The sequence below is a fragment of the Spirulina sp. CCNP1310 genome, from assembly GCF_034932185.1.
Lineage (GTDB): Bacteria > Cyanobacteriota > Cyanobacteriia > Cyanobacteriales > Spirulinaceae > Spirulina.
On record NZ_JAYGHW010000068.1, the window covers coordinates 1 to 57,671 of the forward strand.

Genomic DNA, 57,671 nt, shown 5'->3' on the forward strand with positions numbered 1-57,671 from the left:
AAACGAGTCCAGAAGGCACTCTCAGTCAGAACCCATCACTGTCCCCATTGCGGCTATGAGGCTGACCGAGATGTGAATGCTGCCATCAACATCCTGCGCCTGGGACTAACTACCGTGGGGCACACGGTAAGTTATACGCTTGGGGAGATTGGGCCTCTGGCTGAGTTGGAGAAATCCTGCTCAGTTAAGTCCGGTCTTTGAACCAAGAATCCCCGTCGCTTCAGCGCGGGGAGTGTCAACAACCAATCCATCAAACTGATCAAACAAGCGAAAAGCTGTGTCCGCATCTTCAACGGTTACACGACCTTGATCCTTAGCCCATCTCAAAAATTGACGCATATCTTCAGAGCGAGAACGGGGAGCAAACCGTCGGCGAACTGTTTCACGGGCTTCTGTGAGCGATATAGCAGGAACGTATAGCTCAAATTCCCCCTCCCTTGCCCGTTGTAGCAATTGAACAGCCTGCGGACTTTGGATGTGAGCGGGAGCAATAACATCTACCACCCAATTGGTTTCAACTAAAATGGCTTGAGGCTTCACGGTGCTGCCTTACTCCATCTCGGCCCCGCAGATCTGACTTCACCCAAACGAAGAAGGCTGATGATGGGTTCACTGAGTAGTTCTTTTAAATCATCTGGCAGTTTTTTGATGTTAGCAGGCAGCTTTAACGCTTCAATCCATGCTTGGATTTGTGATTCAAACTCAAGCCAGTGATTGCCTTGCCATTGATGATCAGGAGGAGGCAGTAAAGCAGAAGGAAGCTTGGCCTCACCAACAATATTAATGGATTCACCATTAAACTTCTCAAAAGAATCGCGAAGCAGCATCAGGCAATCGCCAGAGACAAGGATACCAATTGAGCAATTCATGGATGTCATGGCTTGTTTAAGCTGCTCAATTGCCGCCAATTTACGACTAGGAACATCGTTGAGCTTCACTTCAACAATAATCCAATACTCTCCGTCTGGGCCAATAACAACAATGTCAGGTTGAGATGTTTTCATGGGTTTATCGTGACACTACTGAACAATTTTTATGCACCCAAACCCTAGGCTATCTGTAATCAAGATGTAGGGGCGCAAAATTTGAAATTTCGTCCCTAAGGGCAGGCAAGGCCATCACGCCAAAATTAATCGCTCGCGATGGCCGTGGGCTAACTGGATCGTTTCCTCGCTCACTTGGCTGAGGAGATAGACGCAATGCTCCGGCTGAAGCACTGTGCCATCATTGCGGCATTGGCCCCGGTAGTGGATTTTCGCTGTTGCCCCTTCGGTTTCGATGAGCGTTAGGGCCAGGAGGCGATCGCGCAAATTCACCGATTTCAATTTCCCTGATTTCGTCTTCTTCTCAAACCAGATTTCAGGGGTGGCCCAAACCGCGCTAACCCAACGCTCCCATTGGGGATCGGGGGATTCTGTCGTTAACGTTAGGGTGTATTCGGCTGCTTCCAAAAGTTTATTGGCAGAAGGAGCTTGCACATCGACTAATTCCAAATCATAAAGGGGGAGATCCGGCGGTAATGTGCGTAATAATCGCCCTTTGAAATCTTCAAATTCTAAGGGTTCTGTTAACTCAAAATCGACAATTTCACCACTGCTGGTCATACCTAAACTGAGGGCATTGGCGATCGCAATCCGCGGCCCCGGATGGAACCCCCCCGTAAAGGCAATGGGGAGGGAAGCGCGGCGGGTGAGGCGATCAAATAACCGCACCAAATCCAAATGACCCAAAAACCGCAATTCCCCCAACTTGCCAAACCGCAGCCGCCACCGTTGGGCGCGGGTTTGGTTCGCTTCAAACTGACCGGCAAAGGCAGGGATGGGGGGGACATCTTGAACGATATTGTGGCCAAAATCATCGCCACAGATGCCACATTGGGAACAGCCCTCAAAGGCACAGTCCGGAACCACCGTTTCCGCCAAGGCCCGCTGTAAATCGGCCTTGAGCCATTCCTTATCAATGCCCGTATTGATGTGATCCCAAGGTAACGCGGCATTGAGCCGTTCATCCCAGCTAAAGCGGTTTTTCCATTGGGGAGAGGCGGCCCGGAGATTTTCGACATTGCCGATCGCCTCATTTTCCACGGCCATCACATTCCATTCGCCTTCCTCAATTTGGCGATATTTCCACGTGAGATCAGAGGCGGCGATCGCCTCCCCCCAAGCCCCAAAAGCCCGGTCTAAATTGTCCCACCAGGCATCCATCCCCGCCCCCAATTCCCAAGCCTTGCGAATCACGGGGGCGAGGCGGCGATCGCCCCGACCCACAAAATCCTCCATGGCGGAAATCCGCACATCGGTAAAATTCGCCTTAATCCCCCGCATCTGTTTAAATTCCCCCCAGAGCAGTTCTTTTTTACGGGTAAATTCTGCGGTGGATACGGAATGCCATTGAAAAGGGGTATGGGGTTTGGGGGTAAAGTTGGAAATTGTCACATTAAAATCAAGCCGTTTGCGCCCCTGTACGACGCATTCCTGCCGCAACCAGCGCATCGTTTCGGCAATGCCCAAAACATCGACATCGGTTTCCCCCGGCAAGCCGATCATGAAATAAAGTTTCACCTTATCCCAACCCTGTTCAACGGCGGTTTTCACCCCCCGCAATAGCTCCTCATTAGTAAGGCCCTTATTAATCACATCCCGGAGCCGTTGGGTTCCCGCTTCGGGGGCAAACGTCAGGCTCATTTGCCGCGTCCCCCCCAAAATATTGGCGATATTTTCATCGAAGCGATCGACCCGTTGACTGGGCAAAGCGAGGGAAACATTCTCATCCTTGAGGCGGTTTTTAATCTCCATCCCCACCGCTGGTAAAGCCAGATAATCAGAACAACTCAGGGACAACAGCGAAAACTCATTATGGCCCGTCGCCCGCATCCCCGCTTCAATGGCATTAATCACCTGTTCCGGCTCCACATCCCGCGCCGGTCGTGTCAACATCCCCGGTTGGCAAAAGCGACAACCGCGAGTACAGCCGCGCCGAATTTCCACAGTGAGGCGATCGTGTACCGTCTCCACATAGGGGACTAAACCAATGGAATATTCCGGCATTGGGTTGGCGACGCGGCGGAGAATCCGGGGGGGAACATCAGGGTGATTGGGATGAACGGAGCCATCGGGGGCCATGTCGTAAAACAGCGGCACATAAACTCCCGGCACTTGGGCTAAATCGAGAAGTAATGCCCGCTTACTCAATCCGGCGGCCTTCCCTTCCGCAATCACCAAACCAATTTCTGGTAATAATTCCTCCCCATCTCCTAGGGCGAAAAAGTCGAAAAATTCAGCGAAGGGTTCGGGGTTGGAGGTGGCGGTTTGCCCCCCGGCAAAGATCAGGGGCAGATCAGGCCGTTCTAGCCGTTCAGCGGCAGTGAGAGGGATCTGCGCCAGATCAAGCATTTCGAGAATATTTGTCATCCCCAGTTCATAGCTCAAACTAAAGCCCAAAACATCAAAATCCGTGACGGGGCGGCGGGCTTCAAGGGCAAAGAGGGGGGTTTGGGTGGTGCGTAGTTTGGCGGCGAGGTCGGGGGCAGGGAGGTAGGCGCGATCGCACAGTTGGGCCGGCTGGGCGTTGAGGATGTTGTAGAGGATGATATGGCCCAGGTTAGATGCGCCCACTTCATAGACTTCGGGATAGGTCAAGACCCAACGCACCGTCGCCTTCTCCCAAGGTTTATGAACGGCCCCTAACTCATTCCCTAGGTAGCGGGCAGGTTTATTAATTTCAGGGGTAAGGAGTTGGTCAAGGGTCAAGGTATCTAGCTCCGGCAGGGTTCAGCCCTCTATTTTAACCCCTGGAGAAGGGAAGGAAAGAGAATAGAGAAGAGAGGATAGAGTGAAATTAAAATTTCCCCCTCATTTCCCCCTCACTTCCCATTCCCCGTTCCCCATTCCCCGTTCCCCCTTCATCGCCCCAACCATTCATAAGCCTCAAGATGACTAAGATCGCAACTGGTACAATCCCCACATTTAGACGGAGCGGGGAGTTTGCGAATCCGTCCCTTTTGTACCAGTTTGGTTAGCATCGGCTGAAGACAGGTGCGATCGCTCCGGAAGTGCAACGCGAGATCCCCGATGGAAACCGTGCCGTGATTAGCAATGTAGGCTTGGATGGCGGTGAGCATGGTCGTTAGGATTTTTCGGGTAGGAGGATGGAGCGCCGTCGCTGGGGTTGGCTGTAGCGCATTAAGAGGACGGTGGCGATCGCCCCCACCCCTAGCCCCACAATCCAAGCTGTGGCTGTAGCCGGATGTTGGGCAAATGTCACGATTTGATAGAACATCACCGCACTCCAATACCCCAATCCCGTCGTCCAGAGGCCGACAAACGCAGTCCAACCCGTATTGGTTTCCCGATACACCGCCCCCATGGCCGCCACACAGGGGAAATACATCAAGATGAAGAGCAAATAGGCAAAGGCTCCTGCCTGGCCTTCAAACCGCAGGGCCATCTGTCCAAAGGTTGTGTAGGCCACATCCTGCTCCGCTGCCACCGCATCGAGATCGCTGACATCACCAATCGAGAGGCCCAGGGGATCGAGGAGCGTACCGGAAAGTGTTGCTAGATTGGCGGGAATGGAGGCAAAGGCGGCTCCGATATTGCCCATAAAATCGACACCCTCATCCCCTAACTCAACCCCCGCCGCCACCGCCTCATTTCGGGCCAATTGGCTATAGAGGGAATCGAGGGTTCCCACGACGGCTTCTTTGGCAAATACGCCGGTAAAAATGCCCACTGTCGCGGGCCAATTTTTGCGGGTTAGACCCATGGGCGCAAAGACTGGCGTGACTTGCTGACTGAGGGTACTGAGGATCGAATTTTCGCTGTCTTCGTTACCAATGGAGCCGTCCATACCGACGGAATTGAGCAAACTGAGCACCATCACCATGACGATAATCACCCGACCCGCCCGCAGAATGAAGCTTTTTAACCGTTCCCAGGTGCGGATCAGTACCCCCTTGAGCGTCGGTAGATGGTAGGTGGGCAGTTCCATCACAAAGGGGGCAGCTTCCCCTTTAAGAAGCGTGTATTTCATGATTAAGCCGGTGGCGATCGCCATCCCCATGCCCACCAGATAGAGCAAAAACACGAGGTTTTGCCCCGCTTGGGGAAAGAAGGCCGCCGCAAACAGGGCATAGACCGGCAACCTTGCCCCACAGGACATAAAGGGGTTCATTAAAATTGTGAGAATGCGATCGCGCTTACTTTCCAACGTGCGGGTGGCCATAATCGCCGGAACATTACAGCCAAACCCCACCAACATCGGCACAAAGGACTTACCCGGCAGCCCCACAAACCGCATCAGGCGATCCATCACAAAGGCAGCGCGGGCCATGTAGCCACTGTCTTCTAAAAAGGCCATAAACAAAAACAGGCAAGCAATCACCGGGATAAACGTCGCCACCGTCTGAATGCCGCCGCCCATGCCCTGGGCCAGCACCACCGTTACTAAATCCGGCATCCCCAGAGCCGTTAAAATCGCCCCTAAACCATCGACAAAAATCGTGCCGAAGAAAATATCAAAAAAGTCAATAAAGGCACTGCCCACATTGATCGCAAACATAAACAGCAGGTACATCACCCCCAAAAAGATCGGAATGCCTAACCAGCGGTTGAGGACAATGTGATCAATGCGATCGCTTTGGGAGAGGCTCACCTGTCGGGGCCGGGTGGCGATGTCATTAACGAGGCGATGGGCATAGCTATAACGACTGTCGGCAACGGCAATATCCACATCTTCCCCTAAAACCTGATGAATGCGGTGGCGTTGCTCTGCCACTTGGCGGAGGAGATCAGGGGAGAGGTGGGGGGTGTCTTGGTCGTCGTATTCAAGGAGCTTGAGGGCCGTCCAGCGATCTGCACAACTATCCCGGTCGCTTGCCTCTTCAGGGGTTAACCCTGGCGGCTGGAGGGCGGGGATCAACACCGCAAGGGCCTCCTCCATGATGGTGGGATAAACGACTTGGGCGTGGGGCCGTTGGGGATGGGTTAAAAAGGCCGCTAAACAGTCCTTCAGGGCATCCACCCCCTGGCCCCGGGCCGCCACCATCGGGATCACGGGACAACCGAGACGGCTGGCCAGCAATTCGACGTTAATCCGGGTTCCCTGATCTTCGGCCACATCAACCATATTGAGGGCAATGACGAGGGGAAGACCGATTTCGAGGATTTGGGTGGTGAGGTAGAGGTTCCGCTCCAGGTTGGAGGCATCGACAATATCGATGACCACTTGGGCCGCACCGGAGAGGAGATAATCGCGGGCGATCGCCTCATCGACACTCCCTTCGTCCTGAGAATCAATGGCATAGATCCCCGGTAAATCGACAATGGTAATTTGCTGATTACCCTGGCGATAACTGCCCTCTTTGCGATCGACGGTCACACCGGGCCAATTACCCACCTGTTGGTTGGCCCCGGTGAGGGCATTAAAGAGCGTGGTTTTACCGCAGTTGGGGTTGCCGATCAGGGCGATGGTTGGAGGAGACATGGGCATTCAGGGAAAAAACAATCTAAGGAGAGATAAAAGACAGAAGGCAGAATAGAACGCAGAAGGCAGAAGGCAGAAGGCAGAAATAGTTTTTTACTCTTCACTTCCTACTTCCTACTTCATCCTTCGGCCAACGGCTCGACGCGCAATGCCGCCGCCTCGCTTTTGCGCAGACTGAGCTTAAAGCCGCGCACTTCGATTTCAATGGGGTCGCCCATGGGGGCTTGGCGGGTAATCGTGATCGGTGTGCCGGGAGTTAGTCCCATAGAGAGAAGTTTTTCGCGATAGGCGCGATGGCTGGTTTCATAGCTAAGGATGCGGCCAGATTGGCCGATGGCGAGGTCGCCGAGGTGCAATGGGGTAGTCATAGGAGCATCGACAGGGAGGGTCGGGGTAGATGTTGGCGGGTCGAGGAGCGTGGTGCTGACCATAACGCGATGGGCGATGCCTGCCCCTAGGCCAATGCGACAGCCCTGAAAGCCGACAATCATCGAGCCGCTGTCGGTACGGCTAACGACGGTGATTTCGCTGCCTTGGGTGAGGCCGAGATCGATCAGGCGACGCATGATCCGGTGTCCCCCCTGAATTTGGACGATCCAGAGGCGATCGCCTACCGTTGCCATCGCCAGGGGAAATTGCCCCGCCGACGTAGCGGCGGCAGTCTTCTGATCAACGGGGTGAGTCGAGTCCGCTTCCAATGGACTCCGACCACCAATGAAGGTGATCCCTGACCCATCAACCCCTAGTGAAGCCTGGGATGCATTGTTGATTGCCTTAAATTTCATAGAACCTTAAGAATGAGAACAATGATTAGGAAAATTGAGCAAGTAAAGGTCTAGACCTCTATCAAGAATGACAGAAAATGAGTAAAAATTAGCATCGACTTAATAGGAATTATTATCATTAAATTTGAACCTAGCGCAAATCCGGCAAGGTTACTTTGCTCTTAAGCTAAATTTAATGATTGCCGTGAGCCATGGGTGTTGTGGGGAGAATATCGACAATGGCGTTCAGGAATGGCGTTCAGGGAGAAGGTCAAGGTAGCCAGTTTAAATGGATGATGCTCGCCATCGTCGTTTGGATCGGCTCCTGGCGGGGCAATTGTAGCGGCGTGACCTGGCCCTCAATGGGCATCGTGCCACGGGGGTGAGCACTGGCACAGAGGGAAATATGACCTTCACTCACCACCAAGCCTTGAGTGGGATCATAGCCCCGCCAACCCGCCCCCGGAAGATAAACCTCCACCCAACCATGGAGATCCCGACGGTCTTGAACGCGATCGCCCGCCTGATACCCACTGACAAACCGCGCCGGAATCCCCAAACTGCGGCACACCTCCATAAACAACACCGCCCAATCCCGACAGGAACCCTGTTTTCGCCGCGCCGTCACCCCCGGCAACCAAGGGGCCCCCGTCTCCCGTAGAATGTATTCCCATTCGCGGTAAAGCTTTTGGTTTAAGGCATTGAGGAAATTTAAGGTGTTACCGTCGTTATCCATGAAGAGATCTTGCGCGAGGGCGATCGCCGCCGGATCAAACTGAGCTTGGATCGGTTCCAAATAAGCCCGAAGACTATGGTGAAGATCTTTAGGGTAATCCCAAGGGAGATGCATCGCCCAAGGTTCTAATAGATAGTGAAAGGGGTTCACCAAAAGGGTTTCCACTGTCATCGTGACGGTGATTTCTAATTGACTTGTGGGTTCAGTGAACCAGATTTTTGTGAATGTGTTGCCATCGAGATCAATAAGGGGCGATCGCCCCACCGGATCAGGCATCACCTTTAAAACAAAATCCTCCACCCGTTGCTCCCCATCGGCACGGGGATGAAGGCGCACCAAATGAGGTTGAAGGAGAATGCGATCGCTGTAGGTATAGGTTGTTTTGTGGTGGATTGAATAGCGCAAAGGGTTGCCTCAGATGTATATTTTTCAACAATTAAGGCAATGAATCTACCCAAAAGATACAACTATTGCCCCTCATAGCCCATGCCATTAGCCTCAGCATAGCGATGGAGAAACCGCATCACCCGCTCCCAATCTTGATCGGATTCAATATCAATTTGGCATTCCGCCCCTAAAATATCATCCTCTTCATTCGCCCCCACCCGAAATTTAAAATTACTGGGAACCGCACTAATTTCCCCTTCCTCATCAATCAAGCGCACCGTCCCGGTAAACCGTTTTGTAAAACTATTGACTAGATCAATCGCATTCAGGGTTTCAAACATCAGCAACACATTGCGAATCCCAGAGGTTTTTCCCTGACGGAGCCGCACATTACTGAGTTCTTCGGCAATCCCTTCAAAAAATTCAATGCGAGGGGTAACTGTCATTTTCCTAAAATTTTTTGTAAATTCTGTAAATGTTGTCAATAATCGGGTGCTTTTGCCAAAGGGCGCAAAAAATAGAGGGCGAAAAAATTTTCGCCCCTACGGTAACTCTGTTATTCGGCTTCGCCGCCTTGCAGTTTTAAAAGGAAAAAGCCAAGACCTAAACCGACCAAAATCAGCGTAAAGGACAACACGGCTGCATTCATCATTAAATCATGGGCATTCATGGTTAAAACTCCTGAAATCGGGAATGAGGGCTGATTTGACTCAAAAACCCATTGTAAAGCAAAGCGGGATGGAGCAAGCCTCAAGCCTACCCCCCATTGTTGGGGAGAGGGGTTGGGAATAAGGGCTGATCCCACCCCTGATCTCAGATCGCCCTAAAGTCGTGGCATCATGGCAAGAGTGCAACGAGAGGGCAAAATGGGGCAAAACGTGCGGTTGGTGATTTCCATGGGCGATCCGGCGGGGATTGGGCCCGAAGTCGTGCTCAAAGCGTTGGTCAATCCCCCCCCTGAGGCGGAAATTACGCTGGTGGGAGCGCGATCGCACCTCCAAGCCACCTATACCCAATTGCGAGAGATCACCCCCCTCGCCAATCCCGACGATTTCGAGATCATTGATATTCCGCTAGTTGAGCCGGTGATTTGGGGGGAAGGTACGGCGGCAACGGGGGCCGCCAGTTTTGCCTATTTGGAAAGGGCGATCGCCGCCACCCTCGCCGGAGAATTTGAGGCAATTGTGACCGCCCCCATTAACAAATCCCTCTGGCAAGCGGCGGGCCATAATTACCCCGGCCAGACGGAAGTCTTAGCGATGCGCGGGGGGGCGAAACAGTTTGGGATGCTGTTTGTGGCGCGATCGCCCCATAGTCAATGGCTCTTAATCACACTCCTGGCCACCACCCATATTCCCTTAAATCAAGTTCCCCAAGTCCTCAATCCAGACCTGATGGCCCGCAAATTGGATCTGTTGGTGCGATGTCTGCAACAGGATTTTGCCCTGGAGCAGCCCAAGGTGGCGATCGCCGGCCTCAATCCCCACAGTGGCGAGGAGGGCAACTTAGGGCGGGAAGAGGTGGATTGGTTGATCCCCTGGTTAGAACAGGAGCGCAAGCAGCGGCCCGATGTGGAATTAATCGGCCCCGTTCCCCCCGATACCCTTTGGGTGAAACCGGGTCAAGCTTGGTATGGCGATCGCTGCGGCAATTCCCCCGTTGCCGGTGTGGCTGATGGTTATCTCGCTCTCTATCATGATCAGGGGTTAATCCCCGTGAAATTGATGGCCTTTGACCAAGCCATTAACACCACCATTGGTTTACCCTTTGTCCGCACCTCCCCCGACCACGGCACAGCCTTTGATATTGCCGGCCGGGGTATCGCACGGGGGGAGAGCATGGCCGCAGCGATCGCCCTGGCGGTGGAATTAGCCGAAAATCGTCGCCAATGATCTGCACCGCATCTGAAGAAAGCGATCCCAATTCATTAAGATAGGAAAAAGCCCTGCTCCCGGTTAGCGAATCGATTCACGCTAGCGAACTTATCCCCCATGCCCATGCTTGACTTCATCCGCCCCGATCTCATCCAACTTCAGGCCTATACTCCCCATCCGGGCGGCGAACCCACCGGCCCCCTCGATATCCTCGACACGAACGAAAGCCCCGTCGATCTGCCCCCGGAACTCAAGGCCAAGCTGGCTTGGCTCTACCAAGAAACCATCGCCACCAACCGCTATCCCGATGGCAGTCACCACCACCTCAAGGCGAGTATTGCCAACTATGTCAATGAATCCGCCTCAACCCAAGCCATTGCCCCCGATTGGATTTCTGTGGGGAATGGTTCCGATGAACTGATCCGCTCGGTGCTCATTGCCACCTGTTTAGGGGGAGAGGGTTCGATCTATGTGGCGGAGCCGACGTTTTCCATGTATGGGATTATTGCGGAAACCTTGGGAATTTCTGTGATTCGGGGTCAGCGGTTGGCGGATTTTTCCATGGATTTGGCGGCGGCAAAAACGCAGGTTGTGGCTCCGGTGCGGGTTGTGTTTGTCGTTCACCCCAATTCCCCCACCGCCAACGCCCTCACAGCGGCGGAAATCGACTGGTTACGGAGCTTGCCCCCGGAAATTTTGGTGGTGATTGATGAGGCTTATTTTGAATTTAGCCAAACCACATTGGCGGCGGAATTACCCCAACATCCCAATTGGATTATTTTGCGCACGTTCTCCAAAGCCTTTCGCCTCGCTGCCCTGCGGGTGGGCTATGCGATCGCCCATCCCTCTGTGACCCAAATCCTCGAAAAAGTCCGCCTCCCCTACAACCTCCCCGCCTTCACCCAAGCGGGGGCGGAATTGGCCCTCCAACACCGGGGCCTGTTGTTAAGTGCGATCGCCCCCTTACAGGAGCAGCGGCAACAAATGATCGCGTCCTTGACTGCGCTCCCCCCGTTGCTCGTCTTTCCCAGTGCGGCCAACTTTGTCTATGTGCGATTGCGGGAGGGGGGCAATCCGGAATTAGCGGCCATTGCTGCTGCCCTCAAAGCCGAAGGGACGTTAATCCGCCATACCGGCGGCGGGTTGCGGATCACCATCGGCACAGCAGCGGAAAATGAGCGGGCGATCGCCCGGCTCACCGCCTATCTCCACCGTTAACGGCGAAAACCGTATTCCAGCGTGAAAAATTGCGGTTTAAAAGCCGCCAGGGGTTCGCGCAATTTTGCCAATTCTCCATCGGGGCCATGGATTTCCAACCGGGTTAAATCGGCAATTTGCAAAGCCGCCTGCAACAATTCCCCCACATTCTCCAAATGGGCTAACAGCCCTTCGGCATCGCCATAGCCTTCTCGACAATGGGCCTGATCGCCATCGAAACTGAAGCCGTAATACAGGCATTTAGGCTCCGTTGCGGTTTTAGCCACAAACTGTTCACAAATTTCCTTAAATGCCGCCAGTTGGCCGCCGTGAACTTGGAAATAGGGAACAATGGTACAGCATTGATCATCGGTTGCCATGGTTTCCTCCTGGAAGAATTTTGAGGGTAGATCCCTCTGTTATAGTAGGAGGCTGTAGGGGCGAAAAATTTTTCACCCCTCTTTGATGGGTAATTTTGCGCCTTTATGGATCAGTGCGATCGCCATTGGCCGCTACCAATTTCGGGCCAATTTCATCTAACGGCATTGCCCCCAATTCCCCCGATGCACGGGTGCGAATACTGAGGCTTTGGCTTTCCACCTCTTTAGCCCCCACCACTGCCATTACGGGAATTTTATCTTTTTCGGCATTGCGGATTTGCTTACCGAGGCGATCGCCACTGGCAATTTCCACCCGTAACCCCTGGGCCACCCATTGATTCCGCACTTCTTGGGCATAGGGCAAAAATTCATCACTGACACAGAGCAAACGCACCTGTACCGGCGCGAGCCAGAAGGGGAAATCTCCGGCGTATTCTTCAATGAGAATGCCAATTAAGCGCTCCAAGGAGCCAAAAGGCGCACGGTGAATCATCACCGGCCGCTGGCGGGAACCGTCCTCACTGACATATTCCAAATCAAAACGGTTCGGCAAATTATAATCCACCTGCACCGTTCCCAATTGCCATTCCCGATCCAACACATCCCGGAAAATAAAATCCAGTTTTGGCCCGTAGAATGCTGCCTCACCGGGAGCCTCAAAATGATCCATGCCTAAATGCTGCACCGCACGCCGGATCGCATTTTCTGCCGCATTCCACACTTCATCAGAGCCGATATATTTATCGGATTCAGGATCGCGGAAACTGAGGCGGGCTTTAAAGTTTTTCAGCTTCAATTTTTCAAAAACTGAAAGGATTAAATCCACCACATCGAGAAATTCCGCATCCAATTGATTGGGCGTGACAAAGAGGTGAGAGTCATCCACCGTAAAGCCCCGCACCCGCGTTAACCCGCCCAATTCCCCCGACTGTTCATAGCGGTACACCGTGCCAAATTCCGCTAACCGGATGGGCAATTCCCGATAGGAACGCAGTTCATTTTTATAAATTTGGATATGGAAAGGGCAGTTCATCGGCTTGAGGACAAAACCTTGTTCCGCAGCGGCGGCGGCTTCATCTTCCGCCATCATCGGGAACATATCCTCTTTATAGTTCTGCCAATGGCCGGAGGTTTTGAACAAATCCACCCGGCCAATGTGGGGTGTAACCACCCCTAAATAGCCCCGTTTGGTTTGTTCATCTTGGAGGAAACCCTGGAGGAGCGATCGCACCACCGTCCCCTTCGGAGTCCAGAGGGGCAACCCCGGCCCCACCACATCGGAGAACAGGAAGAGGCCCAATTCTTTCCCTAACTTGCGGTGATCCCGTTTGAGGGCCTCTTCCTTGCGCCGTTGATATTCCTTGAGTTGTTCGGGGGTTTCCCAGGCCGTTGCATAGATGCGTTGGAGTTGTTGGCGGGTTTCATCCCCCCGCCAATAGGCCCCCGCCACACTTTCCAGGGCGATCGCCTTCGGATTCAAAGCCTGAGTATTGTCCACATGGGGGCCAGCACAGAGATCCCACCACTGATCCCCCAAGTGATAGATCGTAATCTCATCGCCGCGCATCATATCCCGGAGAATCTCCAGCTTGTAGGGTTCCTCGATTTGCTCAATGCGGCTCTGGGCTTCCTCCCTGGTGACGGCTTCGCGCACGACGGGGAGCTTTTGCTTAATGATCTTATCCATCTGCTTTTTGATGGCTTTGAGATCTGCTTCGGTGAAGGGTTCGGGATTATCAAAATCGTAATAAAAACCCGTCTCTGTCCAAGGGCCAATCGTCACCTGTGCTTGAGGGAAAAGGCTCTGCACCGCCATCGCCATCACATGGGAGGCGGTGTGACGGATGCATTTCAGCGTTTCTGATTCACTGGTACGGGGGAGATGAATCGGTTCGGGAGCGGAATTTTCGGCACTGGACATAAATTGATTGACCTTCAAAGCGGACGATGGGGATTGAATCACCATGACCCATTGTACCGATGTCCCTGAACTGAAGGAAGTACATTAAGGCAGAAGGATGAAGGCAGAAGGATGAAGGCAGACAGGGGAATCTCTTGTGGGCTAAGAGTTTTGCCTTGCAGGTATGGTCGGATGATTTCCGTCGTTCGGTACTCAGGAGGATTTTGGCGATGGGGGGGTGATGGCCAATCACCCTCCACCCCTAGAAGTGCTAGATTTGGGGCAGTCCCTTGGGTTGTGCAAACCCTAGGCTCTCTTTCACCATACAGTTGAGCATCCTATGGCAATTAATCTCGAAAAAGGACAACGGATTTCCCTCGTCAAGGCAGCACCGGGTTTAAAACGGGTACTCTGTGGCCTAGGGTGGGATGTGGCCCAACGGCCCAAAGGGTTGATGAGCCTGTTTAGCAATAACCATGATTATGATTTGGATGCATCAGCGATCGCCCTTGATCGCAATGGCAAATACCGCAACACGAACAACGTCATCTATTTCGGCAATCTGCGCCATCCCTCCGGAGCCATCACCCATTTAGGGGATAATCTCACTGGGGCGGGCCATGGCGATGATGAGCAGATCATTGTTGATTTAACGAAAATCCCCGCTGACATTGAAACTTTGATGTTTGTGGTGAATATCTATCGGTGTCGCGATCGCCAGCAGGATTTTAGCCAAGTTAAAAATGCTTTTGTGCGTCTCGAAAATATGGAAAACCGCACCGAAATCGCCCGTTACAACCTCTCCGGCAGCGATTACCAAGGTTGTACCGGGTTACGCATTGCCAAGTTATATCGGAATGGGGAAGGCTGGGATTTAACCGCTCTTGGTGAAGGATTACAGGTCAATGAATTAAAAGAAATTCTCAAGCAATATTAAAACCCTGTAGGGGCGTTGGCGTAAGCCTGCCGGAGGCACAAAAATCTTTCGCCCTCCCCCTCTTTGCTTTAATCCTTTTCCTCTATGCTGTTTGATCGCCATGCCCAAAACCCCGATCATTAATCCTGAGCAATCCTATAGTTTTTCTGATTACTTTAAACTCAATTTCGCCCCCCAGGATATTCTTGCCTATTTTAAAGTGAAACTCCAACGCGCTAGGCTCGAATTACCTCACTATCCCGGCCCTCTTGATCGCCTCGCTGACCTCAAAGCCCGCATTGCCAACACCCTCCCCCGCCTCAGTCTCAACAGCGAAATGGCCCGGCGCGAATTCCTCATTGCCCCCGTCTTAACCGATCTACTCCACTACACCGAAGCCACCCTCAACGTTGAATATCCCGTCGCCGTTAACCATCAACTCAAGGGTTCCCTCGATTATCTTCTCCAAAATGAGCAAACGTTCCTCGTCATTGAGGCTAAAAATGAAGATTTAGAACGGGGTTTTCTGCAATTGGCGATTGAACTCATTGCCCTAGATCAATGGTTGGATGTTGATCAGCCGCTTCTTTTTGGGGCAATTTCTACGGGCAACATTTGGCAATTCGGCCAATTCGATCGCACTTCCCGCCAAATCACCCAAGACCTCGATCTTTACCGCGTTCCTACTGATCTTGATGACCTCCTTCCCATCCTTATCCACATCCTCCAACCTGAACAGAAATTGATTTGAAATTTAAGGTTATGTTCCAATAGGTATAGATATATTTGTTGGTATTGAGTTACTGATCAACTGAGATACAGGTGTATAAATATCACATTGAACTTCTGGTACTCGAATCGTTATTATTAATGAATAACGAACAGGCTGTTCATAACGCTCCAATTGTTTTTGTTCTTTCCACCATCCACTTACGGGACAAACACCTATCATTCCTCTTTCTGCTAGATCAATTGCGGAGCCTTTCCAAATATCAGAATGTAGTGAACCTTTATTTCTCAAATTAGAACCCAAAAACCAGTTATCATTTTCCCGACTACCACGAAAATTTTCTTCCTCCTCCCTAATTTCTTTGTTGATCCTTTTTTGGAATTCTTGATCAGTTTCTAAAGGCCTTTTAACTTCAAATCTAAGTCCACAAGATGCATAGCGGTGTTTTCTTTGATAACCTCGTTCTCCTGGATTAGGTTCAATAAAATAAGATAATGTAACTTTTAGCTTTACCTCAGCTTTCCCTAATTCTTCTAATTTTTCTTTAGGCCAAGGCAAATCGTGTAAATTCATTTTGTTGGTTTTGATAGCAGAACCATCTTTTTTAAAAGGCAATAGTTGATCTTCAATGATGAGTGTCAAATCACTATTTGAACTCTTTAACGCTCTATCTAGATCAGGAACACCGTATCCATATCTACGAATTATATTTTTTTTATGTTTTTGTTGAGATCCTTTGCTAAAATGCTCATTCATTATGGGAGTCCATTCGGCTGAATGAACAATTAATGCACGTATCGTTTCTGGCCAATACTCAGGATATTGAGACAGAATACGAGCAGCCATATAACTAGCTAGTGCAGTTGCACAACTCGTATCTGACATGGCTACAAATAATTTAGTTTTAACACGACGAGGATCATAGTCTGTTGTTAGCAGAGACAAATCGTCAAGACTTTCTGCCGGATTTTTACCATCTGAAGCATAGTTGCCACCCTCAAAAACAACATCAGGACGAATAGGCCATTGATTTTCCCAAGAAACGGAAGTTCGGCTAGTGGGAGATAAATCCCCACAAGGGGCGATAGGTTGCCAACCTTGAAAATCAGGATTAACAATGTTAATTTTCTCAGTATAAGCTCCGACCACAAGGGCATTCCACGCCTGTGCAGGATTTTCAATTGTTTCTAGATCATTACGGTCTAAATAATCAGATGGAAGTATTTGTTCTCTAATATTTCCTGCTGAAATAATGATCAATCGTTTAAGGTCATCTTCACCAAAGGCTAGTTGATCAATTGCTGCTGACCAAGACGAAGGATTTCCCAAATTGGGTAATAGTTGTTCATTAGTTACCGCCATACAAAAAATACGCTTTCTTTGTGGATTTTTTATTTCTGGTAGAGAAACCGCTTGCTCTGTAATAGCTCCGTAAAGTTCAGGATCATTGTATTTTGGATGTGGAGGAAGCAGTTTAACCGATTCTAAACGATGAGTAAGGTTTATCGGCGTTGTTGATTGTAAAATCTCAAATAGATCGGAATAAAGAATTAATCCTGTCATTTGAGTCCCATGGCCATCATGATCATTAGCTCCCCACGTTGGATCACAGGTATGTAAATCGTTAACATCAAGCCCTTTTTCAATGAGTGTATGTTTTTGATAAACACCTGTATCAAGAAGGCAAACAGTAACAGCATCAAAATTTTCGCTAGGAGGTAGCGTAAGATTATCTAAAGCATCTGACCATTCCTTTTGTTCAATTGAACTTAGGTTCAGAAAAAAAGAAGGTGTATCCTTAGCAATTCGTAGCTCTGCAACCGTATCAGAATTATAAATGATTTGCTCCATTTCTTCCGCACTAGCTATTGCTAGAATAACTGTCCTTTCTGGAAATTTAATTTGCGTCGATTTGATCGTAATGTTTAATCTTTGAGTAATTAATTGGAAATTTTCAAATTGGTGACGCCGCAGCCATACTTCCCACCAAACTTTTTGTCCATTTTGAGGAAACAAACTAAGATCATCAGTAAATAATGATTGAACTGTACCTAGATCAACATTTTCTAGTCTTGTTATTAACCCCGCATTTTTAGGATTTCCTTTTTTTGTATTTTCATCTCTATATTTCTCTACTTTTACTGTGAAAAAATCTGTGGCTGACTCTGGCACAAAAACTGTGGCCTTCACAAACCCTTCTTGGTCACCAGAAGATTTGACGGAAACTAGCTCTATCTTTTTTTGTTTATTTCCTAAATCTTCAAAAATGTTTGCATTGTCGTTTACAACTTCAAATTCTAAATAAAATCCAGGTTTTCCTACCGCAATTTTCGATGAACGATTTTGCAGTTGCTCATGAGCTTTGATGATTGCTTGACCGATAGCAGTTTCTATTTTTTTTGCTTGTGCTGTCCTATCACAATTCAGCGGCTCTGGGGTTCGTCCTGAGCGTGGTGATGTGTAATCGACAGTTTTCAAAAACTCTTGATTATTACTCAAGTATAAATGAGGATGATTACGAGAAGATTTTGACATTGTTAACCTGACATTTATGAATTAAAGTTTAAATCTTTACGTTCAAGAATAGCTGAAATCAAAAAATTTTCACTGATTTTTTCACTATTTGATAAAATAGCTTGTTTAACAGATTCATCCGCTGCTCGTACAATTTCAGCTTGAGCAAGTCCATTAGCTTGCTCAAGAATTTCTGACCAATTTTGCCAACCAATTCTAAAGCCAATAAGTCGAGATTGAATTAGTTCACGAATAGTCTCACTATCAGGAACTTTATATTTAATTACATCATCAAAACGTCTAAAAAGAGCTTTGTCTAGTAGCTGGGGATGATTCGTTGCTGCCAAAATAAGACTATCCCCTTGATCTTGTTCTAAAAACATTAAGAAGGAATTGAGGATTCGTCGAATTTCCCCTACATCATTATTATTATGGCGTTGAGTTCCAATTGCATCAAATTCATCAAAAAAATATATTCCTTTGGTGATTGTCATTGCTTCAAAAATCAGCTTTAATCGGCTTGCTGTTTCTCCCATATATTTGTCAATTAAACTATCATATATGGTCGTAAAAAGCGGTAATCTAAGTTCTCCAGCTAAGGCCTCAGCCGTCATGGTTTTACCCGAACCAGGAGGGCCGACTAATAACAGTTTTCGGCGAGGTTTAAGATTATGTTCTTTAAGTTTTTGTCCTTGTCTTTGTTCCGTTAACACCCGTTTAAGACTAAAACTAAGGTCAGAAGTCAGAGTCATATCTGATAATCGGGTATCTGGGTATCTTACAGAAATTAGATTAGCTAAATCTCCTTTTGGTTGTACTAAGGGAATAGGATTGATTTTATTTTCGATAACCGATTGATTAGCTTTAGCTTGGTCAATTACTTCTCGAATTTCTTGAGCTAATTTACCATGCCCTTGTCTTGCTTCATGCGCGGCCATCTGTAGAGCAGCAGAATAAAATTTCTGCTGCTCTCCTTCCACGTGACTTCTTAGAAGTGCTAGGATGTGGCGTGCAGTGGACATTATTTTAAGTTGGTCTTTTATTATACTATAGAGCCTTCTATGTAAACAATACTAGATAAAGTTACGGTTTGTCATGAACAGCTTCATAGTTTGATTGTACCAAACTTTAAGGATGTTAGCTACCTCATAGCTACATTAGCCTTTCATGCTAAAACCTCGAAACCTCGTGATATTAGCTTTTTTTATAACCCTAAACCGTGAAAACCCCTTTATTGCTAATTGTCTAAAGCAAGATATGCAAAAAAAGGGTTAATCCCCGTTGGAATTAACCCTCTGATTGCTTTGGAACACGAGCCAGAGATTACTGGACAACCAGTTTTACGTTGGCATTGTTCAAGCCCCGCTGTTGCACTTCAGCCAAGGTTTTATTGACGGCGTACTTTTGGTTGATGGAGTTGATTAACTCGGTTTGATTGTGCTTTTTGGCCACACCCCAAAGATCAGCAATCAGGTCAAAGGTGCCATCACCATTACCAGACCAGCCGAGATCATACTCGCCATCCAGAACCGCAACCAAATCAGCGCGAACCTGCTGACCATTGTAACCCCGGACTTCAGCATTGGTTTTCGTGGTGATCCCCAGATCCCGGAGGGAGTTTTGGAGAATTTCCACATCGGTGATCTTGGTGCGTAAGGTGCTGAAATGAGACATGTTGGACTTCCTCTTGAAAATGAAAACGACAGTGAGTTTAGGAAAAGTGCCGCTGATGCGGGCTATTCAATTGTGCTGCTAGCTAGGGCTAGCCTTTGCCCCCCCGGATGGGGGAGAAAGCCTGTTAAAACTCTAAACGCTGGTATTCCGCGCTAGAGGTCGCGGCAGGTCGGGCGCGTTGTCGCGCCCAATCACGAAGGGCTGTGACCTGCTCAGTCATGGTGCGAGAAAGGGGAAGCGTTGCCTTCAGGGCCGCGATGATGTCGAGTTGCGTGAACTCGCGGTCTTGGGCAAAGGCTTCATACATGGCGGCGATAATCGCCTGCTCAATTTCTGCACCGGAAAAACCTTCAGACATCGTGGCAAGTTGGGCGAGATCAAAGCGATCAATCTCGGTGCGGCGCTTGCAGAGATGAATTTTAAAAATGGCTTGGCGTTCTTCTGGGGTGGGCAAATCTACAAAGAAGATTTCATCAAATCGCCCTTTGCGGAGAAATTCCCCCGGCAATCGCTCAATGCGGTTAGCGGTAGCCATCACAAACACCGGGGAGGTTTTTTCCTGCATCCAGGTGAGGAAAGAACCGAAAATCCGGCTTGATGTGCCGCCATCGGAATCTGATGATCCGGTGCCACCGGAGAAGGATTTATCCAGTTCATCGATGAAGAGGATCGCCGGAGAGATGGATTCGGCGGTTTTGAGGGCGTTGCGTAAATTGGCTTCTGATCGCCCCACCATCGAACCATCGTAGACCCGTCCCATATCCAACCGCAGAATGGGTAAGCCCCACAACCGGGAGGTGGTTTTAGCAATTAGGGATTTGCCACAACCGGGAACGCCTAAAATCAGCATCCCCTTGGGTTGGGGTAAGCCGTAGTCCCGCGCCCGTTCGCTGAAGGCGTTGGAGCGTTGCCGGAGCCAATGTTTTAATTCATCCAAACCGCCGATCGCCTCTAGGGTTTCGTCCTCTTCAATGTATTCGAGGATGCCGTTGCGCCGGATCAGTTGCTTTTTCTCAGAGAGGATGATCTCCACTTCCTCCTCCGTGAGGCGGTTGGCTTTGACGTAGGCTTTACGGTAGACCTTTTCGGCTTCATCTTTGGTTAAACCGAGGGTGGCCCGCACCAATTTTTCGCGGGTTTCGGCGCTGGGCCGTTTGCCCCGGATTTTCCCCAATTGGTTTTCCAACACTTGACCCAGTTCTTCCATGCTGGGGAGGGGGAAATCCAACACGACTACATCTTTTTCCAGTTCGATGGGGATTTCTTGGATCGGAGACATGAGGATGGCGATTTTTTCTGTGCCTTTGAAGGAGGCGATCGCATCCCGTAACGCCCGTTTTACCCCTGCGCCGCTGATGAAGTCGTGGAGGTCTTTAAAAACATAGATGCCCGGTTCCTTCTGGTGGATCGTCCATTGGATCGCCGCTTCGGGGGAAATGGTGTTGTGTTGGGGGGTGGTGCGGGTTTGCCCATATTCCACCATCCCGTGGGTCATCGTCCAGATGAAAACTTTCTGATGTTGGGTGTGGTTCTGGGCAATTTTGGCGATCGCCTGCTCAGAGCGTTCTTCCTCTGGAGTGACGAGGTAGATCAGGGGATATTGAGCTTTGATGAGTATGCTCAGTTCTTCTTTCATCGGAAATCGACCTTTTTGATTGTTACGACTCGATGGGCTATCCCCCCGCTCTAGCTGGCGGGCCAGCCCCGCCCCTAGCAGGGAACGAGATGTTCCTCATCTTGGGAATCCGCACCGGAACCAAGGGATTCGCGGACTTTTTCCACAGAGAGGTCTGGGGTGAGTTCGTCTGTAATAATGCTGGGCTGGTTACGGAGGGAAATGAGATCCCCATCCCGCTGTACCAAAGCACTTCCGCAATCGGGGCAGGCATGGACACGATGACTCTGGCCCTTTTGCCCTTGGGCGGCTTCGATTTCTTCCACCGCTTCGGGATATTGCAGATAGAACTGAATGGCCCGCTCCACTAATGCCGACATCGACTCTTCATCCACGACGGATTTAATTTTGAGTCTCCGGTGCATTTGGGAAGGTAAGTACAGAGTTACTTTCTGCTTGTCTTGCATCTTGATGCTCATAAAAGTTTTACCCGGGTATGCTATGCCATCTTAATCAGGGTCTTGGGGACTGTCAAGGCGGTATAGCGTCATGACGGCAATATTGTAATATTCGTTTACAATGCTGCCTAGATCAACGCAATACAGTCAATTTCCACCTTCACCCCTTTAGGGAGTTGAGCCACCTGCACCGTAGCGCGGGCGGGGGCGGTGGCTTCATCGAAATAGCGGGCGTAAACCCCGTTCATCGTCGCAAAATCCGCCAAATCCGTTAAAAACACCGTCGTTTTCACCACCTGGTTAAAGCTCGCTCCCCCAGCGGTGAGGATGGCTTGCAAATTGGCCATCACCTGCTCCGTTTGGGCGGCCACATCATCCCCCCCCACTAATTCCCCCGCTGCATTGAGGGGAATCTGCCCCGCCACAAACAGGAATTCTCCTTGGGCGGCGATCGCCTGACTATAGGGCCCCACCGGAGCCGGAGCCGCCTCGGTTTGCACAATGCGCTTACTCATCACTTTCCCCTGCAATTCACTTTTTCTAGCCTAGGGGGGAGAGCCGCTCTAGCGGCATTTTCGTTAAACAACTTGATAATTGGATGAATTTTTATTGCACAGGCCCGCCGCCAACGGTTGGATTTCGGCCCCATTCCCCCTAAGCTCAAGAATCGTGGTTAGCCCTTGGGCGAAGACCACGATTCTTGAGGATTTATCCATGATTAAAATCAGCCCCATCATTGTGTTTCATCTGTTCAGTTTGACCCTGGGGATGGCGATCGCCCCCCAATTAGCCCCCAGTCATGCTGCCCCCACCCCAGCCGTAGCCGTCACCCCCCAAGCGGTGGATTTTGCCCCTCATTTTGAAGCCCTGGATATTGAGGGATCGATCCTGATCTATGACCAAAAAGGCGATCGCTTTTTTGAACACAATCCCCAACGGAACCGCACCGCGTTCCCCACCGCCTCCACATTTAAAATTTTTAATTCCCTGGTGGCCTTAGAAAGTGGTGTCCTTCCCCATGATTTGGCTGTACTCACTTGGGACGGTGTACCCCGGATGATCCCTAGTTGGAATCGGGATCTCAATTTGCGGGAGGCCTTTAAGATTTCAGCGGTGTGGTTTTATCAGGTGATTGCCCGCCGGGTCGGTCATCAGCAAATGCAGCAATATATTGAAGCCGCTCAATTTGGCAATCAACGCATTGGCCCCCCGGAAGAAATCGATCAATTTTGGCTCAATGGCACATTGCGGATCACGCCGCGCCAACAGGTGGAATTTTTACAGCGGCTCCAGGCTGGGGATTTACCCTTTTCGGGGCGATCGCTCACCCTCGTTAAAGATCTCATGATTGCCGAACAAACCCCAAACTACACAATTCGGGCGAAAACCGGCTGGTATGGCTATGGGGAGCAGGGGGTTCGCCAAATTGGTTGGTATGTCGGCTATGTGGAAACCGCTGATAATGTCTACTTTTTCGCCACCAATCTTGATATGGACAAGCCCGAAGCCGCCGCCGCCCGCCTGCAACTCACACGGCTTTGTTTGCAAACCTTAGGGGTACTGTGATTAGCCCTCACCTCAACCCCTCTCCCCAGCGAGAGCGAGGGGCTATGTTAGTCACCCTCAACCTAACCTCTCCCCAAAAGGCGGCGAGGGGGCGAAAGATTTTTCGCCCCTACAGAGGGATGAGAGGGGCGTAGGCGCAGATTGATCGCGTTAATCTGTCCCCAGACAGCCATAATAAACTCTGTGGATCTGCCCTAACGATTTATGAAACTGCTGTGTTTGAGTAATGGCCATGGTGAAGATGCGATCGCCATCCAGATTGCCCAAGCCCTCCGCCGCCATCCCCAAGCCCCTGAAATTGCCGCCCTCCCCATCGTCGGTACAGGCCACGCCTACCAAACCGCCGATATTCCCATCATTGGCCCCGTCAAGGCGATGCCATCGGGGGGATTTATTTATATGGATAGTCGGCAACTGTGGCAGGATGTCCAGGGGGGATTGTTGGGGTTAACGTTGGCTCAGATCCGCGTTGCCCGCCGTTGGGCCAAAGATGGCGGGCATATCCTCGCCGTAGGGGATGTTGTCCCCCTCGCCATTGCCGCCTTCAGTGGGGCAACCTATGGCTTTGTGGGTACGGCCAAATCGGAATACTATATCCGCGATGACCGGGGGCAATTGCTGAAATCCCGCCGGGGTGAAGGCTGGTCGGGTTCGGTGTATTTGCCTTGGGAACGGTGGTTAATGGGGCGATCGCCCTGTCGGGCCATCTATCCCCGCGATGGCCTCACCACCACGATCCTCAAACGCTACAAAATTAATGCCCATAACCTCGGCAACCCGATGATGGATGGTTTGGTTGTCCCCCGCTACACCCAAAGCGCCATCCCCGAAGAACAGCGGGCTTTAATGGTGCTGTTGCTCCCTGGCTCCCGCGCCCCAGAGGCCCATCACAACTGGCAAACGCTGATCACCGCCGCCCATGAACTCTGCCACGCCCCCCCCACGCCTGCCCCACTGTTATTCCTCGCTGCCCTTGCACCGAGCCTAGATGCCGCTGATTTTCTCCCCACCCTCACCCAATACGGTTGGCGACCTGCCCCCTTACCTACGGTTCCCCTCCTCACAGACCCCTCAGCCCAAGGCTTCCAACAGGGGGATCATCGTTTGGTGATTACGCAACGGGACTATCCTGCTTGTTTGAATGCGGCGGATGTGGCGATCGCCATGGCCGGCACAGCCACGGAGCAGTTTGTCGGCCTGGGAAAACCTGTGATCACGCTACCGGGAACGGGGCCGCAATTTACGCCCCAATTTGCCGAAGCCCAAACCCGCCTCTTGGGGGTTTCCGTAACGCTGCTCAAGCATCCCCATGATGTGCCGAAAATTTGCCAAAGCCTGTTAGGTAATCCGGATACGTTGCAGATCATTGCTGAAAATGGCGATCGCCGCATGGGCCAGCCGGGAGCCGCCGCTCGAATTGCGGATCATCTGCTCACGGTGCTGTAATAGGAAAACATCTCCATTCCCTTAATCAACGACCCATGAAACTCAGCCTTTGCATGATTGTGAAAGATGAAGAGCAAGCTTTGCCCGCCTGTTTAGACAGTGTGAAGGATGTGGTGGATGAAATTGTGGTGTTGGATACGGGGTCGAGCGATCGCACCATGGCCATTGCCCAGGAATACGGCGCAACGGTGGCCCAATTCCCTTGGGGCAATGATTTTGCCGCCGCCCGCAATCAGGCCCTGAAGTATGTGACGGGGGATTGGGTCTTGGTTTTAGATGCGGATGAACAGCTAACGGAAGAAGCCGGCCCCCACATTCGCACCGCCATGGCCGATGATAGTTTGCTGGTGGTGAGCCTGATCCGTCAGGAAATCGGGGCAGTGCAATCTCCCTATTCCCTCACTTCACGCCTCTTTCGCCGCCATGAGGCGATCCGTTTTGATCGCCCCTACCATGCCCTCATTGATGACAGCGTGATCGCCCTGCTCAAGGCGGAACCGCAATGGAACTTTGCGACGTTGCAGGTGGTGGCCTTGATCCATAGTGGTTATGAGGTGAAGGCGATCGCCCAAAAAAATAAACAGGCCCGCGCCCAAGCTGCCATGGAGGCTTACATTGCCGATCATCCCGATGATCCCTATGTTTGCAATAAGTTGGGGGCGCTCTATGTCAACAGCGGTAAGACGAAAGAGGGGATGGCGCTACTCAAACGGGGCTTAAAGGATATCAACATTGAACCGCCCCTTGCCTATGAACTCCATTACCATCTCGGCAATGCTTACGCCCGCAAGCGCAACATGGATAAGGCGGTGATCCATTACCAAGGGGCGATCGCCCAAAATATTTTCCCCATCCTCAAATTGGGGGCATTGATTAACTTTGGGGCGCTGCTCCATGAAGCGGGGGAATACGAAATGGCCCAACGGCCCCTCAGTGCAGCCATTGAAATTGATCCCACCTGTATGCTGGCCTACTACAATCTGGGCTTAGTGTTTAAGGCTCTGGGGCATTATCAAAATGCGATCGCCGCCTACGAAAAAGCGATCGAACTGCAACCGGACTATGCCCAAGCCTATCAAAACCTAGGGGTGGTGTGGTTTAAATGCGGCAATGTCGATGAAGCCTTGAATTATTTTGGCAAGGCGATCGCCATCCTGGAGCAAACCAACTTGTTAGAAGCCGATCAACTGCGCCGTCAACTCAAGGACATGGGCTTTGAAGCCCCCCAATTCAAAGTCCAATTAGAAGTCTAAACCCCCCTTGTCCGGCGGATTGCATGGCATTCCCCCCCAGGGAACTCCCCTCGATGTCCGCGATTAAAACCATCAAATTGGCAAATCTAGCGATAATGGAACGAATATTTAAAATCCGGCCAAGATGGTGAGTAATCCGACCTCAGGGGCGATCGCCGTTAGCGAACCCATTGCCCTCCTCCTCCTCGATCCCGACCCCATTTTCCGCCTCGGCCTGACCACCGCCTGGGCCACAGAATCCTCAGTGGAGATCATCGCCACTGGGGATTTAACCATGGGTGAACAGTATTGGCCCCAGAGCCGGGCCTTCATCACCTTGATCGACTGTGGCGGCGATTGGGGCTATGTGGAGCGGGTGCGGCGCACCTACGCCGATCGCCCCCTGATTTTACTCACCCCCTGCCCCGACCCCGGCCAACGGCAGCAACTCCAAACCCTTGGGGTGGCGGCCTATTGTCCCAAAGGGGTCAGCCTCGCAACCCTCCTGGCCACGATTAACCAGGTTTCCCAAGGGCAGACCCGTTGGCCCGATCCCCCCCTCGCCCCCCAAACCCCCGCCTCCCAATTTCCCAACCGTCCCCCCCGTTGGCTCCATACCCTGCGCCAATCGGGGTTAGAGCAAATTGAAGCCGAGTTAGGGGAATTGCGATCGCCCCTCGCCACCGCCCAAGGGTTAGACCGCTGGATTCTCCAAGGAAGACAGCGAGAACTCCGCTTTGCCCGTTGGTGTGTCCATCAACTCCTGCCGGTGCAAGTCGTTTTTACCCTTACACCGCCCCCCGATCCCCCCACGGCGATCCGCGTTGGCGAACCCATCGCCCCGGCCCCCGAACCCTATCCCCTCCTAGCGGAATTTCTCACCGCCATCCAAGGGGGATTGGTCAATCAAAGCGGCCAAGTGTTGGAAATTGATATTTTGCGGGGCGATCGCCGCGCTGAACTGCTTTATCTCACCGTCCAAACCTTGAAAAAATGGGGCGACCAAGCCCAATTCCTCCAACTCGATGCTGATGCAATCCGCCGCCAAACCCCCGATATTCTTCGGGATCTGTGTCAACAGATCCGCCTTGAATGGGTACGTCGCTACCCAACCGGGGGCGAGGTCAATCCCCAGGGTCTCATCGATCCCCTCTGGGCCCAAACGGCCAACCTGCCCCCCATGCCCCAGGCTGGCGACTTCCTTGCCCACCTGATCCACACCACCCCTATCACCATTGATCAAGTCAGCTATCGCGGCGAATCCCCCGAAGCCCAAGGCCGAGCCGCCCTTCTGCGGGATCATCTGATCCTTCAACTCAGCAATGCGGTTATGGCATGGTTGCTCAATCGCTATGGCGAAGGGGAAGAAATTAAATATCAACTCTATGAATCCCGCTATTTCTCAACGCGATCGCTCACCCGTTTCCGCAACGAACTCTCCTGGCAATTTCGCCACAATACCTATTTACGGGAACCGAAGGCGATCTTTGAAAGCCGTTACCTGCTGTTTTATCAAACCGCTGGCGTGATTAAACAGGTGAGTATCTACGGGGCGCGGGGGGAAGAATTGGCCCAACTCACCGGCTTTCCTTGGTTTGTCACCCTCGCCTTAGAAACCCGCGATGCGATCGCCCCCCGTTTGCGCAACCTCATCGCCTGGCTTGGGGAAGGCGTGGTTTATCTCCTTACCCAAGTGATTGGCCGGGGCCTCGGTTTAATTGGCCGGGGCATTGTTCAGGGGTTGGGCAATAGCCTCCCCCGCTCCTCTGATCGCTCCAAATAAGCTCTAAATCGGCAGCGCGATCGTAAAAGTTGTCCCTTGGCCTAACTCCGATTGGCAGGCGATCGTGCCTCCGTGGCGTTCGACAATAATTTGGTGGGCGATGGATAACCCCAAACCCGTTCCCTGACCGACGGCCTTTGTCGTAAATAGATGGTCAAAAATCCGCGCTTGTATTTCTGGTGTCATCCCATGACCTTGATCTTTGATTATAATCACAATTTGATCATTTTGAGCCGCTGTCTGAATCGCGATTCCCTTAGGATTTTCCTTGATTTCGGCATAGGTTTTCCCTTGATTGGCTTCATCAATGGCATCAACCGCATTGGCCAGTAAATTAATAAACACCTGATTTAATTGCCCCGGAAAACAATGCAACGGGGGCAACTGACCGTAATCTGTTTTCACTTCAATGGCGGGATGATGTTCATTGGCCTTAAGCCGGTGGCGCAGAATTAACACCGCACTATTCAGCCCTTCATGGAGATCAAAGTTCACCTTTTCATCAGTATCAGCACGAACAAATGTGCGTAAACTGGCACTAATTTCTTTGATCCGATTAATGCCCAAGGCCATGGAATCAATCAGTTTCGGTAAATCCTCGCGAATGTAGTCTAAATCGATGGCTTCGATTTCTTCGCTAATCGTTGGCCCTGGATCGGGAAACTGTGCTTCGTAGAGATCGATCAGATGCAGTAGATCTTCAATATAATTGCGGGCTGGATTGATATTGCCATTTAAACAGCCCACGGGATTATTAATTTCATGGGCCACCCCCGCCATCAAGTTCCCCAACATCGACATTTTTTCACTGTTGATTAACTGAATGTGGGCCTGTTTAAGATCTTGCAGGGATTGGGAGAGGGCGGCGGTGCGATCGGCAACTTGTTGCTCTAGGGTTTGGGTGAGGTGACGGAGTTTGAGATGGGTGCGGACGCGGGCGAGGACTTCTTCCTGTTGAAAGGGTTTGGTAATATAATCCACGGCTCCGAGGTTAAACCCCCGCACTTTATCAATGGGATCCGCCAAGGCCGTCATAAAAATAATTGGAATATCCTGGGTGCTGGGGTCAGCCTTGAGCCGTTCACAGGTTTCAAACCCATTAATGCCGGGCATCATCACATCTAAAAGGATCAGGGAGGGAGGCACATATTTAAGTTGTTTAAGGGCAGCTTCGCCACTGGTGGCAACGGCAACATCAAGGTCAGCTAGGGCCAGGGCTTCCGATAAAACATCTAAGTTATTGGGGTTATCGTCAACAATTAAAATAGTTTCAGGATGGGCATTGCTTAACATCATTAACGTCCTACTACTATAAAAATGGGTTTACTGCTGCGGGAAAGATTTTAGGGTATCACAATCTGCATTTTGGGCAGGGAGTGGCCTAAAGGTACTGTGCAATAAAGACCTGGAGGGCTTCAATCTCAAAACGTTGGGCAAGGGTTTGGATCTGTTGGGCAAAGGCAATATAGGTAATATCGAGGGCTTTGGCCTCGGTTTGTAGGGCTTTGACCCGTCCCTGCATGGCAAGGGGGTAGAGTTTTTCTAAAACGGCAGCGGGGGGAGGGATAATTTCGATGGTTTCCTCTGGTGGCGCACCCTGGGCAGCATTGGCATCTAGCGCGGTGTAGTCGTACACCCAATGGAGGGCAAGATGTTTTTTTAAAAGTTCCAGTAGGGCGATCGCATCCACCGGCTTCGGTAAAAAGCTATTGGCCCCTGCCTCGATGCTTTCATGCTGGTTACTTTCAAAAATACTAGCAGAGGATGCAATGGCGGGAATATGTTGCACGTCGGGTTTTTGCCGAATCGCCCGCAACATCTCATATCCATCCAATTTCGGCATCATTAAATCCGTGATAATCAAATCGGGCTTCACCAATTGGGTAATCCTTAAACCCTCGCTACCATCCTGTGCTTCGATGACATCAAACCCTAAGGGGGTTAATAAATTGACAATCACGGAGCGATTTTCCCAGCGATCATCCACGACCAAAATGCGCCGTTTGCGACCACTATAGCCGGTGATTGTGCCGTTGTTGGAGATGCGGGAGGCTTGGGTCCAGGCTTCTACGGCGGGAAGATCCACCTCAAACGAAAAGGTCGTCCCTTGACCATAGTCGCTTTTGACGGCGAGTTTTCCCCCCATTAATTCGACAATTTGGGTGCTGATGGCGAGGCCTAAGCCGGTTCCTTCCGTTTGTTTGCGGAGATCCCCCACCTGCTCAAAGGGCAGGAAAATTTTCTCTAACTGTTCTGGGGTGATGCCAATGCCGGTATCTTCCACGTCAAAACGGATGCGATAGTGATCTCCTTGGCGTTGGGGGTGAACGCGGAGGGTGACGCTGCCGTGATCGGTGAATTTGATCCCATTGCCGATCAGGTTTAAGAGCACCTGACTGAGGCGTTTTTCATCGAGGGCAATGCCTTCGGGCAGTGGAGCCGTGGCGAGGTAGGTGAATTCTAGCCCTTTTTGTTCCGCCCGCACCCGACACATTTCCGTGACCCCTTCTAAGAAGGCGGGAAAAAAGATGCTGGTGGGGTGTAAGTCTAGTTTGCGGGCTTCAATTTTGGCGAGATCGAGAATATCGTTGATCAGGTTGAGTAAGTGGTTGCCGCATTGATGGATGATGGCTACGCCTTTTTGACCGCGATCGCTCAGGGGTTCACTGGCCCGGAGAATTTGGGCATAGCCAAGGATGCCGTTGAGGGGGGTGCGGAGTTCGTGGCTCATGTTGGCGAGGAATTCGCTTTTGGCTTTGTTGGCGATTTCGGCGGCTTCTTTGGAGGCGCGGAGTTGGGCGGTGCGTTCTTCGACTTTGGTTTCTAAATTGGCTTTGGCGTTGAGGAGGGCGGCTTCGGCCCGTTGTCGCTCTAGGACGACGGCGACGACAACGAGGGTGGTGATGGCGATGACGGCAATGAAGGCTTGCAGGAGTAAGAGGGTTTCGTTGAGGGTGGCGCGGTTAAAACTGCTGGTTTCGTGGACTGCGCCGATGACGGCAAAGCCCGTGACGATCAGGGGGGCGATCGCCGCCCAACGGGGCCCAAACCGCAACGCCGCCCACATCAACAGGGGCAGGAGTAAATATTCCACGGCGTAGGCCCACACAAAGGCCAGCCAACCAAACCCTAAAACCAAGAGCAGCCACAGCACCATTTCTAAAATTTGGGCTTGGTGGCGGCTGTGTTCGATCACCGGCTGGGGTCGTCCCCAAATTAAGATTAAGGGGGTAATAATCAAAACTCCGGCGGTATCTCCCAACCAAAAGGTAAACCAACTGTTGGCGAACTCGGCTCCATCAATAAACCCCACCCCATACATACTGATGCAGCCAATGGTGGGGCTAACCATGCAACTAAGGAGTTCAATCAGCGTAAATTGAAAGACGTTGGGGGCATTGTAGAACAGTTGATCACGCCCGATTAATTGACGGAGGAGGATAGCGCCCGTCAATGCCTGAAGTACGGAGCCAATGGCAATACCTAAACCGGCGATCAGGGAGGCGGTGAGTAATCCGGTGCTGACGGCGAGGGGCCAGGCCGCTGCCACCCAAGCAGCGAGGAAGATGCTCGGCCAAATCCCATTGCCAAACAGCAGTAACGTCGCCAGGGCGATCCCGGAGGGGGCATAGACGGGGGTGATAAAGCCGGGGGGAATGGCGAGATATTGCCCTAGTTTCGCGGCACTGTAGTAGGCGATCGCCACCGCGATGGCAATGCTCACAGAGCGTAGGCGGGGGTGGGAGGGGTTGGCAACCATAAGCTATCAGAGAATTTATGATGGAATGAATAAAATTGCTTATCCTAGTTCCATGGTACTTCAATTACTAGCGGAGGTTATCCGCTGTTAAGGGGACGAAAACTTCTATCTTTTCAAGATTATTTGTCAAGATATTGCGCAATAAAACTTTGCAATTCTTCTACGTAAAAGCCTTGAGCAAGACTGTTGATTTTTTCCGCAAAAGCCGTATATTCACCATTTAATTTTGTTACTTCTGTTTGTAGAGCTTTAAGCCGGCCTTGCATGGCCAATTGATAGAGATTGTTTACCTCTTTGGGCGGCGGAGGGATGATTTCAGGATCGGGATCAAAAGAAATCGGGTTAACGGTGCTTTGGGTAATGGATTTATGGTCATAAATCCAATCTAAATTCAGATGTTGTTTAAGTAATGTGAAGAGGGCGATCGCCTCCACTGGTTTGGAGAGAAAACTATTGGCTCCTGCCATCAGGCTTTCATTTTGGTTGCTTTCAAAAATACTCGCTGAAGAGGCGATCACCGGAATATTTTTCAATCCTGGGGTTTGGCGTAATAACCGTAACATTTTATAGCCATCCATCACCGGCATCATCAAATCTGTGATCATCAAATCCGGTTTACTGGTTTGTGCCACATTCAACCCCGCCTGGCCATCCGCCGCCTCCACCACCGCAAACCCCAAAGGTTCCAAGAGGTTAACAATCACCGAGCGGTTTTCCCAACGATCATCAACAATCAAAATCTTGCGCATGGGGCCATGATAACCAGTGATAATATCATCAGTCTTACCCTCCGCCAATGCAACCCAATCGTGGCCCAAGGGGAAATCCACCTCAAACCAAAAAGTTGTGCCTTGACCCGGTTTACTGCGAACCTCTAGGGTTCCTCCCATTAATTCGACAATTTGTGTACTGATGGCAAGGCCCAACCCCGTCCCCTCCGTTTGCTTACGCAGATCCCCCACCTGTTCAAAGGGGAGGAAAATTTTGGTCAGTTGGTTTGAGGTCATGCCAATCCCCGTATCCTCTACCTCAAAGCGAATCCGAGCAAAATCCTCTTGGGATTGAGGATATATCCGGAGGCTCACTGTTCCCGCATCAGTGAATTTAATCGCATTACCAATGAGGTTAATTAAAACCTGATTGAGGCGTTTTTGATCCAGTTCCAAAACATCGGGTAACGCTGCCATCGGCTCATAAACAAAGGTCAAACTCTTTTGCTCTGCCTTAACGCGACACATTTCTGTCACCCCTTCTAGAAAGGTCGGAAAAGCCACAGTTTTAGGCTGTAAATCGAGTTTACGGGCTTCAATTTTGGCGAGATCGAGAATTTCATTAATTAAATTGAGTAAATGATTGCCACATTGGTTGATCACTTCTACCCCCTTTGCCCCCCGTGGGGAAAGGGTTTCTCCCTTCTGGAGAATTTGAGCATAACCGAGGATGCCATTTAAGGGGGTGCGCAGTTCATGGCTCATGTTAGAGAGAAATTCGCTTTTGGCTTGGTTGGCCACTTCCGCTTTTTCCTTCGCTTCCTGGAGTTGGGCGGTGCGTTCCCGGACGCGCATTTCTAACTGTTGAGCCTGTTCTCGTAATTGGGCTTCGGAGTAGCGCAGGGCAGATTCTGCCTGCTTTTGTTCGGTAATGTCACGAAGAATAACGACGTGCTCTTGGATATCGACATTTTTGAGTGCCGAGGTGGACAGTTCTAAAATTAACGTGGCATCTTCCCGGTGTAGGGTTTGTTCACTGCGTTGGGGCCAGTTTTCCACAGTCCGGGGCAGATCATGGAGCCAAGTATTGAGCCGCTGCCCCACCAGATCAAAGGCTTGCCGCCCAAACAGTTGGGTCATGGCGGGGTTGACTTGGCGAATCAGGCCATTTTCATCCAAGACGGCGATCGCATCCTGGGCAATTAAAAACAACAGTTCCGATTGTTCCCGCGCTTCAATCAGGGCAGTAGCTTGGGGGAGGCTTGTCCAGCAGGCGATCGCCACCCCCCCAAACGTCATCACCAGCAACAACACCAACAGCATTGAATGGGAAACCATCGCCCCCATGGGCCCCGCCGCCGTCTCTTCTAAATAGAAATACCAGCCCACGGTTGTGGCCAGGGCAATTAAGCCAATCAAAACAGCAATTTGAATGGCGAGAAAATTCTTAAAATCCTGCGAGGGCTTAACCCGATATTTTTGTACCCACCACTGCACCCGGAAAGGCGCAAACGGCATCACCGCAATCAAACGATCCAAACCCAGCACCACCAACGGCAAACACAACCCCAAAACCAACTCGGACACACTCCAAGCCAACCCCCCCACAATCAACACCAAAATTTCCACCCCGCAAAACAGCAACGCCCAACGGGGCAAAAACACCTCTGGATCTTGCCGTCGCAACCACAACCCCAAATGAATTGCAATCATCCCACAGAGGTATCCCGTCCCCGTCACCATCACCACCGAGGCCACATTGCCCCAAAGCAAACACAACACACTCAACGCTAGGGTAAACAACACCCCCGGCCCAAAGGCCCCCTGACGGGAAACCACCGCAAACAGCGGCGATAAATAACCATCTAAGGCCATTTGATAAAGCAGACGCGCCGTATTACTCACCGCCGTCGCCGAACTGAGTAAACAAGCCGACGCAATCAAAAACGTCACCACCAAGCTCGCCCATGGCCCCCACACCGGCCGAGCCACCGCCGTCAACTGCAAAAACGCATTACTTTCCAAGGCCGGATCTGTCGCTAACCGCATCAACAACCAAGAACCGCCAATATAAACGATGGGCAACAGCACCGCCGCAAACGTTAAGCTCCGCAGTGAAGCCTCCGGTTTACGATTATCCGCAATAAAAGAAGAAGCGGTTTCACAGCCATAGGCGGCATAAACCGCCACAAAAAACCATTTCGCCCAGAGGGGCAGGGAAAAGCTCCCCCAAACCTCCGGGAAAAAGCTGGGGCTGTGGGGAGCCACAGCGAGCCAGCCTAAGCCTTGGGTACAGAGCACCACCATAAACCCCACCGCCGGAACCACAAAACACAGATGTAAAATTCCCAAGGCGCGGGTTCCGCTCAGGGCCACAATGAAGGGAATGGCCGTGAATGTAATTTTCAAGGCTGTTTCCGGAAATTCAATGCCGAGGGGTTGCAGTTGGGCAGCAATCAATTCTGTCAGGATAATGCCATTCATCGCGGGTACGGAAACCCAGCCAAGAAAGTAACCGATCGCCCCATAGCGGGCCAAAAAGGGATGACGACGGAGTAAATGGGTGGTGTAGTTGGGGGTTCCGCCGGACATATTGGGGAGATAATGCCCCAGGCGTTTCACCTGGAGATTGAGCAAAACGCCAATAATCGCCGCCGGAATCCACACCCAAATTGCTTGCGGCCCCAATTCTGCATTCATCGCCGGAGCCGGCCCCAGCCACAGCAACAAGCCGCTGAGGGCAAACCCCCAAATTTCCAACACACTTAACTGACGCGGTAGGCGATTGAGGGGGAGGGTTTGTGATGAGGTCATGATGGGACAGAGAGGGCTGGAGACAGGTCAATGAACTTGAGAATAATGGCGACACATCAGGAAAGCAACCCAGGCAAGGGGGCTTAAAGGCTACATTATTCCTCACTTCGATCTTCTGGGGAAAAATCCCTGATCCGTTTAATCGGGGAACTGCTCTAGGGCTGGCAATGCGGATTCCACGCTAGAATCGAAGTAGTGCAAAATAACTGGAGCAAACCCCCATGACTCCGCCCACAACCTCAACCCATGAATTTGATATTTGGGTTCCGGAGTTACCCCCCACTGATCTCGTTTTTGATGATGGAGTACCCTTGGAAAGTAATCGTCACCGTCTTGCGATGAACCTGCTCATCGATTCAGTTTATGCAGCCCTCGCGCCCCGTGAGGATTTTTATGCCAGCGGTAATATGTTTGTCTATTACAGTTTGGCGCAGATTAAAAACCGCGATTTCCGTGGCCCGGATTTTTTTGTGGCGCTCAATGTAGATGGCGAAAAAGAGCGTCAAGGTTGGGTCATTTGGGAGGAGGATGGCAAGTATCCGGATGTGATTGTGGAGTTAATGTCACCCTCAACCGCAGAAATTGATCTGACCACCAAAAAAGCAATTTACGAACAACGTTTTAGCACCAGCCATTATTTTGTATTTGACCCATTTAATGCTAATTCGCTGCAAGGTTGGGAGCGGCAGGGGAATGCGTTTGTGACGTTACAGCCCAATGAAAGCGGATGGTTATGGTGTGAGGCCTTGGGGCTATGGTTGGGGATTTGGCAGGGTCAAGTGTTGCAAGAAACAACGGATTGGTTGCGGTTTTATTTCCCCAATGAGCAGTTGGTTTTGCTGCCACGGGAACAGGAACAACTGCGGGCCGAACAGGAGCGATTGCGGGCGAAGCAGGCTGAGGCAAAAGTAGAGCGGCTGCGGGCGAAGTTGCGGGAGTTGGGGGTTGATCCGGATGGGGTGTGATACTTGAAGGGTGCGCTACTATTCTAGTTTGAGTATAGGGAGGAAACAATCTTACCATGACAGTTGAACTGAAGGTCATCCAAGTTTTACGTAGCTTGACTGAGATCAATCAACAAACAGTCTTACAGTTTGCTGAGTTTTTGCAAACGCAAGAAATTCACCAGTCCACAGCCGTTGATCGTCAAACATTAGCCTTGTTCGGTGATGGACTCTCTACATTCCGCCAGAAGTGGCAGATCGAGTCTTTGGATATTAATCCAGATGAGGTGTTCTTGGGGGTTCGCGACCCATCACCGGGACGTGAGGTTGTTCTATGAGTTCGCTCCGGTTTCTGCTCGATACAAATATTTTGTCTGAGCCGTTGAAACCACAGCCGAATCAAAGCGTGATCCAGAAAATCCAAGAAAACCAGCGGTATATTGCTACAGCGTCAGTGGTGTATCACGAAATATATTACGGTATGGCATCGTTGCCAGATTCACATAGACGTAGGGCGATCGCAGCATATTTGCAAGATGAGGTGCTGGCCAAGTTACGGAATATCCCGATAGCTTGAAAGCCCTGCGGTTTTAACCCATCTGTTGCTCCTCTCTGAGAATTTGTCCATGAGGCCACTTTGCCCTTGATGATCCTTGAGAGGGTGGGTACAATGTAATCACATTTCGATTGAGGGATGATCTCAGGATGAGCGCAGTGATTAGAACCCGAATCGTTAAAATTGGCAATTCCCAAGGTGTGCGTATTCCTAAACTGCTCTTGGAGCAAAGCGGTATTCAGACGGATGTTGAAATTGAAGTGGAGGGGGATCATCTCACGATTCGCACGGCACGACGGCTACGCACGGGCTGGGATCAAGCTTTTGCTGCCATGGCGACAGAACAGGATGATGTTCTTCTTGATCCAGTCAGCAGTACGGATTGGGAGCAAGTTGAATGGGAGTGGTAGTTAAGCGTTTTGACGTTTTTTGGATTAGTCTTGACCCCACAGTGGGTCGTGAAATTCAGAAGACGCGACCCTGTGTGATTATTTCACCGGATGAGATGAACTGTTATATTGCCACGGTGATTATTGCGCCAATGACGACAAAGGGGAAAGGCTAACCGACGCGAATTGCCTGTCAATTTCAGGTTGACACTCCCCGCGCTAAAGCGACGGGGATTCTTGGTTCATCAACCGGACTTAACTGAGCAGGATTGCTCCAACCCAGCCAGAGGCCCAATCTCCCCAAGCGTATAACTTCCCGTTTGCCCCACGGTAGTTAGTCCAAGGCGCAGGATACAAACCCGCTTCACTACTGACTTGGCCAGATGCCGATCACAGACCAACCCCTCCACATTCAAGTCTGCCTTCGGCGCGCCGCTTCGCGTCTACGCAGGCGACCAAATCGTTAGATTGGACGACGCAGTAGGCAATCCGCCTACTCATTACGCTGCCTGCTTACCCTTAAATGCTTCCAGGCCTGTCGGTTTTTAGCCTTGTTATAGTTCCTAGACGTTTGAAATACAATGTAATTAGCATAACATGACTGGCCCAAAACGGCGACTAAAGTCGCTCGTGTCGTCTTTCATCCCCGCAATAAATTGACGGGGCTTTCAGACTCCCGCACTATTTTCGTAAGGATGGGCAAATTGTTCTGGATCAAATTCGCACCATTGATAAGACTCGATTGGTGAAAAAACTGGGTCAAATTAGTCAAGATGAGCAAGGCCGAGTTTTGGATACTTTGGCTGAGATGTTTGCCGAATGATCGAAGTAGGGAACGTTGCCTCTCCCCCCATCACCCAAACCCCAAGGGGCGATCGCTCCTAACCTCACCCTAGGCGATCGCAAGGGAAAACACCAAACATCAACTATCGCCATTCCTCTGGTGAGCGATGCAAGGGTGAGCAACAATTTATTGCCCACCCCATGGGCGAGGTTTTCCCCTAATCTGACGAACCCAAGGCCAAGATGCTATGGGCGATCGCCATGCTTTCGCTATACAACACCTCTTGGCCCCAGCGTTGCAACTGTTGCCCCAATAACTGCTCCGTTTTTTGATCCGTCAAGGAAGAAACCTGATTGATCCGCAGGGATTGCGCCCCGCCTCCGGCTTCCATGCGCATACAGCCCGTGGTTTCTGAACAAAGCACCGTTCCACAATCGGCTTTCGGATTCGTGGAAGCCAGCTTTAAACTGATCAAATCCCCCGGCACTTCCCCCCAGTCTGCGGTGGGAATCCCCGCTAATTCCACTTCAACAATGCGCTGATGTTTGCCCAGCAATTGCACCCGACGGATATCATAATCCCCCCCTTCATAGCTGTAGCTCATGGGAGTCCATTGCAGACGACTGGCCAGCCAACCCAAGAACATCCAAGCCTGGGCCGGATTGCCCTTTTCGTAGTCAATCACCACCTGATCCACTTCCCAGATGTGATTGCGCCGTTCGGGGGGATCAAAGGCCTCAGCGGTCAACTCCTGCCAGGGGGCCAACCGTCGCCAATTCAAATCCGCCACGACTAACTGCTCCTTCAACAATTGCCCTAAAGAGAGCAGATCCACCTCTGGCTGGACAAAACTGCTGGAATCGACAATTAAACAGTCACAATATTGGGACAACCGTTCAAAGAGGGGATAATCCGGTTGGGGCGTGGCTTTCCACCAAATGAACTTAGGCAGTTCGGGGATCATTAATGCCGAAATGACACCGCCGATCCGCTCCAGCGCCGCCGCCGTCCCCCGCAACGTGATGTATTCACAACAGATCAACGTGCTGCCCCCCCGTTTTTGGATCGGGCAATAGGCAGACACCTGCACCGATACCCCTTCATCGGCTCCCACCGTGGGGCAGAGGGTGACAATGCGACAGGGGTTAGAGGCGGCGATCGCATCCGCAATGCCTGCCCCTTCCAAGTCTGGAGCTTGGGCCGCCGTCCGCAGGTTTTCGGGGGTTTGTTTATCCAGAGCCACCAGGTTATTAAACTCCGTTTGCAGCCGCGTCATAAACACCGCATCCGCAATGCCCGTCACCTCCAAACCATAGGCTTTTTGGGCCGCCTTGATCGCCGCCTCGGTACGGTGGCCCTTAATGCCGTCAATGGGGCCACTATAGAACCCTAAAGCCGACAGATAATGCTGTGTACCATCGGGTTCATAGACCAGAAAACTAAAGGTTGTGGCCCGCGTTGCCGACAGGCCATCATCGCCCGTGTTATAGCTCTGCCAAATCTCCTGAAGCGAAGCCTCAATGTCATCGAGGGAGACATCTTTGGGGGCTTGGATAGGGACGAGGGGGGGGGAAGTGGTGGTCATGGTAGGAAGTGGGGAATAGGGAATGGGAAACAGGGAACAGGGAACAGGGTTCGTTGTGTGGACGTTGGTGCACTCTCCTCGTCAGGGCATTGGAAGGCATCAACCAGGCAAGGGTTAAAGTCTGCGCCAGTGGCGGCCGTCGCGGTTCATCAAGAATTCCGCTTCGGGGGGTTGCCAAGTACCCGCCTCGTATTGGGGGACGGTGCTGGGATCAGCGGGAGCCTCCCAAGCACTGAGGGCCGGAGTAACGACGCGCCAAGCTTCTTCCACCTCATCGGCACGGGTGAACAGCGTTTGATCCCCTAACATCGCATCAAGAAGGAGGCGGTGGTAAGCGTCCGCCGTGGCCATGCCAAAGGAGGAGCCATAGCTGAAATCCATATCGACGGTGCGGGTGCGCAGATCCGGCCCCGGCATTTTCGCTTCAAACCGGAGGGCGATGCCTTCATTGGGTTGAATCCGCAACGCGAGGATGTTTTGATTGGTCTGTTGGGCAGCGGATTTGAAGATTAACAGGGGAACTTCTTTAAACTGAATGGCGATTTCCGTCACCTTTTTCGGTAGCCGTTTCCCCGTGCGCAGATAGAAGGGAACTCCTTTCCATCGCCAGTTATCAATCATCAACTTCATCGCCACAAACGTCGGATTGAGGGATTCCGGATTGACATTGGGTTCTTGACGATAGCCGGGGATCGGTTGCCCCTTCATCCAACCGGGGCCGTACTGCCCCCGGATCGCCGATCGCTCCAAATTGTGGATATCCGCCAAGTGCATCGCCTGCAAAACCTTCACCTTTTCATTGCGGATCGCATCAGCTTCGAGGGAATTGGGAGGTTCCATGGCGGTGATGGCTAACAATTGCATCAAGTGGTTTTGCACCATATCTCGCAAGGCCCCGGAGGTTTCGTAATACCCCGCCCGGTCTTCTACACCAACGGTTTCCGCCACGGTAATTTGCACATGATCGACAAATTGTCGATTCCACAGCGGTTCAAAAATGGCGTTAGCAAACCGGAAAACGAGGATATTTTGAACGGTTTCTTTGCCTAAATAATGGTCAATGCGGTAGACCTGTTCTTCTCGACAAACCTGTTGAACAACGCGATTTAAGGATTTTGCCGTACCCAAATCCTTCCCAAAGGGCTTTTCAATCACCACACGGGTTTTTATCGGGTCTTCAATCATCCCCGCTGCCCCTAAATTCCGTAACCCCGGTTTAAAGAAGTTGGGGGAAACGGCCAGGTAAAAGACGCGATTGCCCCGGGTTTTGCGGGTTTCATCCAGTTCCGCTAAGAACTGCTTGAGTTTTTGATAGCTGGCTTGCTCATCCATATTACCGGAGCAGTAAAACAGCCCAGCGGCAAAGTCTTGCCAAGCCTCTTCGCTGCCGATGCCGGTGCCGAACTGCTCCACGCCTTCGCGCATTTGCTCCCGGAAATAATCATGGCTCCAATCCCGACGGGCCACGCCAACGATGGTGACTTCAGGGGGCAGTCGCCGCTCCTGTTTAAGTTGGTAGAGGGCGGGAACGAGTTTGCGCTGGGTGAGGTCGCCGGAGGCTCCGAAGATGATGATGATTGAGGGTTCTGGGGTGCGCTCTTGTTGGAGGCCGACCCGGAGGGGGTTTTCGAGTAATGTGACCATGGATTGAGGGATGGTTAGGGTGGTTTAGGCGACGGGGGCCAGGTGTTGAACTTTGGCTTCAAGGGAGGCCATGAGGGATTCAAAGGGTTTGACAAACTTATCAATGCCTTCTTTTAGCAGTTCCGCCATGACAGTATCAAGGTCGATCGCCACGTCAGGATCGGCAAGGCTGGCCAGTTGGGCCTGGGCGGCTTCGAGATCGCTCTCAATGCGGTTGGCGGGGTTGCAGTGATCAGCACAGGCTTCGATGGTGTTGGGGGGGAGCGTGTTCACGGTATCCGGCCCCACCAGTTCATCCACATACATCACATCGCTGTATTCGGGGTTTTTGGTGCTGGTGCTGGCCCAGAGGAGGCGTTGAATCGTTGCGCCTTGGGGGGCGATCGCCCCCCAACGATTGCCCCCGAAAATTTCCTTATACCGCTGATAGGCAATTTTGGCGTTGGCGATCGCCACTTTCCCCTTTAACCCCTTTAACTTTGCCTGTTGAGCGGGGTCAGCGGTGGCGGCAATTTTGGCATCGAGGCGATCGTCAATGTTGCTATCAATGCGGCTCAGGAAAAAGCTGGCCACCGAGGCGATTTTATCAATCGGTTCACCCGTGGCAAGGCGTTGCTCCAACCCCGCAATATAGGCCCAAGCCGTCTCAATATAACTTTGCACCGAAAACAACAGCGTGACATTAACGCTAATCCCCGCCGCAATCACCGCCGTCACTGCTGGCAACCCCGCCGCCGTCCCCGGAATTTTAATCATTACATTGGGGCGGTCGATCGCCGCCGCATACCGTAGGGCTTCGCGGATCGTCGCCTCCGTATCCTCGGCAATGGTGGGGGGAACCTCAATGCTCACATAGCCATCTTTTCCCCCCGTAGATTCATACACCGACTCAAACACATCACAGGCGGCGCGGATATCTTCAAACACGAGAGCCTCATAAATTTCCGTGATGGATTTCCCCGCTTTAATCCCCGCCGCAATGTCTGCGTCATAGATGGCATTACCGGCGATCGCCTTTTCAAAAATTGCCGGATTCGACGTAATCCCCGAAATATTTCGGGACGTAATCAATTCTTTCAACTGCCCAGACTGGATCAAATCTCGACTGAGATTATCCATCCAGATACTCTGGCCATAATCTTCAAAAATACGTTGGATCGGATTGGCGATCGTCATTTCTCAAAAACTCCCATCAGAACTACAGTCAACCTCAAAGGCTTAAAGGAAGACAAACAAGACCCAACACCAAACATTAAACGTCACTCTATCCTCTATCCTTTTTCCTCTTTCCTCCCTCAAACCCTAACCATCCTGTTCAGCCCCCTGCCGTCGGTGATGATCTTGAATGAACGATTCCACTAACTCCACATCCTCCTGAGAACCAATAATCAAAGGCGTGCGCTGGTGCAACGCTTGGGGAATCACATCCATTAACCGCTGCGTGCCGGTACTCGCCCGGCCCCCCGCCTGCTCAATCAAAAATGCCAAAGGCGCAGACTCATAGAGCAAGCGTAACTTACCCTCCGGTTTTTGCCGTGTTCCGGGATACAAGAACACCCCCCCCTGCATCAAAATGCGGTGAATATCCCCCACCAACGCCCCACTATAGCGAGCCGTATAGCCCTCATGGCGATGGACATAGCGGGTATAATCCCGGATCGAATCCTCCCACTGCCAAAAATTCCCCTCATTGACGCTATACACCGGGCCATGGGGGGGAATTTGGATCGATTCTTCCGTGAGGATGAATTCCCCCAAACTGGGGTCAAGGATGAAGGAATGCACCCCATCCCCGACGGAATAAACCAAGATCGTCGAAGGGCCGTAAAGAATATAGCCTGCCCCCAACTGCTTATGGCCCGACTGTAATAGATCGGTCGCCTTGCCATCGAGATCCTCGCCTTCCTGTTGCCGCAGGGAAAAAATCGACCCCACATTGAGGTTAATATCCACATTGGAGGAGCCATCAATGGGGTCATAGAGCAGCGTATAGCGGCCAATGGGGCAATTCTCCGGGATGTAATAGGGGTCTTCCATCTCCTCTGAGGCGAGACGGCACACCAACCCACTTTGCTTAAACACTGAAATAAACACCTCATTGGCATAGAGATCCATCCGCTTCACGGATTCCCCCTGCACATTGACATCCCCGGTAAAGCCCAGGGCATTTTCCACCAACCCCGCTTTACTGAGGCGACGGGCCACCAATTTCCCCGCCAGGGCAATACGGCCCATAATTGCGCTAATATCTTGAGCCTCTGGTGCCAGGAGCGAGGCCGCTTTCCCCGTTTTCACCAGTTGCTGGACAACATGGCGAGACAGGGTAGTGCAATCTCGATCAAGGCTATATTCGGCTGGTATGGGATCTGAAACGACCATCGTCGGCCCTCCGCTGCTGTTGGCTAAGGGCGCAACCCCCCTGATGGATATGACTGTTGCGCTCCTTAGGGGCCATGATAAGGAGGGATTTCCAGAAACTGCCAGAAGTTTTAGACTATCTGAAGGAATCTACTCGGATTAGACCTAAGTCTAGGGATGAGGGGGGGCGATCGCTTGCTAGGATGGGGCAATCTTGCCACTGCACCCTTCCAATGGCTATTAAAACCACCCAAACCCGCAGTGCCGACCATTCGGCCCGCAGTACCGCGAAAGCTTCCACGGCTCCTATCCCCAGTAGCACCAATAACCTACCGACAGGGGCAATCCTCAACAACGTTCAGCCTAAACTGGCGTTAGGCAAGCCTGGGGATAAGTACGAACGAGAAGCGGATCAGGTTGCCGCCCAAGTGGTGCAACAAATGCACGCCCCTACCCCTTTACCACCTTCACCCCCCACCGATGGCGGCGAACACCCCCTCCAGCGCCGTTTCCTTCAGGCCCAAGGTGCACCTGTAGGCCCCGTTGATGCCGATTTTGAGCAAAATCTCAAGCAAGCTGGAACGGGGCAACCTCTCGCTCGCCAAATCCAGGCCAAAATGGGGGCGGCGATGGGAGCCGATTTTAGCAATATTAAGGTTCACACCAACCCTGAGGCAGACAGCCTCAATCGAGCGATTCAAGCCAAAGCCTTTACCACTGGCCCCAATATCTATTTCCGGGAAGGGGCCTATCAACCCGGTAGTAAATCCGGTCAAGAACTGATTGCCCACGAACTCACCCACACGCTCCAACAGGGGGCTGTGCGTCGCCAAGTGATTCAACGGGCCGATACCCTCAAGGGATCGGATGCGCAAACAACGGTAGGGAAGGATAACAAAGTTACCAAGGAAGAGAAGGAGCAAACATTAGCTTTAATTAAGTCGGGAGCGGTGACATCGGCCCTTGATCATCCCATGTATGCCAAGTTTAAGGCTCGTCTGACGAGCTTTTTTCAACAATTTCCACCCCCAGCAAACGAAGATATTAACACTTTAGCGGAAACCATTTGGACAAAAATTTATACTGGGATTCAAAGCTCTAGTCCAGAGATGGAGCGCCGGGCAGATAATACGACCTATTCCAATGTCAGCAAAGGATTTGTTGATATGGAATCAGCGGGATATAAAAAGGCTTTGACCGAGTTTGATGATGTGATGGGGGTGCTGAAGAAAGCGGCTCAATCGCAGTTCATGAAAGCGAAGAGTTTTGGGTTTTGGTCGAAGCCGGAGGGCAGAGAGTTTGCAGAAAAAATGTGTGATGTGACGTTAGAAACGTCGGGGATTGGGGCGTTGTTTGACGGGATGCCCTCTATTGATGCCCATGACAATGGTTGGGATGCCCAATTGTGGGGTTCTTTATCCCGCGCCTTTGGGGAAGTGGCGGCCCAAGAGATGAAGGTCAAGGGCAAAACGGTTCATGTTTGTGCGGGGGGAGGGACGGATAAGAAAAATGTGTTTGGGGCGGTGGAATCGAAGGCTCTGGAGAAAGGGGCTGGGGAGTTGGGTTATACCCTTGAGGAGATGGTGGTGTTCCATGCGATCGCCGCGAAGGCACAGGATCGAGATGGCCGTAAGGTGGATTGGTCAGTGCGGGAGGGGGCGATGAAATTACCCGGCACTTGGTATTCCGGGAGTAATTGGGATGAATCGCTGCGGGTTGGTAAAAAGCGGTTTGATGCATTGCCAGCAACTTTAACGCCTGTGGCTACGGCTGGGGTTTAAGGAGTGAGGGAGATCTGACATCCCTTGCTGACTGGGGTGAGGGCAATGAATTCAGTCACGAAACTGTACAGGGGAGCGAGCAGGATCATGGGTCAAAGGTTGGCGGAGTTTTTGGCAGGTTTAGGGAGCTATGAGCCACGGCAGGATAGTTATGATCTGGTGGGCTGGAGCGAATGGTCGGCGGCGGAGCAGGAGGAGGCGTTGCAGGCCCTGCGGGCGGCGGCATTGGGGGGGGATGCTCGCGCATTGGTGACGTTGGGGCAGTTGGGTGATCGCCCTTCCCTTGATGTGGTGCGATCGCAAACTACCCACCCCTCCCCTTGGGTGCGATTTTCCGCCCAGCGTGCTTTGGTGGCCTTGGGGGAATCTCCGGCGGAACTGGCGGATGTCTTGGCCTCTGGGAGTAGTTTGCTGCGGTTTGGGGCGGTGATGGCCTTAGCGGAAGCTGAAGGCCCAGAGGCAACGGCGGGGTTATTGGGGGCGGTGTTAGACCCTGATAGTTTGGTGCGATCGCAGGCCCTAGATGGTTTGATCGAACGGTATCATCTCATCCCTTTTACCCAAAATGCCACGGGGCAAACATTATTAGAAAGCCCTTTAAAAACTTTAAATTTACAACTGATGGCGGATCTTGCCCCCCTCTGGCAACGGGCCGCTTGGGAGGTACAGCGGCTTTTTGAGGCGATCGCCTCTGGGGCCGACCCGGAAGCCTTGGGGTTACGCTATCAGCAAACTGGCCCCGACGATTTTCGGGCCCAAGTGCGAACCACTTTGTTTGAGGAAGATTGCCCCTTTGATGTTGCCTTAATTAGTCCTGTCACTGGCCACGATCGCACCTGGGCAGAAACCTTTTTAGCCCTCCAACTCGCCCCCCATCTGCGCAATATTCGCGCCGTCCAGGCCCTCGCTGACCTCAATACCCAATGGTTAATCCCCACCCTCGCAGCCTCAGCGGTGGATTTGCCAAAGGATGACCCCTATGCGATCGCCGTGCAAACTGCCCTCCAGCAGCTTAAGCAGCAGGGCGAAAACTCCTAGTCTTAATCACCCCAAAACGGCAAAATCTTCAGTGGACTGGATAATAATTGATGACACAGCCCCCTAGCACACCACAACGTTCAACCTGGGAGGAGGCGATCGCCGCCTTGGTTGAGCAACTCACCGCCCACCGTGACCAATCCCCCCAGCCGGCCCCCGCTCTCAGCCCCGCAACCTTAACCCAATTGGGCGATCGCTTTCAACTTTCCCCCTTCGAGCAATGGGTGATCCTGCTTTGTCTGGGGCAGGCGATCGAACCCCGCATTAGTCAACTTTGCGGCGAAATCCATGGCAGCCAAGAACAACAGTATCCTACCCTCGGCCTCGCCCTCAGCGTCTTTCCCCAAGCCCAATGGCGCATCCTTTCCCCCCAAAGTCCACTATTTTATTGGCAACTGATCCACCTAGCGCCCCATCTCACCCTCACCCAAGCCCCCTTAAGCCTGGATCGCCGTATCCTTTGCTATCTCTTGGCAGAACCCGCCTTTGATCCCGAATTAACCCCCTATATCACACCGATCACCGGAGCACCCTCCCGTTTACCCCCATCTCAAAACGAGATCGTTCAACAGATCCTCACCGCTTGGTCTCATGCCCCTGCCCGCCTCCCCCTGATCCAAATCTGTAGCCCCGATCGCGCCGCGATCCGAGCGATCGCCCAAACCCTCAGCCAACAGATTCACTTCAATCTTTACCAACTCCAAGCCGCCGCCCTCCCCAATGGGGCCACCGAAACCTACAACCTCGGGCAACGGTGGCAACGGGAAGCCCACCTCAGTCATGCCCTGTTATTAATTGAAGACCCCGAACCCCATCACTCCCTAGCACCTTGGCTCATTCCCATCACCACCCCCACCCTCTTAAGTACCCGCGAGCGGCACAATTTCGCCAAAATTGACTGTTTGACCCTAGAACTACCGCCCCTCTCCTATGCCGAACGCTATACCCTTTGGCAGGAGCATCTGGGCGATCGCACCCCCCCAGCAACGCAACTCTATCCCCTCGTGGCTCAATTTAATCTCAATGCAGAGGCGATCGCCGCCGCCTGCATCGCCACCCAAGCCAGCCCCCCCGCCGAACTCCCCTCAGCCCTCTGGCAGATCTGCCGTCGCCAAGCCCGCCCCCAACTAGAGCACCTTGCCCAACGCATCGAAGCCACCGCCACCTGGGAAGATTTGATCTTGCCAGAGCGAGACAAAACAATCCTGCGAGATATTGCCATCCAGGTACAGCAGCGAGCCACAGTTTACGAAGATTGGGGATTTGCTGGCAAAAGTAGTCGAGGTTTGGGGATTAGCACCCTCTTTGCCGGAGCTAGTGGCACAGGCAAAACCATGGCGGCTGAAGTGCTAGCGCGGGAATTTGAACTGGATCTCTATCGCATTGATTTAAGTGCTGTGAGTAGTAAATATATTGGCGAAACCGAGAAGAATTTACGGCAAATTTTCGATGCTGCCGAAGCAGGCGGGGTCGTTTTACTCTTTGATGAAGCTGATGCTCTCTTTGGCAAACGCACCCAGGTTAAAGACAGCCATGATCGCCACGCCAACTTAGAAGTCAGCTATCTCTTGCAACGGATGGAAGCCTATCAAGGCTTGGCCATTTTAACCACAAACCTCAAAGACTCCCTCGATTCTGCCTTTCTCCGTCGCCTCCGTTTCGTGATTAATTTTCCCTTTCCCAACGTGGAATATCGTCGGCAAATTTGGCAACACATTTTTCCGAAAAAAACGCCACTGGGTGATTTAGACTATCAAGAATTAGCCCAATTGGATGTAGCCGGAGGCAATATTCGCGCCATTGCCCTCAATAGTGCATTTTTAGCCGCCAGCATGAATGAACCCGTGATGATGAAACATCTATTACAAGCGGCTCAGGCTGAATACTTAAAATTGGGGCGCATTTTGACCCATCGCAGTGGGAAGTAGGAAGTAGGAAGTAGAATTGATGGGTGTAGGGGCGAAAAATTTTTCGCCCCTACAGCATCCATTGAAGAAGGGCATTAACGCCGCCAGGAAACTTTCGGGAGAATTTCGTTGTGATCGACGCGATGCTTATACTTGACCGCGAAGTTCAGCAGCGAATCTAACAGCGAATCTGAGAGGAAATGGGGCTGGAGGCCCAGATCGAGCAATTTCGTGTTTTTGGCATTGAAATAATGCTCTTCCAACTCAACCCGAGGGTTGGCCACATGGTCAATTTCCACATTAATCCCCATGGCGGTTCCGGCTTTTTTCACCATCATCGCCAAGTCACCGACGCTAAACAGTTCCGTAAACTGGTTGAAGACGCGGAAATTCCCCGGTTCAGCGGGATTATTCACTGCAATTTCAATACAGCGCACTGTGTCGCGAATATCCAGCAGGCCACGGGTTTGACCGCCTTTGCCGTAGACCGTGAGGGGATGGCCGATCGCCGCCTGAATACAGAAACGGTTTAAAGCTGTACCAAATACGCCGTCATAATCTAAACGGTTCACCAACAATTCATCCATGCCGGTTTCTTCCGTTAACACCCCGTAAACAATCCCCTGATTCAAATCCGTTGCCCGCAGGCCCCAGATTTTACAGGCAAAATGAATATTGTGGCTGTCGTGAACCTTGGAGAGGTGATAAAAACTACCGGGTTGTTTGGGGTAGGGGAGGGTATCTTTGCGGCCATTGTGTTCAATTTCAATATAGCCTTCTTCAATATCAATATTGGGTGTGCCATATTCCCCCATCGTTCCCAGTTTAACTAGGTGGCAATCGGGGAATTCATCCCGCATCGCAAAGAGAATATTCAGCGTGCCGACGACGTTATTGGTTTGGGTCATGACGGCGTGTTCGCGGTCAATCATCGAGTAGGGGGCTGACCGTTGTTCCCCAAAGTGAACGATGGAGTCCGGGCCAAAATCCCGTAGAGACTGGATTAAAAAGTCGTAGTTGTTGATGTCGCCAACGTAGAGAGCGATCGCCTTGCCGGTGAGATCCTTCCACCGTTGGAGGCGTTGGTGAATGGGGGCGATGGGGGTGAGGGTGTCTACCCCCAGTTTGGCATCCCAGTGGCGACGGATGAGGTTATCGAGGATGCCCACTTCATACCCTTTGTTAGCAAGGTGGAGGGCGGTTGCCCAACCGCAATATCCATCCCCACCGATGACTAGAACTTTCATAGAAACCTTTTTATGCTTGGATTGACCGATATTCGCTAAATGTATCAGGTATTGACCCCCTGTTGGGGATCAAGTTTGAGGGGGAGAGCAGCCCCAGATTTGCCCTGGGATGAGAGGGTGATCACCGTAGCCCTCCCTGGGGAGATCCGCTAAAATAGCGCTACTGTTGCCCTGAAGCCTGATGCGATCGCCCCTTTTCATCCTCATGACCTTGGTCTTCCTCTGTCCCCCTGGGGCAGCACTGCCCCCCCCGGAGGATGTGCCGGAGGAGGTGTTACGCACAGAAATCATCCTCGAAGGCCGCACCCCCACAGGGGTAGATCTGACTGCTTCAGAATATGCGGAACTGACCACCGCCCAAGCTGAATCCCCCTACGATCCGGTGCTAGACTCAGAAATCCGCCAGGTCATTTTTCTGTTGCAAATTCGCCAAATGCTCAAGCCCATCCTACCCTTCATCCCTTAGGATGCCTGAAATTTAATGCGTGAACTGTGGGGATCATTGGTGGTTTTTTGTCTCTGTCCGGTGCTGGGGGGTCTACCCTTGGTGGATTGGCTAACGCGGGCATTGGTGAGCAAAAATCTCGCCCATCTTGGTACGGGCAATATTTCAGTGTCAGCGGCTTTTTACCATGGGGGGCGAGGGGTGGGGATCCTCGCGGCCTGTGCCGAAGCCAGTAAGGGCATTGTGGCGGTGTTATTGGCTCGCTATTTTTTCCCCGATGATCCCCTGTGGGAGGTGGTGGCGCTGATGGCGCTGGTGATGGGGCGGTATTGGGTGGCAAAAAGTGCCGGAACCACCAATGTTTTTTGGGGGATCTTCACCCACGATCCCATCGGGGCGGTGGTGGTGGTGTTTTTTGCCCTAGTAAGCTTTACGCTAGTGCGGGAGCGGGCCTTAGGGCGGTTGATTAGCTTATTTTGGTTGGTGGTGATTCTGGCGGTACGGGAGCCAAGCCATACCTATGGAGTTGCTATCCTGCTGTTAGCTCTACTCATGGCCTGGATTTATGCCAGAATTCCCGATGATTTATCTTTGGAAGCCCTGCCGCAACAGCGGGATTCCCGTGCATTGTTTCGCTTTTTTCGGGGGGATCAGAGTGTGTTAACCCTCCAAGAGCGTCTTGATCCTGATACCGTTGGCCCCAAGGCTGCTACACTGGCGACCCTGATCGCTTGGGGCTATGCCGTGCCGGAAGGTTGGGTCTTGCCCCCTGGGGATGATCCTCAACCGCTGATTTTGTCCTTGGCCCCCACCCCTGAAGCTCCGTTAATTGTGCGGTCTTCGGCGTTGGGGGAAGATACCGCTACGGCTTCGGCGGCGGGGCAATATATTACAATTTCCGATGTCACCAATACCCGTGAACTAGCAACGGCCATTTTACGCTGTCAAACCGCCTATAATTCCCCCCGGGCGGTGCAGTATCGTCGCCACCATCACCAGGGCGATCGCGGCCTGGCAGTGTTGGTACAACGTCAAATTCAAGGGGTTTATGCGGGGGTAGCCTTTAGCCGCGATCCCGTGGATCAGTATCGGGATGCGGTGCTGATTGAAGCGGTGGCCGGCGGGGCGGAGGCGGTGGTATCGGGGCAGGTGACACCGGAACAATACCGGGTCTATGGGTCAATGGCGGGGGGGACTCCGACCGCGACGGGGGAGGAAACCCTAACCCTAGAAGGAACCGGAACCATTCCCCCCGGAATTTTGCACCAAGTGGCCCAAGTCTGCCGGGCCTTAGAGCGACGTTACCACGGTGTACCGCAGGATCTGGAATGGAGCTATGACGGTGAAACCCTCTGGATTCTACAATGCCGGCCCATTACGACGTTAACACCGATCTGGACGCGCAAAATTGCTGCTGAGGTGATTCCGGGGGTGATTCGTCCCCTCACTTGGTCAATTAATCAGCCCCTCACCTGTGGGGTGTGGGGGAAATTATTCACCCTTGGTTTAGGGGATACGGGGGAGAGAGGCGATAGGTACGCTAACGGGGATTCCCACCGTACCCAAGGCCTCGATTTTGACGCTACCGCAACACTACATTTTTCCCACGCCTATTTCAACGCCACGCTGTTGGGGGAAATTTTCCGGCGCATGGGGCTACCCCCGGAAAGCCTCGAATTTCTCACCCGGGGCGAAAAGTTCACCAAACCACCCCTGTTAAGTACGTTAAAAAACCTGCCGGGGCTGTGGCGCTTATTACAACGGGAATGGCATCTGCCTGAGGATTTTGCCGTGGATGCCCGCAAATGGTTTAAGCCAACGCTTCAGCAATTGCAGGTTTCCCCTGAGGGCTTATCTCCCGATGAACTCTTGGCGCGGGTGGATTTGATCCTCTCCACGCTCAAACGAGCCACCTACTACAACATTTTGGCCCCCTTGAGTGTGGCGCTACGCCAAGCGGTGTTACGGGTGGATAGTGGGGAGTTGGATAGTCAGCGGATGCCGGAGGTGGCTTCGGTGCGATCGCTCGTCCAACTGGCGGAAAAAAGCCGCAACCTCTTGCCCATGGGGCAGCTTAATTTTGACAGTTGCCCCTCTTTGTTTGCCTATTTAGCCGAAATGCCCGATGGCCAGGGGATTTTAGCCCAATTTAATACCTGGCTCGCCCAATACGGTTATCTCAGCGAGGTGGCCACAGATATTGCCGTCCCCCGTTGGCAGGAAAATCCCCGGCCCATGCGAGAACTCTTTGCCCGTTGTGTCTTTGATTCCATCCAACGCAATAGCCTCGCCCCCCCTGCCCCCCCCAGTCATGTTTCCTGGGGTGCGAAATGGGTACAGCATCGCCTCAACCTGAAAGGGGAGGTGGCGGAAATTTATAACCGTTTGCTGGCGCATTTGCGTTGGACGCTCCTGGCCTTGGAACAACAATGGTTAGGGCTGGGGTATTTGCAGGGGGCGGGGGATCTTTTTTTCCTGACGTTGCCGGAAATTACCGCTTTTGTGGAGCAGGAGGAGGCGGGGATGACAGAGGCGGAGCAGGTTAAAGCCGTGGCGCAACTTCAGGATTACATCACCTACCGCCAACGGCAGTATGCCCAGGATTGCCAGCGTCCCCATGTGCCTTTTGTGGTCTATGGCCAGCCCAGTGACAATATTCCCCCTCCGGATCCCCCAATAAAGGCGGGGCAAACCCTCCAGGGCATGGGGGTGAGTGGCGGCCTGGTGGAAGGGGTGGTGAAGGTGGTGCGATCGCTCGATATGCTCGAACAGGTACAACCGGGAACAATCCTCGTAATTCCCTATAGTGATGCGGGGTGGTCGCCGTTATTAGCCATTGCCCAGGGGATTATTGCTGAGGTGGGGGGGAGTTTATCCCACGGGGCAATTTTGGCGCGGGAATATGGCATTCCAGCGGTGTTTGCGCTGCCGGGGGTGATGCAGGCCCTCCATGATGGCCAACGGGTGCGGTTGGATGGTCAGCGGGGGACGGTGATGGTGTTGGGTTAGGGGCGATGTTTGGGGAGCATGGGTAACTTGACGGTGACGGTTGTACCCTGATCCAGTTCACTGCTGATCCGGATTGTTCCTTGATGCTGTTCGACGATGACCCGGGCGATCGCCAACCCCAAACCCGTTCCCCGTGACCCCTCACGATCCCCGGTGCGGGCAGGATCAACCCGGTAGAAGCGATCGAAGAGATGGGCGATCGCCTCAGGGGGAATGCCGATGCCTGTATCGTGGATTTCAATGTGGTAGTCCGGGTGCTGCACCCTCAAGCTAACGTTCACCTCCCTCGGCCCAGTCGCTTTTAACCCGGTGTAGATCACGGCATTGCTGATTAAATTCGTCAGCAGCCGCGCCAATTGATCCCAATCCCCCCACACCATAAACAGGGCCTCCGGCTCCTCTGGTGGGGGGGTAATTTGCACCGAAAGGGCCACCTCACCTTCAGCCGCGATCCCCCGCTGTTCCTCCAACACCTCAATTAACAGTGCATCGAGGGGCATCTCCTGCCATTGGGTTTCAACCATGCCACTATCGGAGCGGGCCAAAAACAGCAGATCATTCACCAACCGACTGAGCCGCTGACTCAACCGCTCCACCACCGCCCACTGATGCCGCTGCATTTGGGGGTCTTGTTCCCGTAAAGCGGTTTGGACATTGATTTGGATCATGGCGATGGGGTTGCGCAGTTCGTGGGAAGCATCGGCGGTGAACTGCTTCAGTTGCTGATAGGATTCCCCGATCGGTTTCATCGCCAACCCCGACAAAAACCAACCCACTGCCGCCACAATCCCCACCATGGCCACAATCCCTAAACTCAAATCCACCAACAACTGCCGAATCGGTTTTGTCACCTCAAACCAAGGATGACTCACCCGCAAATACCCCAACACCTGCCGCCCCCGCTCAATGCGTTGGGTCACTTGTCGCAGTAGGTGATCGGGGCCTAAGTACACCGTTTGGCCGTAACGGCTGACCTGGAGCGGCAAGGCGGGAGGCGCGTTAAACGTTGACCAAAGCCGTTCCCCCGTGGGGCTGAACCATTCCAAATCAATATGGTCATCTTCCGCCACTTCATTATTGATCCGAAAACTGGCGGTTACATTGAGGCGATTCCCCCCCGCCGCCGCCGGTAAGGGTTCAATGATTAAGGAGCGATCCACCACCTCGACGACGTGCTTCAGGGTGTCATCCATGCGATCGATCAACGTATTGCGCACATACAAATAAACCCCTGTGGCAAACAGGAGCAACAGCACTGCTGTCACGGTGGTATACCAGAGGGCTAAACGGCGGCGGGTGCTACTAAACATCAGTTAAATAACCCAAAAACAAACCTCGTGCCATGGCTCTGCCGTGGCACGGGCATGAGGCGGCTCTGCCGCCCGATGGAGGCGGAGCCTCCAGGGAAGCGTTACTTGGCAGAGCCAAGTAACGAGGGAAAAGCCCCCCTTTTTCCCCACCTCGTGCCATGGCTCTGCCGTGGCACGGGCATTGGGCGGCTCTGCCGCCCGATGGAGGCGGAGCCTCCGGGGAAAGCCTCCTTTTTTTACGCCGAAGACGCATCCCCGCAGGGGCTTAGGGGGATTTTATAATTCGCTAACTTCTACGGGCGTTTGCACTAATGCCGCTGTTGGTTGAACCGTCCCCGCAAACAGATCTGATTGGTTGACGGCATCATTGGCCAGGTTTAACAAAGGATTGGCTAAAATTCCCGCCAAGGATGTAGCCACTAAGGTTAAGACCAAACCCACTTGGAGCGGGCGCATTCCCCGTAAATGCCAGCGGATCGGCGGATAACGCTTCACTGCATCGGACATTTCTTGGGGTTCTTTCACCACCATCATCTTGACAACACGGATGTAGTAGTAAATCGAGATCACACTCGTCACCAAGCCCAACAGCACTAAGCCATAGAGGCCCGACTGCCAACCTACCCAAAAGAGGTAGATTTTGCCAAAGAAGCCCGCCATGGGGGGAATGCCACCGAGGGAAAGTAGGCAAATGCTCAAGGCCAGGGTTAAGAGCGTGTCTTTTTGATACAAACCCGCGTAGTCGCTGATTTGATCGGAACCCGTCCGCAGGGAGAAGAGGATCACGCAGGTGAAGGCCCCCAGGTTCATGAACAGGTAGATCAGCAGATAGAAAATCATGCTGGCATAGCCTGCCTCACTGTCCGCCAACATCCCCAACATGACAAAACCAGCTTGGCCAATGGAGGAATAGGCCAGCATCCGTTTCATGCTGGTTTGGGCTAGGGCGACGACGTTGCCCAAGACCATACTGAGGACGGCGAGGGCGGTGAAAATGAAATGCCATTCGACGCTGACGGAGCTAAACACCGTGAGCAGCATCCGTAAAGCGAGGGCAAACCCTGCGGCTTTTGACCCCACCGACAGGAAGGCGACAACAGGGGTGGGGGAGCCTTCGTAAACGTCGGGAGTCCATTGGTGGAAGGGAACAGCGGAGATTTTAAAGGCAATGCCCGCAATGACGAAAACGAGGGCGATCGCCAGCCCTAAGGATTGCCCCTCTCCGGCGGCTAAGGCTGTGGTGATTGCGGCTAAATTCGTTTCTCCCCCCGATAGCCCGTAAAGCAGAGAAACACCGTAGAGGAAAATCCCCGAACTGGCAGCGCCGATCAGCAGGTACTTAAGCGCCGCTTCATTGGAGCGGGGGTCACGCTTTGTGTAGCCCGTCATCAGGTAAGAAGAAATACTCAGGGTTTCTAAGGAGATGAAAATCATCACCAAATCATCGGCTCCGGATAAGAACATCCCCCCAAGGGTAGCGGTGAGCATGATCGCGATAAATTCCGCCAAGGCAGTGCCGGACTGCTCAATGTAGCGGATCGACATCAGAATCGTCACGGCTGTCGAGAGGGCAATGATGCCCCGAAAGACAATACTGAGGTCGTCGCCATTAAAGCTGCCTAAAAAGGCGATCGGCTCCGGTGTATGCCACTGGGTGACGAGGGCGACCAATGTTGCCAATAAACCGGCGATCGCCACATAGGGCAAAATTCCCGCCAGCCGTCGCCCGGCAATTAAATCCAAAACCAGCACAGTGATTAAGGTGACGATCACAATCCCTTCAGGCAAGATTGCCCCCGCATTCAACTGCGCCGCAATAGCACTCGACAAATCCATAAACTTTCCAGCCGTTTTCGCTAACACTGCACGGGGTTATAGGCCCGCCTAGGGGATTGTACCGCGTCTGGGGGCTAACGGGTTTGGGAAATATACTGCAAAATGCCGTTGGCGATCGCCTCGGCCATTTCCTCCCGAAAAGCGGGATTAGCCAAGCGGGGCGCATCCTGCGCTCCGGTCACAAAACCCACCTCCACCAACACCGCTGGCATCGAAGCCGTCCGCAACACATAGAACCGCGCCTGCTTCACCCCTCGACTGTTCATCGGGATTTGATTCAAGATCGATTGTTGAATGGATGTGGCCAGTTGGCGACTATTGGCCCCTTGGAAATAGAACGTTTCTACCCCATTCACATCAGGGCGGCTCATGCTAATTGCATTGGCATGGATACTGACAAACAGATTAGCCCGGCTCCGATTGGCCATGGCGGTGCGCTCCTGCAAGCTGATAAACCGATCATCAGAGCGGGTCATCATGACGCTGACCCCCGCCGCCGAAAGCCGTCGCGCCACCGAAAGGGACACCGGCAACACCACATCCACCTCCCGCAGGCCACCAATGCCGATCGCCCCTGGATCCCGCCCGCCATGGCCGGGATCAATGGCTGCCAAAATCCGCGCATTGGGAACGCGAAAATCCCCCGGTTGGGCTGTGGGGGTGGGGGGAGGATTGGGCGCAGTGCGCTCTGGGGCAGGAACGGGAATCACCACCACATCGGGTTCACTGCTGGGGAGGGGAACGGTGGTGCGATCGCCCTCTAGCACCGGCTGGCCCGTCGTGGGGACAATGGCAATCCCATTGATACCCACCGCCACCCGCCAATCAGGGCTATTGGCGGGGACGGCCAAAAGGATGCGATGGGTTTGAAATTGGATCGTGCTGACCCCATAACGGTTAATCAACACCGTTTGATTCTGGAGATTGCTGGGGATGGTTTGGCCGCTGAGGTCAACGGCGATGGTTTGGCGATCGCGGCTCCGTTGGATGGTTGCCCTCGGTTGGCCCGGTAAGCGCACAAAAAAGCCATTTTGGGTGACTTGGAAATTTTGCAACGTCATCACCGGCTCACGGCTGAGATCAATACGCTCCGGTTCCGGTAATGTCACCTGCCATTGCTGGTCTGTGAAGCCGCGAAATCCTACTTGAGCCGGATTGATCGTATAGCCCGGGGCCAGTTCAATCACGATGCGGGTGGTGCGCGCATCAAACTGGCCAATGCGCACCTCGCGAATCGTCCCCCCCACGCGCTGGTTAACCGTTGGGCGGCTCAGGGTTGTGCCGGGGAGGTCAATCACTAAGCGGCTGGGGTTGGCCAGCAGTTTGGCCTGGGGCTGTACGCTCCCATCGGTGCTAAACGTCAGTTGATGATTGCGTTGATCAAATTGCCAATGGGTGAGGCGACCGGCGAGGGCAGGGTTAGCCCAGAGGATCAGGCTCAGGAGTGAGAGGGTAAACCAAGAAAATTTCACAGAAATTAAATCTAGATTAAGAGTGTGGGTAGCAATGGCTGCAATCTTAGCGTAGGGGTTCGGGGAGCAATTGACATTGAGGGGCAATCCCATCATTGGCACGCCCTCAACCGGATCAGATTAGAATAGACCTCGGGTTTTATGGGGTAGGGATTGTGGCAGAGGTTATTCTTGAAAAAGTTTACAAACAATTTCCGAGTCAATCGGGAGCAGCAGCCCAGAACGTCAATGTTTTACGGGGCATTGATTTAACCATCCAGGGTGGGGAATTTATGGTCTTGGTGGGGCCGTCCGGTTGTGGCAAAAGTACGTTGCTGCGATTGTTGGCAGGGTTAGAAACCTTGACGGCGGGGACGATTACGGTGGGCGATCGCCTCATGAATAACCTTCCCCCTAAAGACCGGGATATCGCGATGGTGTTCCAAAG

General features: G+C 52.3%; 48 protein-coding genes and 2 pseudogenes (1 of these 50 running past the window's edge). 21 read left to right on the plus strand and 29 right to left on the minus strand.

The window, feature by feature from the left end:
- Positions 1–201: zinc ribbon domain-containing protein (locus tag VB712_RS12230; protein WP_323255052.1), on the plus strand; the 201-nt coding region annotated here is incomplete at its 5' end.
- Here the strand turns inward: VB712_RS12230 and VB712_RS12235 are convergent.
- The 9 genes from VB712_RS12235 to VB712_RS12275 form a co-directional block, all read right to left on the minus strand.
- Positions 181–540 (minus strand): hypothetical protein, encoded by a 360-nt coding sequence (locus tag VB712_RS12235; protein ID WP_323255054.1) that lies wholly within the window; start codon positions 538–540, stop codon positions 181–183. The genes VB712_RS12230 and VB712_RS12235 overlap by 21 nt on opposite strands.
- Positions 537–1,004 (minus strand): hypothetical protein, encoded by a 468-nt coding sequence (locus VB712_RS12240; RefSeq protein WP_323255056.1) that lies wholly within the window; start codon positions 1,002–1,004, stop codon positions 537–539. The genes VB712_RS12235 and VB712_RS12240 overlap by 4 nt, the downstream gene beginning before the upstream one ends.
- Positions 1,005–1,118: 114 nt before the next feature.
- A complete protein-coding gene (locus VB712_RS12245; protein ID WP_323255058.1) occupies positions 1,119–3,749 on the minus strand; it encodes a TIGR03960 family B12-binding radical SAM protein in 2,631 nt (876 codons plus the stop codon).
- 152 nt (positions 3,750–3,901) lie between these two features.
- The gene (locus VB712_RS12250; protein WP_323255060.1) at positions 3,902–4,120 is read right to left on the minus strand and encodes a FeoC-like transcriptional regulator; all 219 of its coding nucleotides are present in this window, start codon (positions 4,118–4,120) and stop codon (positions 3,902–3,904) included.
- Positions 4,121–4,125: 5 nt separating this feature from the next.
- Positions 4,126–6,483 (minus strand): Fe(2+) transporter permease subunit FeoB, encoded by a 2,358-nt coding sequence (gene feoB, locus VB712_RS12255; RefSeq protein ID WP_323255062.1) that lies wholly within the window; start codon positions 6,481–6,483, stop codon positions 4,126–4,128.
- Between the two features lie 119 nt (positions 6,484–6,602).
- Positions 6,603–7,268 (minus strand): FeoA family protein, encoded by a 666-nt coding sequence (locus VB712_RS12260; RefSeq protein ID WP_323255064.1) that lies wholly within the window; start codon positions 7,266–7,268, stop codon positions 6,603–6,605.
- A gap of 250 nt (positions 7,269–7,518) precedes the next feature.
- Positions 7,519–8,388: a transglutaminase family protein gene (locus tag VB712_RS12265; protein ID WP_323255066.1), complete on the minus strand. Its 870-nt coding sequence runs from the start codon at positions 8,386–8,388 to the stop codon at positions 7,519–7,521.
- Between the two features lie 62 nt (positions 8,389–8,450).
- Positions 8,451–8,816, minus strand: coding sequence for a photosystem II reaction center protein Psb28 (gene psb28, locus VB712_RS12270; protein ID WP_323255068.1), 366 nt, complete (start codon positions 8,814–8,816; stop codon positions 8,451–8,453).
- A gap of 110 nt (positions 8,817–8,926) precedes the next feature.
- Positions 8,927–9,040 (minus strand): PetM family cytochrome b6-f complex subunit 7, encoded by a 114-nt coding sequence (locus tag VB712_RS12275; protein ID WP_323255070.1) that lies wholly within the window; start codon positions 9,038–9,040, stop codon positions 8,927–8,929.
- 169 nt (positions 9,041–9,209) lie between these two features.
- Here VB712_RS12275 and pdxA point away from each other — a divergent pair, with 169 nt between their 5' ends.
- Entirely contained in the window at positions 9,210–10,262 is a 1,053-nt protein-coding gene (gene pdxA, locus VB712_RS12280) for a 4-hydroxythreonine-4-phosphate dehydrogenase PdxA (RefSeq protein ID WP_323255072.1), read from the plus strand.
- 105 nt (positions 10,263–10,367) lie between these two features.
- On the plus strand, positions 10,368–11,462 hold the full coding sequence (locus tag VB712_RS12285) for a histidinol-phosphate transaminase (protein ID WP_323255074.1): 1,095 nt from the start codon (positions 10,368–10,370) through the stop codon (positions 11,460–11,462).
- Here the strand turns inward: VB712_RS12285 and VB712_RS12290 are convergent.
- Positions 11,459–11,821 (minus strand): hypothetical protein, encoded by a 363-nt coding sequence (locus VB712_RS12290; RefSeq protein WP_323255075.1) that lies wholly within the window; start codon positions 11,819–11,821, stop codon positions 11,459–11,461. The genes VB712_RS12285 and VB712_RS12290 overlap by 4 nt on opposite strands.
- Before the next feature lie 103 nt (positions 11,822–11,924).
- Positions 11,925–13,742 (minus strand): threonine--tRNA ligase, encoded by a 1,818-nt coding sequence (gene thrS / locus VB712_RS12295; protein WP_416236335.1) that lies wholly within the window; start codon positions 13,740–13,742, stop codon positions 11,925–11,927.
- A gap of 319 nt (positions 13,743–14,061) precedes the next feature.
- Between thrS and VB712_RS12300 the strand changes: the two genes are divergently transcribed.
- Together VB712_RS12300 and VB712_RS12305 are read left to right on the plus strand one after the other, a co-directional pair.
- On the plus strand, positions 14,062–14,658 hold the full coding sequence (locus tag VB712_RS12300) for a TerD family protein (RefSeq protein WP_323255080.1): 597 nt from the start codon (positions 14,062–14,064) through the stop codon (positions 14,656–14,658).
- A 100-nt stretch (positions 14,659–14,758) separates the two neighbouring features.
- The gene (locus VB712_RS12305; RefSeq protein ID WP_323255082.1) at positions 14,759–15,388 is read left to right on the plus strand and encodes a hypothetical protein; all 630 of its coding nucleotides are present in this window, start codon (positions 14,759–14,761) and stop codon (positions 15,386–15,388) included.
- A 9-nt stretch (positions 15,389–15,397) separates the two neighbouring features.
- Here VB712_RS12305 and VB712_RS12310 read toward each other — a convergent pair whose 3' ends face one another.
- The 6 genes from VB712_RS12310 to VB712_RS12335 all read right to left on the minus strand — a co-directional run bounded on the left by VB712_RS12310 (position 15,398) and on the right by VB712_RS12335 (position 22,143).
- Positions 15,398–17,902, minus strand: a complete 2,505-nt coding sequence (locus VB712_RS12310; protein ID WP_323255084.1) for a S8 family peptidase — start codon at positions 17,900–17,902, stop codon at positions 15,398–15,400.
- A gap of 14 nt (positions 17,903–17,916) precedes the next feature.
- On the minus strand, positions 17,917–18,903 hold the full coding sequence (locus VB712_RS12315) for an ATP-binding protein (protein ID WP_323255086.1): 987 nt from the start codon (positions 18,901–18,903) through the stop codon (positions 17,917–17,919).
- A 301-nt stretch (positions 18,904–19,204) separates the two neighbouring features.
- Positions 19,205–19,555, minus strand: coding sequence for a DUF1257 domain-containing protein (locus tag VB712_RS12320; protein ID WP_323255088.1), 351 nt, complete (start codon positions 19,553–19,555; stop codon positions 19,205–19,207).
- 124 nt (positions 19,556–19,679) lie between these two features.
- On the minus strand, positions 19,680–21,191 hold the full coding sequence (locus VB712_RS12325; protein ID WP_323255090.1) for an AAA family ATPase: 1,512 nt from the start codon (positions 21,189–21,191) through the stop codon (positions 19,680–19,682).
- Positions 21,192–21,265: 74 nt separating this feature from the next.
- A complete protein-coding gene (locus VB712_RS12330; protein ID WP_416236336.1) occupies positions 21,266–21,637 on the minus strand; it encodes a hypothetical protein in 372 nt (123 codons plus the stop codon).
- Positions 21,638–21,756: 119 nt separating this feature from the next.
- On the minus strand, positions 21,757–22,143 hold the full coding sequence (locus VB712_RS12335; protein ID WP_323255093.1) for a Rid family detoxifying hydrolase: 387 nt from the start codon (positions 22,141–22,143) through the stop codon (positions 21,757–21,759).
- Positions 22,144–22,342: 199 nt separating this feature from the next.
- Here VB712_RS12335 and blaOXA point away from each other — a divergent pair, with 199 nt between their 5' ends.
- The 4 genes from blaOXA (at position 22,343) to VB712_RS12355 (ending at position 27,655) form a co-directional block, all read left to right on the plus strand.
- Entirely contained in the window at positions 22,343–23,194 is an 852-nt protein-coding gene (blaOXA, locus tag VB712_RS12340; protein ID WP_323255095.1) for a class D beta-lactamase, read from the plus strand.
- Positions 23,195–23,398: 204 nt separating this feature from the next.
- A complete protein-coding gene (locus VB712_RS12345) occupies positions 23,399–24,640 on the plus strand; it encodes a lipid-A-disaccharide synthase-related protein (protein WP_323255097.1) in 1,242 nt (413 codons plus the stop codon).
- Positions 24,641–24,675: 35 nt separating this feature from the next.
- Complete coding sequence (locus VB712_RS12350) at positions 24,676–25,893, plus strand: glycosyltransferase (protein WP_323255099.1); 1,218 nt, start codon at positions 24,676–24,678, stop codon at positions 25,891–25,893.
- A gap of 124 nt (positions 25,894–26,017) precedes the next feature.
- Complete coding sequence (locus VB712_RS12355) at positions 26,018–27,655, plus strand: DUF3685 domain-containing protein (protein WP_323255101.1); 1,638 nt, start codon at positions 26,018–26,020, stop codon at positions 27,653–27,655.
- Between the two features lie 3 nt (positions 27,656–27,658).
- On the opposite strand, the gene VB712_RS12360 is transcribed toward VB712_RS12355, so the two are convergent.
- From VB712_RS12360 to VB712_RS12370, 3 genes are all read right to left on the minus strand, one after another.
- Positions 27,659–28,951 carry a sensor histidine kinase gene (locus tag VB712_RS12360; protein ID WP_323255102.1) on the minus strand — a complete coding sequence of 431 codons (1,293 nt, stop codon included), beginning with the start codon at positions 28,949–28,951 and terminating at the stop codon, positions 27,659–27,661.
- A gap of 85 nt (positions 28,952–29,036) precedes the next feature.
- Positions 29,037–31,415, minus strand: coding sequence for an MASE1 domain-containing protein (locus VB712_RS12365; protein ID WP_323255104.1), 2,379 nt, complete (start codon positions 31,413–31,415; stop codon positions 29,037–29,039).
- Between the two features lie 119 nt (positions 31,416–31,534).
- Entirely contained in the window at positions 31,535–34,939 is a 3,405-nt protein-coding gene (locus VB712_RS12370) for an ATP-binding protein (RefSeq protein WP_323255106.1), read from the minus strand.
- Positions 34,940–35,160: 221 nt separating this feature from the next.
- Between VB712_RS12370 and VB712_RS12375 the strand changes: the two genes are divergently transcribed.
- The 5 genes and pseudogenes from VB712_RS12375 to VB712_RS12390 all read left to right on the plus strand — a co-directional run.
- Entirely contained in the window at positions 35,161–35,904 is a 744-nt protein-coding gene (locus VB712_RS12375; protein WP_323255108.1) for a Uma2 family endonuclease, read from the plus strand.
- 56 nt (positions 35,905–35,960) lie between these two features.
- Positions 35,961–36,221, plus strand: a complete 261-nt coding sequence (locus VB712_RS12380; RefSeq protein WP_323255110.1) for a hypothetical protein — start codon at positions 35,961–35,963, stop codon at positions 36,219–36,221.
- On the plus strand, positions 36,218–36,460 hold the full coding sequence (locus tag VB712_RS20505; protein WP_416236334.1) for a PIN domain-containing protein: 243 nt from the start codon (positions 36,218–36,220) through the stop codon (positions 36,458–36,460). The genes VB712_RS12380 and VB712_RS20505 overlap by 4 nt, the downstream gene beginning before the upstream one ends.
- A gap of 128 nt (positions 36,461–36,588) precedes the next feature.
- On the plus strand, positions 36,589–36,849 hold the full coding sequence (locus tag VB712_RS12385) for an AbrB/MazE/SpoVT family DNA-binding domain-containing protein (protein WP_323255111.1): 261 nt from the start codon (positions 36,589–36,591) through the stop codon (positions 36,847–36,849).
- Positions 36,837–37,001 (plus strand): annotated as a pseudogene (locus VB712_RS12390) (type II toxin-antitoxin system PemK/MazF family toxin); the annotation flags it as partial. The gene VB712_RS12385 and the pseudogene VB712_RS12390, both read left to right, overlap by 13 nt.
- A 72-nt stretch (positions 37,002–37,073) precedes the next feature.
- Here VB712_RS12390 and VB712_RS20510 read toward each other — a convergent pair.
- A pseudogene (locus VB712_RS20510) lies at positions 37,074–37,396 on the minus strand (hypothetical protein); the annotation flags it as partial.
- An 87-nt stretch (positions 37,397–37,483) separates the two neighbouring features.
- On the opposite strand from VB712_RS20510, the gene VB712_RS12395 reads away from it, so the two are divergent.
- Complete coding sequence (locus tag VB712_RS12395) at positions 37,484–37,651, plus strand: type II toxin-antitoxin system PemK/MazF family toxin (RefSeq protein WP_323255147.1); 168 nt, start codon at positions 37,484–37,486, stop codon at positions 37,649–37,651.
- Positions 37,652–37,829: 178 nt separating this feature from the next.
- On the opposite strand, the gene opcA is transcribed toward VB712_RS12395, so the two are convergent.
- From opcA to fbp, 4 genes are all read right to left on the minus strand, one after another.
- Positions 37,830–39,197, minus strand: coding sequence for a glucose-6-phosphate dehydrogenase assembly protein OpcA (gene opcA, locus VB712_RS12400; RefSeq protein ID WP_323255116.1), 1,368 nt, complete (start codon positions 39,195–39,197; stop codon positions 37,830–37,832).
- Between the two features lie 114 nt (positions 39,198–39,311).
- Complete coding sequence (zwf, locus tag VB712_RS12405) at positions 39,312–40,841, minus strand: glucose-6-phosphate dehydrogenase (RefSeq protein WP_323255118.1); 1,530 nt, start codon at positions 40,839–40,841, stop codon at positions 39,312–39,314.
- Positions 40,842–40,865: 24 nt separating this feature from the next.
- The gene (gene tal / locus VB712_RS12410) at positions 40,866–42,017 is read right to left on the minus strand and encodes a transaldolase (protein WP_323255120.1); all 1,152 of its coding nucleotides are present in this window, start codon (positions 42,015–42,017) and stop codon (positions 40,866–40,868) included.
- A gap of 126 nt (positions 42,018–42,143) precedes the next feature.
- On the minus strand, positions 42,144–43,220 hold the full coding sequence (fbp, locus tag VB712_RS12415; protein WP_323255122.1) for a class 1 fructose-bisphosphatase: 1,077 nt from the start codon (positions 43,218–43,220) through the stop codon (positions 42,144–42,146).
- A gap of 212 nt (positions 43,221–43,432) precedes the next feature.
- Here fbp and VB712_RS12420 point away from each other — a divergent pair, with 212 nt between their 5' ends.
- The 3 genes from VB712_RS12420 to VB712_RS12430 all read left to right on the plus strand — a co-directional run bounded on the left by VB712_RS12420 (position 43,433) and on the right by VB712_RS12430 (position 47,946).
- A complete protein-coding gene (locus VB712_RS12420; RefSeq protein WP_323255124.1) occupies positions 43,433–44,980 on the plus strand; it encodes a DUF4157 domain-containing protein in 1,548 nt (515 codons plus the stop codon).
- Positions 44,981–45,067: 87 nt separating this feature from the next.
- A complete protein-coding gene (locus VB712_RS12425; protein WP_323255126.1) occupies positions 45,068–46,018 on the plus strand; it encodes a hypothetical protein in 951 nt (316 codons plus the stop codon).
- A gap of 50 nt (positions 46,019–46,068) precedes the next feature.
- Positions 46,069–47,946 carry an ATP-binding protein gene (locus VB712_RS12430; protein WP_323255128.1) on the plus strand — a complete coding sequence of 626 codons (1,878 nt, stop codon included), beginning with the start codon at positions 46,069–46,071 and terminating at the stop codon, positions 47,944–47,946.
- Positions 47,947–48,020: 74 nt separating this feature from the next.
- On the opposite strand, the gene VB712_RS12435 is transcribed toward VB712_RS12430, so the two are convergent.
- Positions 48,021–49,172, minus strand: a complete 1,152-nt coding sequence (locus VB712_RS12435) for an NAD-dependent epimerase/dehydratase family protein (protein ID WP_323255130.1) — start codon at positions 49,170–49,172, stop codon at positions 48,021–48,023.
- A gap of 181 nt (positions 49,173–49,353) precedes the next feature.
- On the opposite strand from VB712_RS12435, the gene VB712_RS12440 reads away from it, so the two are divergent.
- On the plus strand, positions 49,354–49,638 hold the full coding sequence (locus VB712_RS12440) for a hypothetical protein (RefSeq protein ID WP_323255132.1): 285 nt from the start codon (positions 49,354–49,356) through the stop codon (positions 49,636–49,638).
- A gap of 15 nt (positions 49,639–49,653) precedes the next feature.
- The gene (locus tag VB712_RS12445; protein ID WP_323255134.1) at positions 49,654–52,626 is read left to right on the plus strand and encodes a glycerol-3-phosphate acyltransferase; all 2,973 of its coding nucleotides are present in this window, start codon (positions 49,654–49,656) and stop codon (positions 52,624–52,626) included.
- On the opposite strand, the gene VB712_RS12450 is transcribed toward VB712_RS12445, so the two are convergent.
- The 3 genes from VB712_RS12450 to VB712_RS12460 all read right to left on the minus strand — a co-directional run bounded on the left by VB712_RS12450 (position 52,623) and on the right by VB712_RS12460 (position 57,244).
- A complete protein-coding gene (locus VB712_RS12450) occupies positions 52,623–53,936 on the minus strand; it encodes a HAMP domain-containing sensor histidine kinase (RefSeq protein ID WP_323255136.1) in 1,314 nt (437 codons plus the stop codon). The two genes, VB712_RS12445 and VB712_RS12450, sit on opposite strands and share 4 nt — an antisense overlap.
- Before the next feature lie 276 nt (positions 53,937–54,212).
- Entirely contained in the window at positions 54,213–55,772 is a 1,560-nt protein-coding gene (locus tag VB712_RS12455; RefSeq protein ID WP_323255137.1) for an NAD(P)H-quinone oxidoreductase subunit N, read from the minus strand.
- A gap of 74 nt (positions 55,773–55,846) precedes the next feature.
- Positions 55,847–57,244 (minus strand): N-acetylmuramoyl-L-alanine amidase, encoded by a 1,398-nt coding sequence (locus tag VB712_RS12460; RefSeq protein ID WP_323255140.1) that lies wholly within the window; start codon positions 57,242–57,244, stop codon positions 55,847–55,849.
- Between the two features lie 155 nt (positions 57,245–57,399).
- Between VB712_RS12460 and VB712_RS12465 the strand changes: the two genes are divergently transcribed.
- Positions 57,400–57,671, plus strand: partial view of an ABC transporter ATP-binding protein gene (locus VB712_RS12465; protein WP_323255141.1) — the 5' end (the start) only. Its footprint extends 949 nt past the window's final position; only the first 272 of its 1,221 coding nucleotides appear in the window; its start codon is at positions 57,400–57,402; the stop codon falls past the right edge of the window.

Bases quoted from the DNA above. Each gene is read 5' to 3' on its own strand.
- VB712_RS12385 (WP_323255111.1), top strand. From the start codon at position 36,589: ATGAGCGCAGTGATTAGAACCCGAATCGTTAAAATTGGCAATTCCCAA.
- VB712_RS12345 (WP_323255097.1), top strand. From the start codon at position 23,399: ATGAAACTGCTGTGTTTGAGTAATGGCCATGGTGAAGATGCGATCGCC.
- VB712_RS12285 (WP_323255074.1), top strand. From the start codon at position 10,368: ATGCTTGACTTCATCCGCCCCGATCTCATCCAACTTCAGGCCTATACT.
- VB712_RS12300 (WP_323255080.1), top strand. From the start codon at position 14,062: ATGGCAATTAATCTCGAAAAAGGACAACGGATTTCCCTCGTCAAGGCA.
- feoB (WP_323255062.1), bottom strand. From the start codon at position 6,483: ATGTCTCCTCCAACCATCGCCCTGATCGGCAACCCCAACTGCGGTAAA.
- VB712_RS12370 (WP_323255106.1), bottom strand. From the start codon at position 34,939: ATGACCTCATCACAAACCCTCCCCCTCAATCGCCTACCGCGTCAGTTA.
- VB712_RS12450 (WP_323255136.1), bottom strand. From the start codon at position 53,936: ATGTTTAGTAGCACCCGCCGCCGTTTAGCCCTCTGGTATACCACCGTG.
- VB712_RS12250 (WP_323255060.1), bottom strand. From the start codon at position 4,120: ATGCTCACCGCCATCCAAGCCTACATTGCTAATCACGGCACGGTTTCC.
- VB712_RS12320 (WP_323255088.1), bottom strand. From the start codon at position 19,555: ATGTCTCATTTCAGCACCTTACGCACCAAGATCACCGATGTGGAAATT.
- psb28 (WP_323255068.1), bottom strand. From the start codon at position 8,816: ATGACAGTTACCCCTCGCATTGAATTTTTTGAAGGGATTGCCGAAGAA.
- VB712_RS12445 (WP_323255134.1), top strand. From the start codon at position 49,654: ATGCGTGAACTGTGGGGATCATTGGTGGTTTTTTGTCTCTGTCCGGTG.
- VB712_RS12440 (WP_323255132.1), top strand. From the start codon at position 49,354: ATGCGATCGCCCCTTTTCATCCTCATGACCTTGGTCTTCCTCTGTCCC.
- zwf (WP_323255118.1), bottom strand. From the start codon at position 40,841: ATGGTCACATTACTCGAAAACCCCCTCCGGGTCGGCCTCCAACAAGAG.
- VB712_RS12310 (WP_323255084.1), bottom strand. From the start codon at position 17,902: ATGTCAAAATCTTCTCGTAATCATCCTCATTTATACTTGAGTAATAAT.
- VB712_RS12325 (WP_323255090.1), bottom strand. From the start codon at position 21,191: ATGAAAGAAGAACTGAGCATACTCATCAAAGCTCAATATCCCCTGATC.
- VB712_RS12330 (WP_416236336.1), bottom strand. From the start codon at position 21,637: ATGCAAGACAAGCAGAAAGTAACTCTGTACTTACCTTCCCAAATGCAC.
- VB712_RS12275 (WP_323255070.1), bottom strand. From the start codon at position 9,040: ATGAATGCCCATGATTTAATGATGAATGCAGCCGTGTTGTCCTTTACG.
- VB712_RS12360 (WP_323255102.1), bottom strand. From the start codon at position 28,951: ATGATGTTAAGCAATGCCCATCCTGAAACTATTTTAATTGTTGACGAT.
- tal (WP_323255120.1), bottom strand. From the start codon at position 42,017: ATGACGATCGCCAATCCGATCCAACGTATTTTTGAAGATTATGGCCAG.
- VB712_RS12380 (WP_323255110.1), top strand. From the start codon at position 35,961: ATGACAGTTGAACTGAAGGTCATCCAAGTTTTACGTAGCTTGACTGAG.
- thrS (WP_416236335.1), bottom strand. From the start codon at position 13,742: ATGTCCAGTGCCGAAAATTCCGCTCCCGAACCGATTCATCTCCCCCGT.
- VB712_RS12375 (WP_323255108.1), top strand. From the start codon at position 35,161: ATGACTCCGCCCACAACCTCAACCCATGAATTTGATATTTGGGTTCCG.
- VB712_RS12420 (WP_323255124.1), top strand. From the start codon at position 43,433: ATGGCTATTAAAACCACCCAAACCCGCAGTGCCGACCATTCGGCCCGC.
- VB712_RS12435 (WP_323255130.1), bottom strand. From the start codon at position 49,172: ATGAAAGTTCTAGTCATCGGTGGGGATGGATATTGCGGTTGGGCAACC.
- VB712_RS12355 (WP_323255101.1), top strand. From the start codon at position 26,018: ATGGTGAGTAATCCGACCTCAGGGGCGATCGCCGTTAGCGAACCCATT.
- fbp (WP_323255122.1), bottom strand. From the start codon at position 43,220: ATGGTCGTTTCAGATCCCATACCAGCCGAATATAGCCTTGATCGAGAT.
- VB712_RS12305 (WP_323255082.1), top strand. From the start codon at position 14,759: ATGCCCAAAACCCCGATCATTAATCCTGAGCAATCCTATAGTTTTTCT.
- opcA (WP_323255116.1), bottom strand. From the start codon at position 39,197: ATGACCACCACTTCCCCCCCCCTCGTCCCTATCCAAGCCCCCAAAGAT.
- VB712_RS12240 (WP_323255056.1), bottom strand. From the start codon at position 1,004: ATGAAAACATCTCAACCTGACATTGTTGTTATTGGCCCAGACGGAGAG.
- VB712_RS12350 (WP_323255099.1), top strand. From the start codon at position 24,676: ATGAAACTCAGCCTTTGCATGATTGTGAAAGATGAAGAGCAAGCTTTG.
- VB712_RS12455 (WP_323255137.1), bottom strand. From the start codon at position 55,772: ATGGATTTGTCGAGTGCTATTGCGGCGCAGTTGAATGCGGGGGCAATC.
- VB712_RS12315 (WP_323255086.1), bottom strand. From the start codon at position 18,903: ATGTCCACTGCACGCCACATCCTAGCACTTCTAAGAAGTCACGTGGAA.
- VB712_RS12425 (WP_323255126.1), top strand. From the start codon at position 45,068: ATGGGTCAAAGGTTGGCGGAGTTTTTGGCAGGTTTAGGGAGCTATGAG.
- VB712_RS12290 (WP_323255075.1), bottom strand. From the start codon at position 11,821: ATGGCAACCGATGATCAATGCTGTACCATTGTTCCCTATTTCCAAGTT.
- VB712_RS12260 (WP_323255064.1), bottom strand. From the start codon at position 7,268: ATGAAATTTAAGGCAATCAACAATGCATCCCAGGCTTCACTAGGGGTT.
- VB712_RS12430 (WP_323255128.1), top strand. From the start codon at position 46,069: ATGACACAGCCCCCTAGCACACCACAACGTTCAACCTGGGAGGAGGCG.
- VB712_RS12365 (WP_323255104.1), bottom strand. From the start codon at position 31,415: ATGGTTGCCAACCCCTCCCACCCCCGCCTACGCTCTGTGAGCATTGCC.
- VB712_RS20505 (WP_416236334.1), top strand. From the start codon at position 36,218: ATGAGTTCGCTCCGGTTTCTGCTCGATACAAATATTTTGTCTGAGCCG.
- pdxA (WP_323255072.1), top strand. From the start codon at position 9,210: ATGGCAAGAGTGCAACGAGAGGGCAAAATGGGGCAAAACGTGCGGTTG.
- VB712_RS12335 (WP_323255093.1), bottom strand. From the start codon at position 22,143: ATGAGTAAGCGCATTGTGCAAACCGAGGCGGCTCCGGCTCCGGTGGGG.
- blaOXA (WP_323255095.1), top strand. From the start codon at position 22,343: ATGATTAAAATCAGCCCCATCATTGTGTTTCATCTGTTCAGTTTGACC.